Here is a 56849-nt window from a genome sequence, read left to right as displayed (position 1 = left end):
CGTACGTGCCGCACACGCTCGACGCCGATGCGGTACGCACCTGGTGCGCCCTGGCGCTGGACGCGCTCGGCCGCGCTCGCGAGGAGATCGACGCGATCAACGTCTATCCGGTCGCGGACGCGGACACCGGCACCAATCTCTATCTGACCGTCGAGTCCGCCGCCCAGGCCGTCGCCGCCGCGTTCGACGGCCACGCCGCGGCCCAGGGGACCGCCGCCCGCCCGAGCCTGCCCGAGGCGGTGCGCGCCATGGCCCACGGCGCCCTGATCGGGGCGCGCGGCAACTCCGGCACCATCCTGGCGCAGCTGCTGCGCGGCATGGCGGACGTCCTCGCGGACGGCGACGGCCCCAGCGGCGACGGAGGTGGCGACGGAGGCGGCGACGACGGTGGGGCGGACGGCCTGCGCCGGGCCCTGCGGCGCGCGGCCGAGCTGGCGTACCTGGGCGTGGCCCACCCGGTCGAGGGCACCGTGCTGACCGTGGCGCGGGCCGCGGCCGACTCCGCGGGGCGCGCCGAGGGAGACCCGGCCGCGGTGGCCCGCGCGGCGTACGAGGGCGCCCGGACCGCCCTGGAGGCCACCCCCGCTCAGCTCGGGGTGCTGGCCCGCGCGGGCGTCGTCGACGCGGGCGGCTACGGGCTGGTGGTGGTACTCGGCGCCCTCGCCGAGGCCACCTCGGGCCGGGCCCCGGCCGACGGGCCGGTCACGGCCCCCGGATGCTGCCCGGCCCCCGGGCCCGCGGCCGCCGCCGACGCCGGGCCCGACGGCGAGGGCGCCGACTGCGGACCCGCCTTCGAGGTGATCTATCTGCTGGAGGCGGACGAGCCGGCCGTCGCCCGGCTCCGTGAGCGGCTGGACGCGCTCGGCGACTCCCTGGTGGTCGTCGGCGGCGACGGGCTGTGGAACGTACACGTCCATGTGGACGACGCGGGAGCGGCCGTGGAGGCGGGCGTCGAGGCGGGCCGCCCGCACCGCATCCGCATCACCCACTTCGACACCGCCGCCGCCCGCCGGGCCCACGCCGACCAGCCCTACCCCCGGCCCCGCACGGCCGACACCGCCCGCCCGGACCGGCCGGGCGCCGCCGAGCCCCAGGGCGCCCGCGCGGAGCGCGCACCGCGCGCCGTGGTCGCGGTCGTCCCCGGCGAGGGCCTGGCCGCGCTGTGCGCCGAGGTCGGCGCGACCGTGGTCGCCGCGCGCCCCGGGGAGCGGCCGGCCGCGGGCGAGCTGACCGAGGCCGTCCGGCGGGCCGGCGCCCAGGAGGTCGTCCTGCTGCCGAACGACACCGAGCTGCGCCACACCGCCGCGGCCGCCGCCGCCCAGGCCCGCGCCGACGGCGTACGGGTGGCGGTCATCCCCACCCGCTCCCCGGTCCAGGGCCTCGCCGCGCTCGCCGTGCACGAGCCGGGCCGCAGCTTCGACGAGGACGTCGTGGCCATGACCTCCGCCGCGGGCGCCACCCGCTACGCCGAGCTGGCCGTCGCCGAGCGCCAGTTCTGGACCATGGCCGGGGTGTGCCAGGCGGGGGACGTACTCGGGCTCATCGACGGCGATGTGGCGGTGATCGGCGACGGCCTCGCGGGCACCGCCGAGACCGTGCTGGACCGGATGCTTGCCGCGGGCGGCGAACTGGTCACGCTGGTGCTGGGCGCGGACCTGCCCGACGGTGTCGCCGAGCACCTGGAGCGCCACGTACGGGAGGGGCACTTCGCCGTCGACACGGTGGTCTACCCGGGCGGCCAGTCCGATGTGCCGCTGATCATAGGCATCGAATAGCCCCGCACAGCAGGCGTCTCGTCGGACTCAATGGCCCCGCTTGTCGGTGCCGTGGTGTGCAATGGACTGCGTGCCCGCGCTGGATGAACCCCTGAAGAAGGTGCTCGGCGGCAACACCGCGAAGGTGATGGCCGACCACCTCGACCTGCACACGATCGGCGATCTGCTGCACCACTACCCCAGGCGGTACGCCGAGCGCGGCGAGCTGACCCGGCTGTCCGAGCTGCCCCTGGACGAGCATGTGACGGTCGTGGCGCAGGTCGCCGACGCCCGTGTGCACAAGTTCGACCGCGGCACCAAGCAGCGCCTGGAGGTCACCCTCACCGACGGCAGCGGCCGGCTCCAGCTGGTCTTCTTCGGCCGGGGCGTCTACGGGGCGCAGAAGGAGCTGCTCCCCGGCCGCCGGGGCATGTTCGCGGGCAAGGTCGGCGTCTTCCGCAATGTGCGCCAGCTCGCCCACCCCGCGTACGAGATGCTCGGCAAGGAGGACGGCGCGGAGGCCGTGGAGGCCTGGGCCAACCAGCTGCGGCCGCTGTATCCCGCCTGCGCCCAGCTGGAGTCCTGGAAGATCGAGAAGGCCGTCGGGACGCTGCTCGACAGCCTGGCGGCCACCGGCTGGGACGGCCTGGTCGACCCGCTGCCCGAGAGCCTGCGGCAGGGCCGCGGGCTGGCCGAGCTCCCCGAGGCGCTGCTGAAGATCCACCGGCCGCGCACCAAGACGGACATCGCCACGGCCCGGGACCGCCTGAAGTGGGACGAGGCCTTCGTGCTCCAGGTGGCCCTCGCCCGGCGGCGGCACGCCGACGCCCAACTGCCCGCGGTGCCGCGCGCCCCGGCCGAGGACGGTCTGCTGGACGCCTTCGACGCCCGGCTGCCGTTCACCCTCACCGACGGCCAGCGGAGCGTCAGCCGGGAGATCTTCGCCGACCTCGCCACCGAACACCCCATGCACCGGCTGCTCCAGGGCGAGGTCGGCTCCGGCAAGACCATGGTCGCGCTGCGCGCGATGCTGGGCGTCGTGGACAGCGGGGGACAGGCCGCGATGCTCGCGCCCACCGAGGTGCTCGCCCAGCAGCACCACCGCTCGATCACCGAGATGATGGGCGACCTGGCCGAGGGCGGCATGCTGGGCGGCTCCGAACAGGGCACCAAGGTCGTGCTGTTGACCGGCTCCATGGGCGCCGCGGCCCGCCGCCAGGCGCTGCTGGACCTGGTCACCGGCGAGGCCGGGATCGTGGTCGGGACGCATGCGCTGATCGAGGACAAGGTCCAGTTCCACGATCTGGGCCTGGTCGTGGTCGACGAGCAGCACCGCTTCGGCGTCGAGCAGCGCGACGCCCTGCGCTCCAAGGGCAAGCAGCCGCCGCATCTGCTGGTGATGACGGCCACCCCCATCCCGCGGACCGTCGCCATGACCGTCTTCGGCGACCTGGAGACCTCGGTCCTGGACCAGCTGCCGGCCGGGCGCTCCCCGATCGCCTCCCATGTGGTGCCCGCGAAGGACAAGCCGCACTTCCTGGCGCGGGCGTGGGAGCGAGTGCGCGAGGAGGTGGCGGCCGGGCACCAGGCCTATGTGGTGTGCCCGCGGATCGGCGACGACATCGGCGACGAGGGGGACGAGGGGGACGGGCCCAAGGGCGCTGCGCGCAAGCCGGCCAAGTCCGCGGCGAAGCCGTCCGCCAAGTCCTCCGCGGCGTCCCCCGAGGACGAGGCCGAGAAGCGGCCGCCGCTCGCGGTCCTCGACATCGCCGAGCAGCTCGCCAAGGGCCCGCTGCGGGACCTGAGCGTGGAGGTGCTGCACGGCCGGATGCAGCCGGAGGCGAAGGACGACGTGATGCGCCGCTTCGCCGCGGGCGAGGTGGACGTCCTGGTCGCCACGACGGTCATCGAGGTCGGGGTCAACGTCCCCAACGCCACCGCCATGGTGATCATGGACGCGGACCGCTTCGGCGTCTCGCAGCTGCACCAGCTGCGCGGCCGGGTCGGCCGTGGCTCGGCCGCCGGGCTGTGCCTGCTGGTGAGCGAGATGCCGGAGGGCAGCCCCGCCCGCGCCCGGCTCGGCGCGGTCGCGGCCACGCTGGACGGCTTCGAGCTGTCCCGGATCGACCTGGAGCAGCGGCGCGAGGGCGATGTGCTGGGGCAGGCCCAGTCCGGGGCGCGCTCCTCGCTGCGGGTGCTCGCGGTCATCGACGACGAGGAGGTCATCGCGGCGGCCCGGGAGGAGGCGGCGGCCATCGTCGCGGCCGACCCCGAGCTGACCGCCTTCCCCGAGCTGCGCACGGCGCTGGACGCGTTCCTGGACGAGGAGCGCGAGGAGTACCTCGACAAGGGCTGACAAGGGCTGAGTCGCGGGTGCCGGGCCTGGGCGGGGCCAGGGCCCCGGACGCCATATGGTGAAGGGGCAGCGGCTTCGTACGGCCCGCCGCTGCCCCCTCCCATCGCGAAGGACTGCGTCACCGATGACCCGCGTGATCGCCGGAGCCGCCGGCGGCCGCCGCCTGGCCGTGCCGCCGGGAAACGGCACCCGCCCCACCTCGGACCGGGCGCGCGAAGGCCTCTTCTCCACCTGGGAGTCGCTGCTGGGCTCGCTGCGCGGGGCCAGGGTGCTCGATCTGTACGGCGGCTCGGGCGCGGTCGGCCTGGAGGCGCTCTCGCGCGGCGCGGAGCATGTGCTGCTGGTGGAGTCCGACGCGCGCGCCGCCCGCACCATCCGGGCCAACATCCGGGCGCTGGACCTGCCGGGCGCCGAACTGCGCACCGGCCGGGCCGAGCAGACGATCGCCGGTCCGGTGCCCTCGACCGGCCCGTACGACGTGGTGTTCCTGGACCCGCCGTACGCGGTGGCCGACGACGAGCTGCGGGAGATTCTGCTCACACTCGCCGGTAACGGGTGGCTCGCGCCCGACGCGCTGGCCACGGTGGAGCGGAGCACGCGAGGCGGGGATTTCGGGTGGCCTGCCGGTTTCGAGGGCTTGCGGGCCCGTCGATACGGCGAGGGCACGCTTTGGTACGGTCGCGCCGCCTCGACGTGCGACAACGCGTCATGACCGGACCCGAGAGCGAGGAACCACCAGTGCGCCGCGCAGTCTGTCCGGGGTCCTTCGACCCCGTCACCAATGGGCACCTCGACATCATCGCCCGTGCGTCCAAGCTGTACGACGTCGTCTACGTCGCCGTGATGATCAACAAGTCCAAACAGGGGCTGTTCACCGTGGACGAGCGGATGGACCTGCTCCGCCAGGTCACCGCCGAGTACGGGAACGTCCGGGTGGAGTGCTTCCACGGCCTCCTCGTGGACTTCTGCAAGGAACGCGAGATCCCCGCCATCGTCAAGGGGCTGCGGGCGGTCAGCGACTTCGACTACGAGCTCCAGATGGCCCAGATGAACAACGGCCTCTCCGGCGTGGAGACGCTGTTCGTACCCACCAACCCCACCTACAGCTTCCTCTCCTCCAGCCTGGTCAAGGAGGTGGCGGCCTGGGGCGGCGACGTCTCCCACCTGGTGCCCCCGCTGGTGCTCGAGGCGCTGACCGAGCGGCTGCGCAAGCGCTGACCCGATGACGGCCGGGCCGGCGGGTTTTGGGCGGGGCCCGCTGGCCGTACAGTCGTCCCCGGTCGTTCCCGCCCGTTGCAGTTCTTTCCGTCAAGTTCCGTCAAGTCCCGTCAAGAGAGAGTGGCGAGCACCCAAGGTGGACGTGCAGAAGAAGCTCGACGAGATCGTCGACACCGTCGGCAGCGCCCGGTCCATGCCCATGTCGGCCTCGTGCGTGATCAACCGCGCCGAGCTGCTCGCCATGCTCGAAGAGGTGCGCGCCGCTCTCCCTGACTCCCTGGCCCAGGCGCAGGACGTGATCGGCGGCCGCGACCGCATGGTCGAGCAGGCCCGCCAGGAGGCCGACCGGATCATCGAGACTGCGCACGCCCACCGGGGCTCGCTGGTCTCGGACACCGAGGTGGCCAGAAAGTCCCAGGAGGAGGCGGACCGGATCCTGGAGGAGGCCCGCCGGGAGGCCGAGGAGATCCGCGCCGAGGCCGACGACTACGTCGACAGCAAACTCGCCAACTTCGAGGTCGTGCTGACCAAGACCATCGACTCCGTGGACCGGGGCCGGGGCAAGCTGCTGGGCCGTCCCTCGGACGGGGCGCCGGACGAGGTGGGGCAGCTGGAGGACGGTCCCGAGCGCAGCGCCGACCCCCAGACGCTGCGGCACCGCGCCGACGAATACGTGGACACCAAGCTCGGCGCGGTCTCGGCGGTGCTCACCAAGACGCTGGAGGCGGTAGGCCGGGGCCGCCAGAAGCTGCTCGGGGCCCAGGCGATCGATGAACTGGGCGCGCACCTGGCCGCCCAGGACGCCGCCGCCTCGCTCGGCCACCAGACCAGCGACGACGACTACCTGGCGGACCTGGCCCAGTCGCAGGCGCAGGTGACGGTGGCGCGGCCCGAGGCGGCGCCCGACGCCTCGTACTACACGGCCACGGCCGGCTATCAGCAGCAGGACGCGTACGGCTATCAGCAGCAGGGCTATGTGCAGCAGCAGGACCCGTACCCGGCCCAGGGCGGCTATCAGCAGCAGGACGCGTACGGCTGGCAGCAGCAGCCCCAGGGCTACGACCCGAGCGGCTACGCCCCCGAGCAGCAGCAGCAGCCGCAGCAGCTGGCGCTACCCCCGGCGCACCACCAGCCCCAGCAGCCCGCCGCGGCCCTCGACGAGACCAGCCTGTTCGACACCAGCATGATCGACCTGGATCAGCTGCGTCAGTACGAGCAGGGCCGCTGAGCCCGGCCTGACCTCAATCCACCGCCCCGGGGGCGGATTGGGTCTACGGCGGCCGGTCCAGTATCCTGGCTCTTCGGTCGCGTGTACGTCCGCGATCTCGGCTGCCCGTTTCGTAGTTTCGCGTCGGGTGGCCCGCCGCAGCCGTAGAAAGCAGGAAGCCCTGAACGCCCGCCTCGACCACCGTGCCCCTCTCGTGTTCGATACGCGCGAGCTGGGTCGTCGTCCCGGCGCGCTCAAAAGGCTCTCCCGCTCGGTCCCGGCCCCCAAGGACCTCGGTATCGAGGTCATCGGGGTGCGGGAGGGCGTGACCGTCGAGCTCGACCTCCGCCTGGAGTCGGTCATGGAGGGGGTGCTTGTCACAGGCACCGCCCTCGCACCGCTGACAGGGGAGTGCGTAAGGTGTCTGGAGCCGCTGGAGCGGGAGCTCGAAGCGGACTTCCAGGAGATGTACTCCTACCCCGACGCCGACGACCGGAGCCGCCCCGCGGACACCGGCGACGACGCCGAGGAGGAGGACACGCTCTTTCTCGAGGGCGATCTGTTCGACCTCGAACCCGTGCTGCGTGACGCGGTGGTGCTCGCACTGCCGCTGCAGCCGGTGTGCCGGGAGGACTGCCCCGGGCTGTGCGCCGAGTGCGGCGCGCGGCTCGAGGAGGACCCCGACCACCATCACGATGCCGTCGACATCCGTTGGGCGGCGCTGCAGGGACTCGCCGAGGCCGATTCGGGCGGCGAGAAGGACAACGCACCCCGCGAACGCGGGGATGACTCACAGGAGAAGTAGCCGTGGCTGTTCCGAAGCGGAAGATGTCGCGCAGCAACACGCGCCACCGCCGGTCGCAGTGGAAGGCTGCGGTCCCCACCCTGGTGGCGTGCGAGCGCTGCCACGAGCCGAAGCTGCAGCACATCGCGTGCCCCAGCTGCGGCACCTACAACCGCCGCCAGGTCCTCGAGGTCTGATCGGCGGGTGACAGGCTCTATGTCGGACGCCAACACGACTCCCCGTAAGCGTGCGGGAGAACCGGCCCAGGCGGACACGGCCTCGTCCCACACGATCCTGGAAGGGCGGCTCGGGTATCAGCTCGAGTCCGCCCTTCTGGTGCGTGCGCTCACCCACCGCTCCTTCGCGTACGAGAACGGCGGGCTGCCCACCAACGAGCGTCTGGAGTTCCTCGGGGACTCCGTGCTCGGTCTGGTGGTCACCGACACGCTGTACCGCATCCACCCCGACCTGCCCGAGGGCCAACTGGCCAAGTTGCGGGCCGCCGTGGTCAACTCGCGCGCGCTGGCCGAGGTGGGCCGCGGCCTCGACCTCGGCGCCTTCATCCGGCTCGGCCGGGGCGAAGAGGGCACGGGGGGCAGGGACAAGGCCTCGATCCTCGCCGACACTCTTGAAGCGGTCATCGGCGCCGTCTACCTCGACCAGGGGCTGGACGCCGCCGCGGAGCTGGTGCACCGGCTCTTCGATCCGCTGATCGAGAAGTCCTCGAACCTGGGCGCCGGCCTGGACTGGAAGACCAGCCTCCAGGAGCTGACCGCCACCGAGGGCCTCGGGGTTCCGGAGTATCTGGTCTCCGAGACCGGACCCGACCACGAGAAGACCTTCACGGCTGCCGCCCGCGTCGGTGGTGTCGCGTACGGCACCGGCACCGGCCGCAGCAAGAAGGAAGCCGAGCAGCAGGCGGCCGAGGCCGCCTGGCGCGCGATCCGCGCGGCGGCTGACGAGGCGGCCAAGGCCAAGGCCGAGGCCGAATCGGCCACCGCCGGGGGCACCGCCGCCGGCTCGGACGGCGAGGCCGCCGACACCGCCTCGCCGGCACACTGATCACACCCCTCGCCCTCCCTGCGACCGAGCGCGGCCCCGGCCGCCAGGGCCGCCGGGAGGGCGAGGGCTTTTGCCAAGGAGGCCCCCGTTGCCCGAGCTGCCCGAGGTCGAGGTGGTCCGCCGCGGTCTGGAGCGCTGGATCAGCGGCCGTACGGTCGCCGAGGCGCAGGTGCTGCACTCGCGCGCGGTACGCCGTCACCTCGGGGGCGGCGAGGACTTCGCCGCCCGCCTCAAGGGGCGCCGCGCCGGGGTGGCCCGCCGCCGCGGGAAGTACCTGTGGCTGCCGCTGGACGACGGCGATGAGTCGGTGCTGGCGCACCTCGGCATGAGCGGCCAGCTGCTCGTCCAGCCGCATGCCGCGCCGGACGAGAAGCACCTGCGCATCCGGGTGCGCTTCGCCGACTCCATAGGCACCGAGCTGCGCTTCGTCGACCAGCGCACCTTCGGCGGCCTCTCGCTGCACGAGGCCGAGCCCGGCGCGGCGGACGGGCTACCGGCGGCGATCGCGCACATCGCCCGCGACCCGCTGGACCCGGCGTTCGACGAGGCCGCCTTCCACACCGCGCTGCGCCGCCGCCGCACCACCCTCAAGCGGGCGCTGCTCGACCAGTCGCTGATCAGCGGGGTCGGGAACATCTACGCCGACGAGGCGCTGTGGCGCGCCCGGCTGCACTACGACCGGCCGACGGCCACCCTCACCCGCCCGCGCAGCGCCGAACTCCTCGGTCATGTGCGCGACGTCATGAACGCCGCGCTGGCCGTCGGCGGCACCAGCTTCGACTCCCTGTACGTCAATGTGAACGGCGAGTCGGGCTACTTCGAGCGTTCCCTGGACGCGTACGGCCGGGAGAACGAGCCCTGCCGCCGCTGTGACACGCCGATGCGGCGCCGCCCGTGGATGAACCGCTCCAGCTACTTCTGCCCGCGCTGTCAGCGCCCGCCGCGCCCGGTCGCGGCGCCCCGTACCGCCGTACCGCGCTCCTCGTCGTAGCGCGCCTGGGCGGTCAGCACCTCAGGCATCCGCTCCTCGACGAGGCCGATCAGCGCCAGCAGCCGCTCGGCGACGGCGTGGCCCAGCGGGGTCAGTTCGTAGTCCACGCGCGGCGGGTTGGTCGGCTGTGCCTCGCGGTGCACCAGGCCGTCGCGCTCCAGCGCGTGCAGCGTCTGGGACAGCATCTTCTCGCTGACGCCGTCGACCCGGCGGCGCAGCTCGTTGAAGCGGAGACTGCCCTGCTCGAGAGCGCCCAGGGTCAGGCCGCCCCACTTGCCGGTGATGTGCTCCAGCGTGCCGCGGGAGGGGCAGACGCGGGCGAACACGTCGAAGGCCAGGTCGTCATGTGCCGTTTCGGCGCCTGTCGGCGTGGCGCGGTCGCTCTCCATGCCATGACCATACTCCAGCGCAGCGCTGACCACCGGGTTGCGCTTTCGGAAAGTTAGTTAAGCGCCGGGCCGGGTACGGCGCACTCGCCGCCTGACGGGGAAGGGGTGAGGGCGCCGCACCCGGTGTGCGGCCCGGGCCTCAGGAACGGCTCAGTAGCCGAAGTCCTGGGTCCACCACGGGCCGTCCGCGCCGAAGTTCGCGCCGACGCCGAGGGTCTTGTAGCCGCAGTTGAGGATGTTCGCCCGGTGGCCGGAGCTGTTCATCCAGGAGTCCATCACCGCCTGCGCGTCCTCCTGGCCGCGGGCGATGTTCTCCCCGCCCAGGTTCACGATGCCGACCTGCTCCGCCCGCTCCCAGGGGGTGTCGCCGTCCGGGTCGAGGTGGTCGAAGAAGCCCCGCAGCGCCATGTCGTCGCTGAAGTCCTGGGCCAGCTGGGTCAGTTTCGGGTCGGCGGTCACCGGCGCGCAGCCGGCCTTCGACCGCTCCTCGTTGACCAGCGCCAGCACCTGCCGCGCGGCGGCCTTCTCGGCCTTGTCGGGGTTTCCGGGCGTGGTGTTGGAGTTTTCGCTCTGGCCCGGGGGCGTGGTGGGCTTCTGGGACGAGCCCTTGCCGTTCGAGCCTCCGTTCCCGTTTCCGTTGCCCCTGCCGTTCGCGTTGCCCTTCCCGTTTCCGTTCCCGGGGGCGGTGTCCGAGGAACCCGGCTGGGTCGAGGGGGTGGTGGAGGGCGTGGGGGAGGACTTGCCCGGGCTCTTCGAGGGTGTGGTGGACGGCGCCTGCGGCCGGTCCTCGCCGCGGTCCGCGGGGGTCGTGCCGCGGTCCACTGGCGAGGCCGAGGGGGAGCCCTGGGTCTCCAGGGACGGGCCGGACGGGCCGTCGGCGATCACCCCTCCGGCCGGGTCGTTGCTTCCGCTAAGGGTCGGTCCTCCCGGCAGCAGCCCGGTGGCCATGGCCACCGCACCCACCGCGACAGCGGCGGAAACACTCAGCAGTCCGGTCCGCACCGGTGCCAGGTGGCTCCGGCGGGCTCCCCGGTGGCGCCCGGCGCCGAGGGGTGTCGGCGCGGATCCGGGGGCAGATCGTCGATGGCGGCCCATCTCCTGCCTTCCTTGCAAGATCGGGGTCACATGCGTCACTCGTACGGGTGAGTATTGCGTTTGAGCCGGGACTGTACGCCATGACGGAGGTGGCTGAGGCGCCAGGGAGCGAATTGCTTGGTTTGCGTTCAGCTAGCGTGCCACTCATGAACGAGAGAGTGCGCCTCACCGCGTGGGTCCGCGGCCGGGTCCAGGGAGTCGGTTTTCGCTGGTTCACCAGGGCAAACGCACTGCGCATCGGAGGGCTGGCCGGGTTCGCCTCGAATTTGTCCGATGGCCGGGTCCAGATCGTCGCAGAAGGCGAACGCATGAACTGCGAACAGCTGCTCGACTGGCTGCGGGGTGACGACACGCCCGGCCGGGTCGAGGGTGTGACCGAGATCTGGGACACACCTCGGGGCGGCTACGAGAGCTTCGAGATCCGCTGAGAAACCCCGCCGCACCCGCCCGCCGAGAGCCCTCGCCGGGCGGGCTTTTTGCACCGCGCGTGAGCGGAAACAAGCTGATGGTTGCCAATGCGGGCGGTCCGTGGAAGGCTGCGGCGTAAGGGATGATCTCCTCGCTCCGACGGCCTGATCAATACGGGCTCGGCGGCATTCGCCGCCCGGTAAGCCCCCGGCCGCTGGGCCCCGTCGGCCTGTGATCGTGTTGACCCTCAAACCAATTGGTGAGACGCTGGAAGCCCCGCGCACCTTAACTGTTTGCCACTCAGCACGGTAGTAACGGCAGGCATCGCGGGTGCGAAATCCCTCACGACCCACCACCGCTTCGGTCGGTCACTCAGTGTGGAGGACCATCCATCATGGCAAAGGCGCTTCTCGGTTACGTCGGCGGCTCCGACCCCCGAGTCCTCGCCGAGATGCGACGGCTTCAGCAGCGCGTCCAGGACCTCGAATCCGAGCTCATTCGGATCCAGGCCGAGAACGACGCTCTGTCCGCCGCCGCTCACCACGGCGACTCGCTGCTCGAAAGCATCGACGTATCCCAGGCGGAGCCTGCGCTCGCCTGACCCGGCTCACGAGCCGGTCGGGCTGCACCGTCAGCCGCTTGAGAATCTGCAAGGGACGCCCATGGCGTCCCTTCGTCGTTTCCGCGGCGACCGACCGCGTTTCCCTTACCGTCTGATGTGCCCCTCCCCCTCACCGGTGAAACCGAGAAAAAACTCGAGAAACACCGAGCGAAGCAGAGGCGAGCGGAGACAGGCAGAGACAAGCGAAGACCCGCCTCGCGGCGCCACGGCCGAAGGACGGTGTCGTGTGAGACAGGGGAGGTAGAGTCCAAAGGCGTGCATCTCAAGAGCCTGACCCTCCGAGGCTTCAAATCCTTCGCCTCCGCCACGACGCTGCGCTTCGAGCCGGGTATCACCTGCGTCGTCGGCCCCAATGGTTCGGGCAAGTCCAATGTCGTGGACGCGCTTTCCTGGGTCATGGGGGAGCAGGGCGCGAAGTCGCTGCGCGGCGGAAAGATGGAGGACGTCATCTTCGCCGGCACCACCGGCCGTCCCCCGCTCGGCCGCGCCGAGGTCTCCCTCACCATCGACAACTCCGATGGCGCCCTGCCCATCGAATACGCCGAAGTCACCATCACGCGGATCATGTTCCGTAACGGCGGCAGCGAATACCAGATCAACGGCGACACCTGTCGTCTGCTGGACATCCAGGAGCTGCTCTCCGACTCCGGCATCGGCCGTGAGATGCATGTCATCGTCGGCCAGGGCCAGCTCGACTCCGTCCTGCACGCCGACCCGACCGGGCGCCGCGCCTTCATCGAGGAGGCCGCGGGCGTACTCAAACACCGCAAACGCAAAGAGAAGGCGCTGCGGAAGCTGGACGCCATGCAGGCCAACCTCGCCCGCGTCCAGGACCTCACCGACGAGCTGCGGCGCCAGCTCAAGCCGCTCGGGCGGCAGGCCGCGGTCGCCCGGCGGGCCGCCGTCATCCAGGCCGATCTGCGCGACGCCCGGCTGCGGCTGCTCGCCGACGACCTGGTGACCATGCGCGAGGCACTGCGCACCGAGATCGCCGACGAGGCCGCGCTCAAACAGCGCAAGGAGACCGCCGAGGCCGATCTGCGCGCCGCGCAGCAGCGGGAGGCGGCGCTGGAGGAGCAGGTCCGGCGGCTGGCGCCGCGGCTGCGGGACGCCCAGCAGACCTGGTACGAGCTCTCACAGCTCGCCGAGCGGGTGCGCGGCACCATCAGCCTGGCCGACGCCCGGGTCAAGAGCGCCGGCTCCGCCCCCGGAGAGGAGCGGCGCGGCCGGGACCCGGAGGACATGGAGCGCGAGGCGGCCCGGATCCGCGAGCAGGAGGCGGAGCTGGAGGCCGCGCTGGAGGCGGCGAGCCGGGCGCTGGACGACACCGTCGAGCACCGCGCCGAACTGGAGAGGGAGCTGGCGCTCGAGGAGCGCCGGCTGAAGGACGCGGCCCGCGCCATCGCCGACCGCCGCGAGGGGCTGGCCCGGCTCCAGGGCCAGGTGAACGCCGCCCGGGGCCGGGCGGGTTCGGCGCGGGCCGAGATCGACCGGCTGGCCGCCGCCCGCGACGAGGCCCGGCAGCGGGCGGTCGCGGCGCAGGAGGAGTACGAACAGCTCCAGGCCGAGGTCGACGGACTCGATGCGGGCGACGCGGAATTGGCGGAGCGCCATGAGGCCGCCAAACGGGAGCTGGCCGAGGCGGAGACCGCGCACCGGGCGGCCCGCGAGGCTCTGACGGCCGCCGAGCGCGAGCGCGCCGCGACCTCCGCCCGCCATGACGCGCTGGCCCTGGGCCTGCGCAGAAAGGACGGCACGGGCGTACTCCTCGGCTCCGCCGACCGGCTGACCGGCCTCCTCGGCCCGGCCGCCGAACTCCTCGACGTCGCCTCCGGCTTCGAGGTCCCCGTGGCCGCGGCCCTGGGCGCCGCGGCCGACGCGATCGCCGTCGCGGACCCCGGCACCGCGGCGGAGGCCATCCGCCTCCTCCGCAAACAGGACGCGGGCCGCGCCGCGCTCCTGCTCGGCGCCCCGGCGCCCGGGCGCCCCGACTCCATCGCGCCGCCGGGCGCGCCGGCCGGAGCGGACCCGTCCGCGCCGCGCCCGGACGCCCCGGCAGCCGGGGCTCGCGACCCGGGCGGTGCAGGCGGCGCCTTTGCGTCCGGGACCGCGGCGCCGGGCGCGCCCGGCGGCCCGATGGCCGGTCAGACCGGCTCCGTACGGCTGCCGCACCCGACCGAAGGCGGCGCGGACGGCGAGCGGGAGCGCGCGGACGCCTCCGGCGACTCACCCCTCGGCCTGGGCCCGTCGGGGCCGCCGCCCGGGCCAGAGCCCGGCGCGGCAGCGGCCGAATCTTCGGCGGGCGGCGGGGTTTCCGCCGACACGAGCATCATCGTTCCCGGCGCCAGACCCGGGGAGGCCGGAGGCGCGGTCTCCGGCGACGGCGCGCGCGGAGGGGGTCCAGCGGGCGCGGTCGGCCCGGTCTCCCGCCCCGAAGGCCGGGCGGCGGCGGTGGCCGAGGCCGGGCCCGTCGGCGAGCCCGGGCTGCGCCGCGCGGCCGAGCTCGTGGGTGGGCCCGCGGGGTTGCTGACCGCTGTGCGGTGGCTGCTGCGGGACGTCGTGGTGGTCGCGACGCTGGAGGACGCCGAGGAACTGGTCGAGCGGCGGCCGGAGTTGACGGCAGTGACCGCCGAGGGCGATCTGCTCGGGGCGCACTTCGCCCAGGGCGGCTCCGCCGGGGCGCCCAGTCTGCTGGAGGTGCAGGCCTCGGTCGACGAGGCGGCCGCGGAGCTGGAGGAGCTCGCGGTGCGGTGTGAGGAGCTCACCGCCGCGCAGCGGGCGGCGGCGGAGCGGCGGGCCGAATGCGCGGCGCGGGTCGAGGAGCTGGCGGCCCGGCGCAGCGCGGCCGACCGGGAGAAGTCGCAGGTGGCCCAGTCGCTGGGGCGGCTGGCCGGGCAGGCGCGGGCCGCGGCAGGCGAGGCCGAGCGGATGACGGCGGCCGCGGCCAAGGCGGAGGAGGCGCTGGCCAGGGCCACCGAGGAGGCCGAGGAGCTGGCGGAGCGGCTGGTCGTCGCGGAGGAGGAAGCCACCTTTGGTGAAGGAGGGGCTGAGGAGCCGGACACCTCCGTACGGGACCGGCTGGCGGCCGACGGGGCGAACGCCCGGCAGACCGAGATGGAGGCGCGGCTCCAGGTCCGTACGCACGAGGAGCGGGTCAAGGGGCTCGCGGGGCGGGCGGACGCGCTCGACCGGGGCGCGCGCGCCGAGCGCGAGGCGCGGGCGCGCGCCGAGCAGCGGCGGGCGCGGCTGCGGCACGAGGCGACCGTGGCCTCGGCGGTGGCCTCGGGCGCCCGGCAGCTGCTGGCGCATGTCGAGGTGTCGCTGGTGCGGGCCGAGGAGGAGCGGGACGCGGCCGAGCGGGCGAAGGCCGAGCGGGAGCGCGAGCTGGTCGCCGAGCGCAACCACGGGCGTGTGCTCAAGGGCGAGCTGGACAAGCTGACCGACTCGGTGCACCGGGGCGAGGTGCTGGGCGCCGAGAAGCGGCTGCGGATCGAGCAGCTGGAGACCAGGGCGCTGGAGGAGCTGGGCGTCGAACCGGCCGGGCTGATCGCCGAGTACGGACCTGACCAGCTGGTCCCGCCGTCCCTTCCTGCGGAAGGGGAGGTCCTGCCCGAGACTGCATCGGATAGCGGCTCCGCCGCGGGGGAACACCCGCGCAATCAGCCGGTGCCCTATGTCAGGGCGCAGCAGGAGAAGCGGCTGAGGGCGGCCGAGCGGGCGTATCAGCAGCTGGGCAAGGTCAACCCGCTGGCGCTGGAGGAGTTCGCGGCGCTGGAGGAGCGGCACAAGTTCCTGAGCGAGCAGCTGGAGGACCTGAAGAAGACGCGGGCCGATCTGCTCCAGGTGGTCAAGGAGGTGGACGAGCGCGTCGAGCAGGTGTTCACGGAGGCCTACCGGGACACGGCGCGCCAGTTCGAGGGCGTCTTCTCGCGGCTGTTCCCGGGTGGCGAGGGCCGGCTGGTGCTCACCGACCCGGAGAACATGCTGACCACGGGCGTGGATGTGGAGGCCAGGCCGCCGGGCAAGAAGGTCAAGCGGCTGTCGCTGCTGTCCGGCGGGGAGCGGTCGCTGACCGCCGTGGCGCTGCTGGTGTCGATCTTCAAGGCGCGGCCGAGCCCGTTCTATGTGATGGACGAGGTCGAGGCCGCGCTGGACGACACCAATCTCCAGCGGCTGATCCGGATCATGGAGGAGCTACAGGAGAGCTCCCAGCTGATCGTGATCACTCACCAGAAGCGCACGATGGAGGTCGCCGACGCGCTGTACGGCGTCTCCATGCAGGGCGATGGGGTGTCCAAGGTCATCAGCCAGCGGCTGCGGTAGACGCCTCAACACTTGGCACTTCAACACTTGAAGTCATGTGATCAAGGATGCCCAATCTGCCCCTGAAGGCAGCGCCGTGACTCCTTCGTCACACCCTATTGACTTCGGAACTTGAAGGCATAGTCTCGGCAACGTTGTTTTTACCTTCAAGTGGTGGCCCGACCCCACGGCCAAGCCCCGCTGGAAGGCCGCCCCCCACGTCCGGCGGTGCTGCCGGACGGCCACAGGAGTACACGTTGACCACCACCGTGCAGGCACCGGGGTCCGAGGGTCGCAGGGCCCAGCCGGCCCCCCTTGGCCGTGTCATCTTCATCACCGCCGCCGCCGCGATGGGCGGCTTTCTCTTCGGCTACGACAGCTCGGTGATCAACGGAGCGGTCGAGGCCATCCGTGGCCGCTACGACATCGGCTCCGCCGCTCTGGCCCAGGTCGTCGCCATCGCCCTGATCGGCTCGGCCATCGGCGCGGCCATCGCCGGCCGGATCGCCGACCGCATCGGCCGCATCCGCGTCATGCAGATCGCCGCCGTGCTGTTCACGGTCAGCGCGGTCGGCTCGGCCCTTCCCTTCGCCCTGTGGGACCTGGCCGTCTGGCGGGTGCTCGGCGGCATCGGCATCGGCATGGCCTCCGTGATCGGCCCGGCCTACATAGCCGAGGTCGCCCCGCCCGCGTACCGGGGTCGTCTGGCCTCCTTCCAGCAGGCCGCGATCGTCGTCGGCATCGCCCTGTCCCAGCTCGTCAACTGGGGCATCCTCCACCTCGCCGACGGCGACCAGCGCGGCAAGATCGGCGGCATCGAGGCCTGGCAGTGGATGCTCGGCGTGATGGTCGTCCCGGCCGTGGTCTACGGCCTGCTGTCCTTCGCGATCCCCGAGTCGCCCCGCTTCCTGATCTCCGTCGGCAAGACCGACCGCGCCAAGGAGGTCCTGGCCCAGGTCGAGGGCGAGGGCGGTCATCTCGACGCGCGCGTCGCCCAGATCGAGCAGGCCATGCGCAGCGAGCACAAGTCCACCTTCAAGGACCTGCTCGGCGGCCGGTTCGGGCTGCTGCCCGTGGTCTGGATCGGTATCGGTCTCTCGGTCTTCCAGCAGCTCGTCGGTATCAACGTGGCGTTCTACTACTCCTCGACGCTGTGGCAGTCGGTGGGCGTCGACCCGAGCGGCTCGTTCTTCTACTCCTTCACCACGTCGATCATCAACATCATCGGCACCGTCATCGCGATGGTCTTCGTCGACAAGATCGGCCGCAGGCCGCTCGCGCTGATCGGCTCGGCCGGTATGGCGGTCTCGCTCGGGCTGGTGGCCTGGGCCTTCTCGGCGCACCTCGTCGACGGCAAGCTGCCGCACGCCCAGGGCGTCCTGGCCCTGATCGCCGCGCACGGCTTCGTCCTCTTCTTCGCCCTCTCCTGGGGCGTGGTGGTCTGGGTGCTGCTCGGCGAGATGTTCCCGAACAAGATCCGCGCCGCCGCGCTGGGCGTCGCCGCCTCCGCGCAGTGGATCGCCAACTGGGCCATCACCGCCAGCTTCCCCAGCCTGTCCGACTGGAACCTGTCGGCGACCTACATCATGTACACCGTCTTCGCCGCGCTCTCGATCCCCTTCATCCTCAAGTGGGTGCCGGAGACCAAGGGCAAGGCGTTGGAGGAGATGGGCTGACCCCCGGCCGGCCCGCTCCTCGTTCTTCGAGGGTTCTGCCCCGCCTCATCGTTTGAGGCGGGGCAGAACGCGTTCCGCGAACAGTCGCAGCGAGCGCCACCCCTCCTCCACGGGCATCCCGCCGCACAGCGGATGCAGCACCAGGCCCGCCGCCTCGCCGCCCTCCTCGGCCAGCGCCACGCACTCCTCGGGCGTGACGATGCGGTAGACGCCCTCGTCGCGCAGCGCCGCCACGTCCTCGGCGCCGGAGCGGACGGCGGAATGGGCGGTGCCGCCCGACTGCCAGGAGCCGTACGTCCGCGCCTCGTGCAGCAGATGCGAGCCGTACGCCGCCCAGGCCCGCTCCGGGTCCTCCGCGACATGCAGCAGCGAGGTCCGCGCGGTGGGCATCAGGCACCAGCCCGGCGTCCCGTACTCCGCGCGCCGGGCGTGGTAGTACGCCTCCAGCTCCGGCAGATGGGCGCTGGGGAAGAACGGCAGGCCCAGCCGGGCGGCGCGGCGCGCGGCGGCCTTGGAGCTGCCGCCGACCATCAGGGTCGGGTGCGGCCGGGTGTACGGGCGCGGGGTGACCCGCACGGTGCGGCCCCGGTACTCGAAGGGCTCGCCGGTCCAGGCCGCCAGCAGCGTCTCGAGCGCCTCGTCCTGGAGTGCGCCGCGCCGCTTCCACTCCCGGCCGAGCCCGGCGTACTCCTCGGGCCGGTAGCCGATGCCCGCCACCGTGACCAGCCGGCCGCCGCTCACCAGGTCGAGCACGGCGATGTCCTCGGCCAGCCGCAGCGGGTCGTAGAGCGGGGCGATCAGCGCGGAGACGGTGACCGCGATCCGCCGGGTGGAGCCGAGCACCGCGCCCGCGAAGGTCAGCGGGGAGGGCAGCCAGCCGTTGGCTGCGCCGTGGTGCTCCTCGGTCTGGATGGTGTCGATGCCCTGGTCGTCGGCGAACGCGGCCATGTCGACGGCCGCCCGGTAGCGCCGGGACAGGGACTCGGGTGTGGCGTCGGGAGCGACGAGGTTGAGCCGTACGACCGTGACGGGCATGGCGGAGGTCCCCCTTCGCGGTGGGCGGGCGAGCACGGTATCTGACGGGCCGTCAAATAAACAGGGAGCGGCCCCTTCGGACGCGGCCTCTTGGGACGGCCGGGCAGGGGCGGGGCGGATGACTCATGCGCCTGGGACACAGGGCGGCTGACCGTAGGGGCAGGCCCGGCGAACCGGGCGTCGATTCCCGCCCTTGCGCGGACACAACCCGCCGCTCTGCGGACACAAGCCGCCGCCTTGCGGACACGACCCGCCGCCGTGCGGACACCAGAGGAGGGGCCCGTGACCATCACGACGGGAGATCCGGCCATCACCGGATCCGACATCGACGACCTGGTCATCCGGGTGCGGCAGGCCGCCGGCGACACCGCGGAACTCGAAGCCGCCAAGGCGTCGCTCTTCGGCACGGCCGGCGCCGCCCCGCCCGACGCCCAGCTCATCCGGCAGCGGCTGCTGACCGTCGCCCTGCACCACGGCGGCGACCTGCTGGCCAAACTGCTCACCCGGCTCGGGCCGCGCGAGACCGCGGTGGTCCGCCGCTACGCCCACCGGCTCGGCCACTTCCTGGAGACCCTGGAGATCTGGTCCGCCAAGCCGATCATGCTCACGCTGATGCGGTTCGGGGTGCCCTACATCGAGGCCGAGTCGATCGCCGTCGCCATCCTGCTGATCGTCTGGTAGCGCGACCCCGGAGGACGGGGCACGGCGGGACGGAACGCGGGTACGGGTCAGTCACCGGTTCGAGTGGGCGCGGGCCCGGCCGCACTTCACCCGCCCCACCGCGGGTAGTGCTGGGACCGGGAGAACCGGAAGCCCGCCGAACCGCGGAAGCGGAGCACCGGAGCACGAGGAGGTTGTCAGATGACCCCATCCCGGACCCGCCAGACCCGCCGGACCCGCCGGACCTCTGTGATGACCGTGCTCGCCCTGCTCACCGGCGCCGTCGTGGCGACCGCCCCGGCGGCGCCGGCCACCGCGGCGCAGGCCGCGGCGTGGCGCCAGGCCGGGCACTTCGACACCACCAGCGCCTGTCGCAAGGCAGGCCGGAACGGGATGGACGCCCGCAAGTGGAGTGAGTACAAATGCCGCCGGGGCCACAGCGACCACTACATCACGCTGTGGGTCAGGGGGCGGGGCACCAGCCACACCGCCGGACCGGCCCCGGCTCCGCCGGCAAGCCCGCCCTCGGCCACCGCCCCGGCCCGGGGTTCCGGGATGGGATGAGACGCGCGGTCCAGCCCAAGGACCGAGCCGTACAGGCCGCCGCCGGGGTGTCGGCCCTGTTCGTGGTGGTCCTCGCGGGCTGGCTGGCCGGCCTGCTGCGGGTGAACGACCAATGGCCGGCCCCGTCCTACCCGCAGCCGCGCGGCACCGCCGTGCTGACCCGCGTGGCCGTGGGCGTCCCGGTCCTCGGCGTCGGGGTGCTGCTGCTGGCCGAGCGCTCCGCCCGCCGCTACGGCAGCGTCCTGCTGGTCGCCGGCGCGCTGTGGCTGCTGCCCTCGGCCGCCGCCGACCTGCTGGACCTGGCCGACCTGGGCTCGGCGGGCGCGGTGGCCCAGCTGCTGATCTCGGCCGCCGGGATCGCCTGCCGCCCGCTGACCGTCCTGCTGCTGCCGCTGTGGCTGTTCCCGCGCGGCTCGCAGCGCCGGTGGCAGTGGTGGGCGATGAGCGCCGGCGCCTCCGCCTACTGGCTGGGCTACGCCGCGCTCTGGCTGGTGAGCGAGCCGCTGGCCGGCTCGGTCCCCAACCCCGTCTTCGGCACCGCCTGGGGCCAGTGGGCCTTCGACCACCTCGACACCTACTCCACGGCGGAGGAGTGGGTGCTGCGCGCCGTGGCCACCGCGGTCACCTGCGCGCTGTGCTGCCGCGCCGCCGCCGCCCACGGCGCGGAGCGGCGCAACTGGGCGCTGCTGGCCGCCGCCTACCCGGCCTGTGTCTTCCTGCTGCTCGCGGAGTGGACCGAGGGCATGCCCACGATCGTGGCGCGCACCCTCGGCAGCGCCGTCTGGGCCGCCGCGATCTGCCTGGGCGTCGCACGCACCGGCATATGGCGGCTGGACCGCGTCACCAGCCACCGCCTCGCCCGCGCCTTCGTCCTCACCTCCCTCGCGGCGGTCGTCGTCTGCACGGTCGTCGCCGTCCAGGCCGGACTGCCCTCCCTGCGCGGCGGGACGATCAGCACCGCCGTCGGCTGCGCGCTGCTGCTCGGCTGGGCCCTGCGGCCGACCGTGCGCTGGCTGACGCTGCGCGTCGAGCGCGCCTTCTACGGGCCGCGCGCCCGCCCCCACGAGGCCGCCAGCGCCCTGGCCGTACGCCTCCAGCAGGCGCCCCACCCCGGCGAGGTGCCCCAGCACATCTGCCGCAGCGCGGTCGAGGACCTCGGCGTCTCCGGCGCCGCCGTCAGCGTCGACACCCGCGCAGGACCCCGGCGGCTGGCCGCCGCCGGGGCACCGCTGACCGGCCCGGTCCAGGCGTTCGTGCTGCGCCACCACGGCCGTACGGTCGGCCGCCTCGAAGTCGCCCGGGACGGCTTCGGCACCCCCGCGGAGCGCGACAGCGGCCTGCTCTCCCTCCTCGCCGACCAGGCCGCCCCGGCGCTCGCCGCGCTGCGCCTGGCCGAGGAGGCCCAGGCCGCCCGCGAGCGGCTGGTGCTCGCCCGCGAAGAGGAACGCCGCCGGCTGCGGCGCGAGATCCACGACGGCCTCGGCCCCCAGCTCGCCGCCGTACGGCTGCGCCTGGACATCGCCCAGACCACCTGCCCGCCCGGGCACCCGGCCCGCCACCAGCTGCGCGAGGCCGCCGAGACCCTCGCCGAGGCCCTGGTCGAGGTGCGGCGGATCACCTCGGGGCTGGCCCCCGCCGCCCTGGCCGATCGCGGCCTGGCCAAGGCGGTACGGGACCTGGCGCGGCGGCTGGGCGGCGCCGGGCCCCGGGTGACGGTGGCCACCCGCCCGACCGCGCTGCCGCCGCTGTCACCCGGCGTGGAGACGGCCGCCTACCGGATCTCGGCCGAGTCGCTGACCAACGCGGTGCGGCACGCGCGGGCCCGGCAGGTCAGGATCGAGCTCACCGCGGGCCCCGACACGCTCGAGGTCAAGGTCACCGACGACGGGAGCGGGCTGCGGCGCGGCGCCGTGCCCGGCGTGGGGCTGGCCTCCGTGGCGGAGCGGGCCGAGGAGATCGGCGGCTCCTGCTCGGTGACCGGGTCCGCGACGGGCACGGTGGTGCACGCGATCCTGCCGCTCGCCGGGCCGGGGGAGGCCGACCCGCCCGCCGAGGAGAGCGCCGACCATGACGGCGCCGGCCATGAAGCGGCCGTTCACGCCGTACCCGAAGAGCACGGCCACGGCCGCGACCACGGAGAGGGGGTGCCGGGCCGGTGACGGCGGCGGGAGGGCCACAGTGGCGCGTCCTGCTCGTGGACGACCATCCGCTGTTCCGCGAGGGCCTGGCGGCCGCGGTCAACCTGGACGAGGCGTTCGCCGTGGTCGGCCAGGCCGCGTCCGCGGAGGAGGCGGTCACCGAGGCCGCGCGTACCGAGCCCGACCTGGTGGTCATGGACCTCGGGCTGCCCGGCCGGTCCGGCACGGAGGCCACCCGGCGGATCCTGTGCGCCCACCCGGACGCCCGGGTGGTCGTCATGACCATGTCCGAGGACGACGACAGCCTGCTCGCGGCCATGCGCGCCGGCGCCCGCGGGTATCTCCTCAAGGGCGCGGGCCGGGACGAGATCCTGCGCGCCCTGCACACCGTGGCGCGCGGCGGCGCGGTCTTCAGCCCGCGCATGGCCGAGCGGCTCGGCTCCCTGCTGGGCTCCTTCGGCACCGCCTCGGCCAAGGAGGCGTTCCCCACCCTCACCGCCCGCGAGCGCGAGGTCCTGGAGCTGCTGGCGGTCGGGCTCGGCTACCGACAGATCGCCCAGCGGCTGGTGGTCACGGACAAGACCGTGCGCAACCACGTCGGGTCCATTTTCGCCAAGCTCCAGGTCCGCGACCGCGCCCAGGCGATCGTCCGGGCCCGTGAGGCCGGGCTCGGAGGTGAATGACGCCCCGCACCGCGTTGGCTGATACTGGGTGCGTTATGGAACAAGTCATCCTTGCTGTAGTCATCGCTGTGATCGCGCTCGCCGCGGTCAGCGGGCTCGTGATCGGCAGCCGCAAGAAGAAGCGGCTGCCCCCGGCCCCGCCGAGCAGCCCGTCGGTCACCGCGCCGCCCGCCGAGCCGCAGGTCGGCGAGGAGGCGGAAACCACGCTGGAGGAACCGCGCAGATCCATCGAAGAGGTGGATCTCCCGGTCACCGAGGCACCGCCCGCACCCACCGTGCCCGCACAGCCGGCGGCGCCCGCGATCGAGGTGCCCGAGCCCACCGCCGGCCGGCTGGTGCGGCTGCGGGCCCGGCTGTCCCGCTCCCAGACCACCCTGGGCAAGGGGCTGCTCACCCTGCTGTCCCGTGAGCACCTCGACGACGAGACCTGGGAGGAGATCGAGGACACCCTGCTGACCGCCGATGTCGGCGTCACACCGACGCAGGAGCTGGTGGAGCGACTGCGCGAGCGGGTCAAGGTGCTCGGCACCCGCACCCCCGAGGACCTGCGCGGCCTGCTGCGCACGGAGCTGCTCCAGCTGATCGGCACCGAGGCCGACCGCACCGTGCACACCGAGAGCGGCGTGGGCGCGAACGGCGAGGAGAAGCCGGGCGTGGTCATGGTCGTCGGGGTCAACGGCACCGGTAAGACCACCACCACCGGCAAGCTCGCGCGGGTCCTGGTCGCCGACGGCAAGTCGGTGGTCCTGGGCGCGGCCGACACCTTCCGCGCGGCGGCCGCCGATCAGCTCCAGACCTGGGGCGAGCGGGTCGGCGCCCGCACCGTCCGGGGCCCCGAGGGCGGCGACCCGGCCTCGGTCGCCTTCGACGCGGTCAAGGAGGGCATCGCCGAGGCCGCGGACGTCGTGCTCGTCGACACCGCCGGCCGGCTGCACACCAAGACCGGCCTGATGGACGAGCTCGGCAAGGTCAAGCGGGTCGTGGAGAAGCACGGCGCGGTGGACGAGGTGCTGCTGGTGCTGGACGCCACCACCGGGCAGAACGGCCTGGTGCAGGCGCGGGTCTTCGCGGAGGTCGTGGACATCACCGGCATCGTGCTCACCAAGCTGGACGGCACCGCCAAGGGCGGCATCGTGATCGCGGTGCAGCGCGAGCTGGGCGTGCCGGTGAAACTGGTGGGCCTGGGAGAGGGCGCGGACGACCTCGCGCCGTTCGAGCCGGAGGCCTTCGTCGACGCCCTGATCGGCGACTGACCGCCCGCCATCTCCCCCCATCCGCCCCCACGCGCTTCAGGCGCCCTGAGACCTTCCCAGGGCGCCTGAAGCGTTTCGCGTCTTCGGGGACGGCACCGCAGAAGCGTTTCCGCCGGTATGGCTTCAGGAGGGGGCCGATCAGCCGCCCGCGCGATGGGCGGCGTACGCCAGCGTGCCCAGCAGCAGCCGCGCGTGCGGCGGCCGGCCCGCCTCGTCCAGTACCGGCGGGCGCAGCCAGCGGACGGGGCCGAGCCCGCCGAGGTCGCTGGGCGGGGCCGTGATGTGGTCGCCGGGCCCCAGACAGCGCAGGTCAAGACCGGCGTCGTCCCAGCCCATGCGGTAGAGCAGCTGCGGCAGCTGCTCGGCGGCGCCGGGGGCGACGAAGAACTGGGCGCGGCCGTGCGGCGTGGCGGTCACCGGGCCGAGCGGCAGTCCCATGCGCTCCAGCCGGACCAGCGCGAGCCGCCCCGCCTGCTCGGCGACCTCCAGCACGTCGAACGAGGTGCCCACGGGCAGCAGCACCGCGGCCCCCGGGACCTGCTCCCAGGCCGCCGTGGCGTCGTCCAGGGTGGCGCCCGCCGGGACGGCGGAGGCGAAGGCGAGGGGGTGCGCGCCGGGGGCGGCGCAGTCGGCCGCGCCGCATGAACATTCGTTTCTGCTGCCGTTCGCGCCGCGGGCCGCGCGGGCGCCCGGCACCACGTCCCACCCCCACAGGCCGGTGTACTCCGCCACCGTCGTGCACTCGGACGTACGGCTGCGGCGCCGCGCGCCCGGCCGCATGTCCCGGATGCCGCCGATCGTGAAGTCCATGCCCCCTCCAACGGGTCGACCTGTCGATGGTTACGAATCGAATGACGAAGAGAAGCGGCTCCGTGGCGCTCCGTAGCCGGATGCGGCACCACCGGTGCTGCTGCGGCTGCGGTGCGGTGGTGTGGCGGTGCAAGGGGTGGTGAGACGCTGTGCGCGCGCCCCGGTGTGCACCCTTCCACCTGTTTCCGGATGCCCGGTGTCAAGTGAATCGCGTGAATCGCCGGTGGCGTTCATTCGAAGGGGTGGCGAATGGTGGCGTTTCAGCGAACTTCCTCGCCGGAGGCGTGATCGTAAGATTACTTTCAGTGCATGACCCCCCGTCTCCCGTGATTGATGCGGCGGATCGCGGGGACAACCGACCGTGACAGAAGGCATTCTGGTCGCGGTGCGAGCGGAATCGTGGGATGGGGGCATTCCAGTGGGCGACAACGGCGGCGGTGCTGACAAGCGTCCCAACGCGCAGTTGGGTTCGTGGTTCGTGCGCAGCGGCTGGTCAAAAGGCGAGCTCGCGCGCCAAGTGAACCGCAGAGCACGCCAGTTGGGCGCCCACCACATCAGCACCGACACCTCGCGGGTGCGCCGCTGGCTCGACGGCGAGCAGCCGCGCGAGCCCATTCCGCAAATCCTCTCCGAGCTGTTCTCCGACCGCTTCGGCTGCGTGGTCGGAATCGAGGACCTCGGGCTGCGCACCGCCCATCGGTCACCGTCCGTGTCAGGCGTCGACCTGCCCTGGGCCGGTCCGGAGACCGTCGCGCTGATCGGCGAGTTCTCGCGCAGCGACCTGATGCTCGCCCGGCGCGGCTTCCTCGGCACCTCCCTCGCGCTGTCGGCGGGCCCCGCCCTGATCGAGCCCATGCAGCGCTGGCTGGTGCCCTCCCCCTCCGGTCGGCCCGGCGGCCGCACCCAGCCGGAGGCGGGCCGCTCCCGGCGGGTCTCCCGGCTCTCCGAGCCCGAGCTGGAGCTGCTGGAGTCCACCATCGTGATGTTCCGGAAGTGGGACGCCCAGTGCGGCGGCGGGCTCCGCCGCAAGGCGGTGGTGGGCCAGCTCCACGAGGTGACGGACCTGCTTCAGGAGCCGCACCCCGAGCCCGTCTCCAAGCGGCTCTTCAAGGTCGCGGGCGAACTGGCCGAGCTCGCCGGGTGGATGAGCTACGACATCGGGCTCCAGCCCACCGCCCAGAAGTACTTCGTCCTCGCCCTCCACGCGGCGAAGGAGTCCGGGGACCGGCCCCTGGGCTCGTACATCCTCTCCAGCATGAGCCGCCAGATGATCCATGTGGGGCGGCCGGAGGACGCGCTGGAGCTGGTCCACCTCGCCCAGTACGGCAGCCGGGAGAGCGCGACGCCGCGGACCCAGGCCATGCTGTATGCGATGGAGGCCCGCGCGTACGCCAATATGGGCCAGCCCAGCAAGTGCCACCGGGCCGTGAAGATGGCCGAGGACACCTTCGCCGAGAGCGTCGCGGGCGACGGGGACCCGGACTGGATCCGCTTCTTCTCCGAGGCCGAGCTCAACGCGGAGAACGCGCACTCGTACCGCGACCTCGCCTATGTCGCCGGCCGCAGCCCCACCTACGCCAAGCTGGCCGACCCCGTGATGCGCCGCGCGGTCGACCTCTTCGGCCAGGAGGCGGCCCAGGACGGCGGGCATCAGCGTTCGTATGCGCTCAACCTGATCGGCCTGGCCACCGTCCACCTGCTCCAGAAGGAGCCCGAGGAATGCGCGGCGGTCGCCGAGAAGGCCGTGCCGCTCGCCCGCCGGGTGCGCTCCGAGCGGGTCAGCAACCGGCTGCGCAAGACCGTGGACACGGCGATGCGCGACTTCGGAAGCGTTCCGGAGGTCGTTCAGCTCGGCGAGCGGCTCGCCGACCACCTGTCCGACGGGCCCGACGCGACGGAGGCGGCCCGGGCCGTCTGAGCCCCCCGCCCATGGTCGCGAGACGGTAACAAGGCCCTCCGGCCGTCCAGTGCCAGTTCATCCGTACGTAACACTCCCGCGCCCTTCGTCACTGCCGTGAAACATCGAGCGGCATCGACTGAAACGGCGCTGCGCCAACCTCGTGGCGAAAACCGGCCCACCTGAGTTCTGCCCGCACGGGCCGTCATTTCGAGGAGACGTCCACATTGAATGGCGCAAATACCGCGTTCGTATTGATCAGCGCCGCGCTCGTGATGCTGATGACCCCCGGCCTGGCCTTCTTCTACGGCGGCATGGTCCGGGTGAAGAGCGCCCTGAACATGCTGATGATGTCCTTCATCGCCCTGGGCGTCGTCAGCCTCCTGTGGGTGCTGTTCGGCTACTCCCTCACCTTCGGTGACGACATCGGCGGCGGGCTGCTGGGCAATCTGGACCACATCGGCTTCAAGGGCATCAACCCCGAGTCGCTGTGGGGCACCAAGCCCGACGCGATCCCGGTATTGGCCTTCGCCTTCTTCCAGCTGATGTTCGCGGTCATCACCCCCGCGCTGATCAGCGGTGCGGTCGCCGACCGGGTCAAGTTCGGCGCCTGGACGCTGTTCATCACCCTGTGGGTCACCGTCGTCTACTTCCCGGTCGCCCACTGGGTCTGGCAGGCCGACGGCTGGCTGTTCAAGAAGGAAGTCATCGACTTCGCGGGCGGCACGGCGGTCCACATCAACGCGGGCGCGGCCGGTCTCGCCGTGGCCCTGGTCCTCGGCAAGCGCATCGGTTTCAAGAAGGACCCGATGCGGCCGCACAACCTCCCCCTGGTGATGCTGGGCTCCGGTCTGCTGTGGTTCGGCTGGTTCGGCTTCAACGCCGGTTCCGCGCTCGCCGCCAACGGCACCGCCGCCAACATGGCGTTCAACACCCAGATCGCCACCGGCGTCGCGATGCTCGGCTGGCTCGCCTACGAGCGCATCCGGCACGGCGCGTTCACCACGCTGGGCGCGGCCTCCGGCGCCGTCGCGGGCCTCGTCGCCATCACCCCCTCCGGTGCGGCCGTCAACGCCTGGGGCGCGATCATCATCGGCCTCGTCGCGGGCGTCGTCTGCTCCTGGGCGGTCAGCCTGAAGTACAAGCTGGGCTACGACGACTCGCTCGACGTGGTCGGCGTGCACCTGGTCGGCGGCATCCTGGGCACCCTCCTGGTCGGCCTGCTCGCCACCGACGGCGTCGGCGGCCTGGACCAGCTGGGCAAGCAGGCGCTCGGCGCCTTCACGGTCCTGATCTACTCGTTCGTCGTCTCCTGGATCCTCGCCAAGGCGATCGACGTCACCATCGGCCTCCGGGCCACCGAGGACGAAGAGGTCGGCGGCCTCGACCAGGCCTACCACGCCGAGACGGCCTACGACTTCAGCGCCGTCGGAGGCGCGCACGTGGGGCGTTCTACGGTGTCCTCCATCCAGGACGAGACCGGCGCGGGCGCGCCGCAGAACAAGAAGGTGGACGCGTGAAGCTCATCACCGCGGTCGTCAAGCCCCACCGGCTGGACGAGATCAAGGAAGCCCTGCAGGCCTTCGGGGTGCACGGCCTGACCGTCACCGAGGCCAGCGGCTACGGCCGCCAGCGCGGCCACACCGAGGTCTACCGGGGCGCCGAGTACACCATCGACCTGGTGCCCAAGGTCCGTATCGAGGTGCTGGTCGAGGACGACGACGCCGACGACCTCATCGAGGTCGTGGTCAAGTCGGCCCGCACCGGCAAGATCGGGGACGGCAAGGTGTGGAGCGTCCCCGTCGACACCGCGGTGCGGGTCCGGACCGGCGAGCGCGGCCCCGACGCGCTCTGAGCCACCCCACGGTCCGGACGTCCTTCCCTGTGATCAAGGAGCCGAGTTGACGGAAAACGTCGAGACGAAGACGGAGACGACCGACTCGGCGCCCGGCGGCTATGCGGCGGCCCGACTGCGACTCCTCCAGGAGGAGTCGCGGTCCGGGCCGCCGCGCCGTACCGCCCTCGCCGAACTCACCGACCAGTGGCTGGCCGCGCTGCTGGCCGGCGGGGCACAGGAGGCCGGCCTCGCGAAGGGCGCCCAGGGCTCCCCGGGCGCCGAGGGCATCCAGGGCGTCGCCCTGGTGGCGGTCGGCGGATACGGGCGCGGCGAGCTGTCCCCGCGCAGCGACCTGGACGTGCTGCTGCTCCACGACGGCTCCGCGGACGCCTCGGCCATCGCCACGCTCGCGGACCGCGTCTGGTACCCGGTGTGGGACATGGGCCTGGCCCTCGACCACTCCGTACGCACCCCCGACCAGGCCCGCAAGACCGCGGGCGAGGACCTGAAGGCACACCTCGGCCTGCTGGACGCCCGGCACATCGCGGGCGACGCCGCGCTCACCGCGGGGCTGCGCACCGCGGCGCTCGCCGACTGGCGGGCCCAGGCCTCGAAGCGCCTGCCCGAGCTGCGCGAACTGGGCCAGGAGCGCGCCCGGCGCCACGGCGAGCTCCAGTTCCTGCTGGAACCGGACCTCAAGGAGGCGCGCGGCGGGCTGCGCGACGCGACGGCGCTGCGCGCCATCGCCGCGTCCTGGCTCGCCGACGCCCCGCGCGAGGGCCTCGCCGAGGCCCGCCGGCAGCTGCTCGACGTGCGCGACGCGCTGCACCTGACCACCGGGCGGGCCACCGACCGGCTCGCGCTCCAGGAGCAGGACCAGGTCGCGGCCGAGCTCGGCCTGCTGGACGCCGACACGCTGCTGCGCCAGGTGTACGAGTCGGCCCGGACCATCTCCTACGCGAGCGATGTCACCTGGCGCGAGGTCGAGCGGGTGTTGCGCGCCCGGTCCTCCCGGCCGCGGCTGCGCGGGCTCCTCGGCGGCCGAGGGCGGGGCGGCTCCGGGTCCGGCGCCGCGGACGCGGGGGAGCGCAGCCCGCTCGCCGAGGGCGTCGTCGAGCAGGACGGCGAGGTGGTGCTGGCGCGCGCCGCGCGCCCCGAGCGCGACCCGGTCCTGCCGCTGCGGGCCGCGGCCGCCGCCGCCCAGGCCGGGCTGCCGCTGTCGCTGCACGCCGTACGCCGCCTGGCCGCCGCCGCGCAGCCCCTGCCCGTACCGTGGCCGCCCGAGGCCAGGGAACAGCTGGTCACGCTGCTCGGCGCGGGCGAGTCCACCGTCGGGGTCTGGGAGGACCTGGAGGCCGAGGGGCTGATCACCCGGCTGCTGCCGGACTGGGAGCGGGTGCGCTGCCGCCCCCAGCGCAACCCTGTGCACCGCTGGACCGTCGACCGCCACCTCGTCGAGACCGCGGTGCGGGCCAGCGCCCTGAGCCGCCGCGTCGGCCGTCCCGACCTGCTGCTGGTCGCCGCGCTGCTGCACGACATCGGCAAGGGCTGGCCCGGGGACCACTCGGTCGCGGGCGAGACCATCGCCCGGGACGTGGCGTCCCGGATCGGCTTCGACCGCGCCGACGTCGCCGTCCTGGCCACCCTGGTCCGCCACCACCTGCTGCTCATCGAGACCGCCACCCGCCGCGACCTGGACGACCCCGCCACCGTGCGCTCGGTCGCCGAGGCCGTCGGCTCCCCCGCCACCCTGGAGCTGCTGCACGCCCTTACCGAGGCCGACGCGCTTGCCACCGGCCCCGCGGCCTGGAGCGCCTGGCGCGGCTCGCTCGTCGCCGACCTGGTCAAGCGGGTCGCGGCGGTCCTGGCCGGGGAACCGGCGGCGGATCCGTCCGTGCCCCAGCAGACCACCGCCGAGCAGGAGCGTCTGGCGATCGAGGCCTGGCGCACCGGCGGCCCCGTGCTGGCCCTGCACGCGCGCTCGGAGGCGCTGCCGCCGGGGAGCCGGGCCGACGGCACCCCCGAGGCCGCCGGACAGGCCGGGGCGGGCGAGGGGCCCGGCGTGGAGACCGGTGCGGAGACCGGCGCGGAGCCCATCGGCGTCGAGCTGCTGATCGCCGTCCCCGACCAGCCCGGCGTGCTGCCCGCGGCGGCGGGCGTGCTGGCGCTGCACCGGCTGACCGTACGGGCGGCGGACCTGCGCGCCGTCGAGCTGCCCGGGGAGCTGACCGGGGCGGAGCCTCGCCGGCCGGTATCCGCGGCGGGGCCCGGCGTGCTGCTGCTGAGCTGGCGGGTGGCCGCGGAGTACGGCTCGCTGCCGCAGGCCGCGCGGCTGCGCAAGGACCTGGTACGGGCCCTGGACGGCTCGCTCGACATAGTGGCCCGGCTCGCGGAGCGCGAGGCCGCGTACCGCAAATACCCGCGCCGCCGCGGTGTGCACGCCCCGCCACCGCGGGTGACCGTGGCGCCCGGCAGCTCCCAGCTCGCCACGGTGATCGAGGTGCGCGCCCAGGACGCCCCGGGGCTGCTGCACCGCATCGGCCGCGCGCTGGAGGACGCGGGGGTGACGGTGCGCAGCGCCCACGTCAGCACGCTGGGCGCCAACGCGGTGGACGCCTTCTACGTCACGGACGCCTCCGGCACCCCGCTCCAGCCGATGCGCGCGGCGGAGGTGGCCCAGCAGGTCGAGCGTGCGCTGAGCGCGTAGCGCCCCGGAGACCCCCGCGACGGCGCTGCCCCTCGGACGCGCCGCCTTCCCGGCATTCCGGCCTGTCCGGGGTGCTGCCCAGCGGTGGCGGGGAGAGCGACCACCGGGGTCCGGGGCGGAGCCCCGGTTTCGGGAAGGGGCGGGGAGGGGTCAAGGCCCCGCGGGGCGCGGCACCGGCCCGGGGGGCAGACCGTTCGGGCGGCGGGCGGATACCCTTGGAGGCCGACCGCCGACCCGACATCCGAGCGAAGGATTCGCGACCACCGTGTTCGATACCCTCTCCGACCGCCTCGCAGCGACTTTCAAGAACCTCCGGGGCAAGGGCCGCCTCTCCGAGGCGGACATCGACGCCACGGCGCGTGAAATCCGGATCGCCCTGCTCGAGGCGGACGTCGCGCTTCCCGTCGTCCGGGCCTTCATCAAGCAGATCAAGGAGCGGGGGCTCGGCGCCGAGGTCTCCCAGGCGCTGAACCCCGCCCAGCAGGTCATCAAGATCGTCAACGAGGAGCTGGTCGGCATCCTCGGCGGCGAGACCCGCCGCCTCCGCTTCGCCAAGCAGCCGCCGACCGTGATCATGCTCGCGGGCCTTCAGGGTGCCGGTAAGACCACGCTCGCCGGAAAGCTCGGCCGCTGGCTGAAGGGGCAGGGCCACGCGCCGCTGCTGGTCGCGTGTGACCTCCAGCGACCCAACGCCGTCAACCAGCTCTCGGTGGTCGCCGAGCGGGCCGGTGTCGCGGTCTACGCCCCGGAGCCGGGCAACGGCGTGGGCGACCCGGTGAAGGTGGCCAAGGACTCGGTCGAGTTCGCCAGGACCAAGCAGCACGACGTGGTGATCGTCGACACCGCCGGCCGCCTCGGCATCGACCAGGAGCTGATGCAGCAGGCCGCGGACATCCGCGACGCGGTCAGCCCCGACGAGATCCTCTTCGTCGTCGACGCGATGATCGGCCAGGACGCGGTGAACACCGCCGAGGCGTTCCGCGACGGCGTCGGCTTCGACGGCGTGGTGCTCTCCAAGCTCGACGGCGACGCGCGCGGCGGTGCCGCGCTGTCCATCGCGCATGTCACCGGCCGTCAGATCATGTTCGCCTCCAACGGCGAGAAGCTGGACGACTTCGACGCGTTCCACCCGGACCGCATGGCGTCCCGCATCCTGGGCATGGGCGACATGCTCAGCCTGATCGAGAAGGCCGAGCAGACCTTCAGCCAGCAAGAGGCCGAGAAGATGGCGGCCAAGCTGGCGAAGGGCCCCAAGGAGTTCACCCTCGACGACTTCCTGTCGCAGATGGAGCAGGTCCGCAAGATGGGCTCCATCTCCAAGCTGCTCGGCATGCTGCCGGGCATGGGCCAGATCAAGGACCAGATCAACAACCTCGACGAGCGGGACGTGGACCGCACCGCCGCGATCATCAAGTCGATGACCCCGGGCGAGCGCCAGGACCCGACCATCATCAACGGCTCGCGCCGCGCCCGTATCGCGCGCGGATCCGGCGTCGAGGTGAGCGCGGTCAAGAACCTGGTGGAGCGGTTCTTCGACGCGCGCAAGATGATGTCGAAGATGGCCCAGGGCGGGATGCCCGGCATGCCGGGCATCCCCGGCATGGGTGGTGGCGCCGCCAAGCGCAAGGGCAAGCCGCAGAAGAAGGTCAAGGGCAAGCAGCGCTCGGGCAACCCGATGAAGCGCAAGGCCGACGAGCAGGCCGCCGCGGCCCGTCGCGAGCAGGCGGGGCAGCCGGGCGGCGCGTTCGGCCTGCCCGCCGGCCAGGGCGGGCAGGACTTCGAACTGCCCGACGAGTTCAAGAAGTTCATGGGCTGAGCGGGACGCGAGGGCCGGGCGGGCCGAGGGGCCCGCGGGCCCTCACACCCGCGCGATCAGATAGCGCAGCACGTTCTCCATCCACACCGTGCCGTCCTGGCGCCGGTACGGATGGAGCGCCTCGGTGATCTCCTTGCGCACCTGGACGGCGTCGGTGGCCCGCTCCGCCGCGTCGAACAGCCCGGTCGACAGCAGCCCGCGCACCGCGCTGTCCATATCGGCGTATCCGAAAGGGCAGGCCACCCGGCCCGAACCGTCGGGCCGCAGCCCGGCCCGCTGGGCGAGGCGCTCCAGGTCGTCCCGGCCGCAGGGCCGCCAGCGGGCAGGGGAGCACATGGGGTCGGCCAGCCGCGCGCCCACCCGAAGCACCGCGGAGGTGGCGCACCGCTCCGGTGGGCCCCAGCCGGCCAGGACGACCGGGCTGCCGGGTTCGGCGAGGGCGGCGGCCGCGGTCAGCCGCTCGGCCAGGGCATCGGCGCCGCCGTCTGTTCCGAGGGCCGACAGCGGCTCGAAGGCGGTGACCACGGTGAAGCCGCTCGCCGCCGTCGCAGTCGCCGCCGTCAGGACGCTCTCCAGGCCGCCGTCGCCCAGCCGCTCGCGGGCGAGCGCCAGGCGCTCCTCGTCCGGGTCCACCCCGCAGACCGCGGCGCCGCGCGTCGCCGCCAGAAGGAGGGCCAGTCCCGAGCCACAGCCCAGGCCCAGCAGCCGGGTCCCGGCGCCCACCTCCAGCCGCTCGTACACGGCCTCGTACAGCGGCACCAGCATCCGTTCCTGTATCTCCGCCCAGTCGCGGGCGCGGGTGCGCGGTGGCGCCGTGTGCGATGGGGCGGGGTGCGGGGGGTACGGGAGGTGTTGCCGTACGAGCGTAGATGCCATGGAATGCGCCCCAATCCGACGAGAGCAGAGCAGTGTCATGAGCCCAGGCCTGTGTCACCGTTGTGCGCCGCGCGATCCACCCCCGTAGGCCAGGGAACTGCGCATCCGTCCGCGCGTCCAGAGCTTTCGCGGCCATGCTTGCGTGCCCCGGTTGTGCGCCCCCCCGGCGCGGGCCCTTGAAAACGAGCCCTTGGAACGGCCCCTGAAAAAAGCGGCCCTCACCAAACAGATTCACGGTTGGGCGCGCCGTCGCCGTACGATCGGCGCCATGGCGAAGGCTCCCGTTCTCACCCCCCAGGCGGAGGATTTTCCGCGCTGGTACCAGGATCTGATCAACAAGGCCGAGCTGGCCGACAACGGCCCGGTGCGCGGCACCATGGTCATCCGACCGTACGGCTACGGGCTCTGGGAGCGGATGCAGCAGGACATGGACGCCCGCATCAAGGCCGAGGGCGTGCAGAACGCGTACTTCCCGCTCTTCATCCCGCAGTCGTATCTGACCAAGGAAGCGGAGCACGTCGAGGGTTTCGCGCCCGAGCTCGCCATCGTCACCCACGGCGGCGGCAAGAAGCTCGAGGAGCCCGTGGTCGTCCGGCCCACCTCCGAGACGATCATCAACGAGTACTTCTCGAAGTGGGTGCAGAGCTACCGCGATCTGCCGCTGCTGATCAACCAGTGGGCCAATGTGGTGCGTTGGGAGCTGCGGCCGCGGCTGTTCCTGCGCACCTCCGAGTTCCTGTGGCAGGAGGGGCACACCGCCCACGCCACGTTCGAGGACGCCCGCGACTTCGCCGCCCGTATCCACCGGCACGTCTACGCGGACTTCATGGAGAACGTGCTGGCCATGGATGTCGTCCTGGGCCGCAAGACGGCCAAGGAGCGCTTCGCGGGCGCCATCAACACCCTCACCCTGGAAGGGATGATGGGCGACGGCAAGGCGCTACAGCTGGGCACCAGCCACGAGCTGGGCCAGAACTTCGCGCGGGCCTTCAACACCCAGTTCCTGTCCAAGGAAGGCAAGCAGGAGCTGGTCTGGCAGACCTCCTGGGGCAGCACCACCCGCATGATCGGCGCACTGGTGATGATGCACGGCGACGACAGCGGGCTGCGCGTTCCGCCGCGGCTGGCTCCCGTCCAGGTCGTCGTGCTGGCCATCAAGGGCGACGAGGCGGTGCTGGCCAAGGTCCGCGAGATCGGCGACCGGCTGGCGGCGGCCGGGGTGCGGGTCCGGGTCGACGACCGTACGGACACCCCGTTCGGCCGTCGCGCCGTGGACTGGGAGCTCAAGGGCGTGCCGGTGCGGGTCGAGGTCGGCCCGCGCGACCTGGAGGGCGGCACCGCGATGGTGGCGCGGCGGATTCCGGGCGGCAAGGAGCCGGTGAGCCTGGACGCGCTGCCGGATCTGCTGCCGAAGGTCCTGGAGGAGGACCAGGCGCTGCTGCTGCGCCAGGCGCGGGAGCGGCGCGAGTCCCGGACCGTGGGCGTGCGGACCGTGGAGGAGGCCGCCGAGGCCGCGGCGGCGGGCGGCTGGGCGCGGATCCGGTGGGCGGACCTCGGCCCGGAGGGGGAGGCGGCCCTCGCCGAGCAGGCCGTGTCCGTGCGGTGCCTGGTGGCCGAGGACGGGTCGGTGCCGGACGCGGATGATGCGCCCGGTAACGTCGCCTTTGTCGCGCGCGCTTACTGAGGAGGGCCCGGGGCGAGCGGGCGGGGCGTTACGTACCGCCTTGGTGCGCGGTGGGTGGCTCATCCACACATTTGCGCACCCGCCCTCCTCGGGGCGCATCAGCGCTGAACTGACTGGTACGTGCAAAATATTTGCGATGCCCCGGAATCGGAACACCGGGCGCTCCCCGCTCGTTATCACGACGTGAGCACGACACCACCTGTACTCGCCGCAGAGCTGGCGCAGGCGTGGGCCGATATTCAACGGCACCACCCCGAGCTGCCGGATCTCGCCGCGCCCGAATCGCTGATCGGAGAGTCGTCGTCCGCATGTGGCGCCGAGCTCTCCTTCGAACGGCTGCTGCACGAGGCAGTCCATGGCATCGCCGCGGCGCGAGGTGTCCGTGACACCTCGCGCGCCGGCCGCTATCACAACCGCCGATTCCTGGCCATCGCCGAGGAGCTGGGGCTGGACCATTCCGATGAGCCGCATCCGAGCAGCGGCTTCTCCCTGGTCACGCTCAGTCCCGAGGCGAGAAGGCGCTATCGGACGACCATCGACCGGCTCCAGCGCGCCCTCAAGGCGCACACCGTCGCGACCGCCGCCGACACCACCCGCACCTTCCGCGGGCCGGCCGCCCGGCATGGTTCGTCCGGCGGTGGGGTCCGTGTGAAGGCGGTCTGCGACTGCGGGCGCAATGTCCGCGTCGTGCCGTCGGTGCTGGCCCAGGCGCCGATCATGTGCGGGGGGTGCGGAAAGCCGTTCCGTATCCCGGAGCCGGTGGCCGCGGTCGGCTGAGCCGGTGCGGTGTGGCACAATGGTCAGCTGTACTCGACAGCCGACCAGGACCCCTCTCTCCTCCGGCTGACGCGTCCATCGGGCACTCGGGTACCGCAACCCCACGCGGCACTTCGCGGTGCTCAATCACGTCAAGACCAGGAGACACCACTCCCGTGGCAGTCAAGATCAAGCTGAAGCGTCTGGGCAAGATCCGTTCGCCTCACTACCGCATCGTCGTCGCCGACTCCCGTACCCGCCGTGACGGCCGGGCCATCGAGGAGATCGGTCTGTACCACCCGGTGCAGAACCCCTCGCGCATCGAGGTCGACTCGGAGCGTGCGCAGTACTGGCTGGGTGTCGGCGCGCAGCCGACCGAGCCGGTGCTCGCCATCCTGAAGGTCACCGGCGACTGGCAGAAGTTCAAGGGCCTGCCCGCCCCGGCCCCGATGCTCGTCGCCGAGCCGAAGGCCGACAAGCGCGCCCTGTTCGAGGCCGCCGCCAAGGACAGCGGCGCCGAGCCGAAGGGTGAGGCGATCACCCCGAAGGCGAAGAAGTCCGAGAAGAAGTCGGACGAGGCGGCCGCTGACGCGGCGGCCGAGTCGACCGCGTCGACCGAGGCCTGAGCATGCTCGAGGAGGCCCTCGAGCACCTGGTGAAGGGCATCGTCGACAACCCCGACGAAGTGCAGGTCGCCTCGCGCAACCTGCGGCGCGGGCAGGTGCTGGAGGTCCGGGTGCACCCCGACGATCTCGGCAAGGTGATCGGCCGTAACGGCCGCACCGCCCGCGCCCTGCGCACCGTCGTGGGCGCCATCGGCGGCCGTGGTATCCGCGTCGACCTCGTCGACGTGGACCAGGTTCGCTGAGCAGCGTCAAGAAGAGCACCGGCACGGGCCGGGGAGGGCTATGGGCCGTCCCCGGCCCGTGTGCGTGAAGGGAACTGGGAACAGTGCAGTTGGTTGTGGCGCGGATCGGCCGCGCCCACGGCATCAAGGGTGAGCTCACCGTCGAGGTGCGCACCGACGAGCCGGAGCTTCGGCTCGGCCCGGGTGCCGTTCTGGCCACCGAGCCCGCCTCCGTCGGGCCGCTGACCATCGAGACCGGCCGGGTGCACAGCGGCCGCCTGCTGCTGCGCTTCACGGGGGTCGCGGACCGCACGGCTGCCGAGGCGCTGCGCGGCACCCTGCTCATCGCGGAGGTCGATCCCGAGGAGACTCCTGAGGACCCCGAGGAGTTCTACGACCATCAGCTGATCGACCTGGACGTGGTCACGGTCGACGGCACGGAGGTCGGCCGGATCGCGGAGATCTCCCATCTGCCGTACCAGGACCTGCTGATCGTCCGGCGGCCCGACGGCAGCGATGTGATGATCCCCTTTGTCTCCGAGGTGGTGCCGGAGATCGATCTCGAGGAGCAGCGCGCCGTCATCGACCCGCCGCCCGGACTGCTCGACGAGACCGAGGCCGAGGTCGCCCGCGGCGAGGGCGGCGCCGAGCGCGGGGGCGCATGATGCGGCTGGACGTCGTCACGATCTTTCCGGAGTATCTGGAGCCGCTGAACGTCTCGCTGGTCGGCAAGGCGCGCGCCCGGGGACAGCTGGATGTACGCGTCCATGATCTGCGCGGCTGGACGCACGACCGGCACAACACCGTCGACGACACCCCGTACGGCGGCGGGCCCGGCATGGTCATGAAGCCCGAGCCGTGGGGCGAGGCGCTGGACGCGATCATCGAGTCGGGGAGCGGTGGACAGAACGCGGGGGACGGCGAGCCGGAGGGCACCGGAGGCGGGGCGGCGGAGCTGCCCGCGCTGGTCGTGCCCACCCCGAGCGGCCGCCCGTTCACCCAGGCCCTCGCCGTCGAGCTCGCCGAGCGCCCCTGGCTGGTCTTCACCCCGGCCCGCTACGAGGGCATCGACCGCCGGGTGATCGACGAGTACGCCGAGCGGCTGGATGTGTACGAGATCTCCATCGGCGACTATGTGCTGGCCGGCGGGGAGGCCGCGGTTCTGGTGATCACGGAGGCCGTGGCCCGGCTGCTGCCCGGGGTGCTGGGCAACGCCGAGTCGCACCGCGACGACTCCTTCGCCCCCGGCGCGATGGCCGATCTGCTGGAGGGGCCCGTCTACACCAAGCCGCCGGAGTGGCGCGGCCGGGGCATCCCGGAGGTGCTGCTCAGCGGCCACCACGGCAACGTCGCGCGCTGGCGCCGGGACGAGGCGTTCCGCCGCACCAGCCGCAACCGCCCGGACCTCATAGCGCGCTGCGACCCAACGGCGCTGGACAAGCACGACCGGAGGCTCCTGGCGGAACTGGGCTGGGAGGAAACGTCAGTGAGCGAGCCCAAGGGCGCGCCGCTGTCGAAAGGGCTGAGGAGGAGGGAGCGAGGGCTCGAATCCGATATGCCGCTCCGCGGCGTGGGCGACCGCGTGACGAAGCCCGTCGACAGGGGGCACCGCCCGGCGGTAGCCGGGGGAGGACCCGAGCGCCTGGAGGCGAGCGAACACAATAAAGAGCCCGGATTTGGGTGGCCGGGGCCGGTCGTGGAAGAATAGGCCGCTGCCGTACGTCCGGCGCGCGCCCCTGCCACAGGGGGATCGACGCCCGCCCGACCAGGCGGCATTCCGAATCATCATCCGATATACCGCTGATGACCTGTGGCATCGGCGAGGAAAGCAGACGATCATGTCTCACGTGCTCGACTCCGTCGACGCCGCGTCGCTGCGCAGCGACATCCCGACCTTCCGCCCCGGCGACACGGTCAACGTCCACGTCCGCGTCATCGAGGGCAACCGCTCCCGTGTCCAGCAGTTCAAGGGCGTCGTCATCCGCCGCCAGGGCTCTGGTGTCCGCGAGAGCTTCACCGTTCGCAAGGTGAGCTTCAGCGTCGGCGTCGAGCGTACCTTCCCGGTGCACACCCCGATCGTCGAGAAGATCGAGGTCGTCACCCGCGGTGACGTCCGCCGCGCCAAGCTGTACTACCTGCGTGACCTCCGCGGCAAGGCCGCGAAGATCAAGGAGAAGCGCGACAACTGAGTTTTGCGCGACAACTGAGCTACTGCCGGACGGCACAGGCGGGCCGGATAGGCTCTGGCCCGATGGAGACCGACGCACAGCTCCCGGAGCGCGATCGCTCCTCCGGCCCTCACGAGGGTCAGGAGGAGCGATCGCGCTCTTCGCGTACGGGCTCCGGGCCGGCGCTCGGGCGCGGGCTCCGGTGGCTCACCGGGGGCGGGCTCTGGCGGCGGGCCGGGGTGCTCGCGGCGGCCTGTCTCGCGTTCGTCCTTCTGCTGACCGCCTTCGTGGTGCAGCCTTTCCTGATCCCCAGCGGATCGATGGAGAACACGTTTCGGCTCGGAGACCGGGTCCTGGTGAACAAGCTGGCGTACCGTTTCGGTGACACGCCGCGCCGCGGTGACGTCATCGTGTTCGACGGCACCGGTTCCTTCGTCTAGGAGGAGCCGGACCGGAACTCGGTGGCGGCGCTGCTGCGGGAGGCGGCCGCGGCGGTCGGGCTGGCCGAACCGGCCGAGACCGACTACATCAAGCGTGTCGTGGGCGTGGGTGGTGACCGGGTCAGGTGCTGCGACAAGCGGGGGAGGATCGAGGTGAACGGGGAGCCGGTGGACGAGGACTACCTGTTTCCGGGGGATGCCCCGTCACAGGTCCCGTTCGACATCGTGGTGCCGGAGGGCAGGCTGTGGGTGATGGGGGACCACCGCAGTGATTCCAGGGACTCGCGGGACCACCTCGGCGACCCCGGCGGGGGCACGGTCCCGGTCGACAAGGTGATCGGACGCGCGGACTGGATCGGCTGGCCGGTCGGCCGCTGGACCGGAGTGGACCGCCCGGCGGCCTTCGGGCGCGTGCCGGAGCCGGCCGCGGGCGGGGCGCATGGGTAACCGTGGACGGTCCCGGCACGGGACCCGCAGCCCCGCTCCCGCGCACGGCGTGGGCGTGCCGCGCACCGGACCGCGTCTGGGCGGGCGTGCGGAGCGGCGAAAGGTGCAGCGCCGGATCAAGCGCAGACGGCGCCGTTCGGCCATGAAGGAGATCCCGATCCTGATCGGGGTGGCGCTGGTGATCGCCCTGGTGCTCAAGACTTTTCTGGTGCAGGCGTTTGTGATCCCGTCGGGCTCGATGGAGCAGACGATCAGGATCGGCGACCGGGTGCTGGTGGACAAGCTCACACCGTGGTTCGGCTCGAAGCCGTCGCGCGGCGATGTGGTGGTGTTCAAGGACCCCGGAAACTGGCTCGAGGCCGAGCGGAAGCCGTCCAAGGCGGATCCGGTGGTCATCAAGCAGGGCAAGGAGTTTCTGACCTGGATCGGGTTGCTGCCGTCCTCGAACGAGCAGGATCTGATCAAGCGGGTGGTCGGGGTCGGCGGCGATACGGTGGCCTGCTGTGACCAGAACGGGCAGGTGACGGTCAACGGCACGCCGCTGGACGAGCGGCGGTATCTGCACCCGGATAATGCGCCCTCGGAGCGCCGGTTCAAGGTGACCGTGCCTCAGGGGCGGCTCTTTGTGATGGGCGATCACCGGGCCAATTCGGCTGACTCCAGGGTCCACCTGGACGAGCCCGGCCAGGGAACCGTCTCGGAGGATCTGGTCGTCGGCCGGGCGATCGTGATCGCGTGGCCCTTCGGTCACTGGCGGAGCCTGGAAGAACCTGAGACATATGCCTCAGTGAAGGACGCGCCGAGCGGGGCGACGCAGGCACGCGGCTCGCCGCATAGGCTGTCCTCGGGCCAGCAAGGGTTGGTCCAGCTCCCGACCCCTGCGGAACTCCCGCTCGTTATGGGAGTGGTGGGCCTGCGCCGTTCGTGGCGCGGGCGGCAGAGCGGCGTGAGGAGTGAATGTGGGGGATTTGGCGGTCGGCGCTCGATCCGGTCACGAAGAGCCCGAAAGGCAACCGGGGGAGAGCGGAGAGCCACCCACGCACGAGGCGCGCCCAGCCGGTGCGCCTACGGGCGGGGCCCCCGAGACGCCGGAGGGCTCCGGTGCGACGGACGCCGCGGCTCCGTCGGCGGGCGGCGCACCGGACGCTCCGGGCTCTCCTGAATCTCCGGTCTCTCTCGGCAAGCCGGGCCCCTCGGACCCCCCTGGCGCAGGGGATTCCCCGGGCTCCTCGGATCCCGCGGATCCTTCCGATGCCGAGGGGAAGAAGGAGAGGGAGGGGGACAAGGACGGCCAGGACAAGGACAGAGACAAGAGCAAGGCGCAGCGCTCGTTCTGGAGAGAGCTGCCGATTCTCGTCGGTATCGCGCTGCTGCTCGCCCTGCTGATCAAGACTTTCCTGGTACAGGCGTTCTCCATCCCCTCCGACTCGATGCAGAACACTTTGCAGCGCGGCGACCGGGTGCTGGTGGACAAGCTGACGCCGTGGTTCGGCGCCGAGCCGGAGCGTGGCGAGGTCGTCGTCTTCCATGACCCGGGCGGCTGGCTCGGCGAGACCCAGCAGTCCGACTCGGGTCCGCTCGCCAGGGGCGTCCAGCGGGTGCTCAGCTTTATCGGCCTGATGCCGTCCGCGGAGGAGAAGGACCTGATCAAGCGGGTCATCGCGGTCGGCGGGGACACGGTCGAGTGCCAGAAGGGCGGGCCGGTCAAGGTCAACGGCAAGGCGCTGAACGAGAAGAAGTACATCTTCCCCGGGAACACGCCCTGCGACGACAAGCCGTTCGGCCCGATCAAGGTGCCCAAGGGCCGGATCTGGGTGATGGGCGACCACCGCCAGGACTCTCTGGACTCCCGTTACCACCAGAATCTGGACAATGGCACGGTCTCCGTGGACAAGGTAGTCGGGCGGGCCATCGTGGTCGCCTGGCCGATCGACCGCTGGTCCACCCTCTCCGTTCCCAGCACCTTCGACCAGCGTGGGCTGAGCGCGGCGGCCGCCGTGGCGCCCTCGGCGCTGGGGCTCGCGGGCGCGGCGCCGATCGTGCTGTGGCGCCGTCGGCGGCTCGTCCGCAAGGAGCGCGAAGCGACGACCGCCTGAGGTCCGTACCGGCGGGTAGGGTGCTGATCTACGCCTGATCTACGTCTGCTATGCGAGGCAGGAGCACTGGAATGAGCGGAGCCCGGCAGGTCGGAGGCGGCAAGGGGCTCGGGAGCGTGTTGTCCGGGCTGGCGGTCGGGGTCGGCTTCGTGCTCTTCCTGGGCGCGTTCGTCTGGGGAGCGGTGGTCTACAAGCCGTACACGGTCCCGACCGACTCGATGGCGCCCACCATCGGCCAGGGCGATCGCGTGCTCGCGGAGCGAATAGACGGCGACGAGGTGCGCCGTGGCGACGTGGTCGTCTTCAAGGACTCGGTCTGGGGCGATCTGCCGATGGTCAAGCGGGTCATCGGGGTCGGCGGGGACACGGTCGCCTGCTGCGACAAGCAGGGCCGGGTGACGGTGAACGGCAAGCCCCTCGAGGAACCGTATCTGCACAGCAAGGGACCGGCCTCGCCCACCACCTTCTCGGCCACGGTGCCCAAGGGGAAGCTGTTTCTGCTGGGCGACCACCGCAGCGACTCCCTGGACTCCCGTGTGCATCTGACCGACGGCACGGACGGGGCTGTTTCGCGCGGCTCGGTGAGCGGCCGGGTGGACGCCCGGGCCTGGCCGCTGGACCTGGGGCTGCTGGAGCGGCCGGAGGCGTTCGGGGCGCTGCCGGGCGGCGTCTCGCAGCCGGGGCCGCTGCGGCTCATCCTGATCTCCGCCGTGGTCGGCGCGGTGCTCATCCTGGGCGGCGCGGCGTACGGGCCGCTGGCGCGCCTGCGGGGGCGCGGCGGCAAGCGGCCCGCGCGGAAGGCGGAGGTGGCCGCCGATGTCTGACGGGACCCGCTCGGACGACCGCGGCGAGGGCCTGCGCAAGGTCGCGCGGGTGGTTCTGCTCGACTCGCGGGACCGAATTCTGCTGATACACGGCTTCGAGCCCGAGGATCCGTCGACGACCTGGTGGTTCACCCCCGGCGGCGGGCTGGAGGGCGACGAGAGCCGGGAGCAGGCGGCGCGCCGGGAGCTGGCGGAGGAGACCGGGATCACGGAGGTGGAGCTGGGGCCCGTGCTGTGGCGGCGGGTGTGCTCCTTCCCGTTCGACGGGCGGCGCTGGGACCAGGACGAGTGGTACTACCTGGGGCGTACGGAGCAGCCCGCGGCGTGGACCGGGGGCCAGACGGAGCTGGAGCGGCGCAGCGTCACGGGGCTGCGGTGGTGGACGCTGGAGGAGCTGGCGGAGGTGCGGGAGCCGGTGTACCCGACACGGCTCGTGGCGCTGTTGCGTAGGCTGCTTGACGAGGGACCCCCGACTGCGCCGGTGATCCTGGAGACTGAACGCGTCTGACGCACAATGGGGGGACGCACGGCTGAAGGGGAACATGCCATGAGCGCCGAGGACCTCGAGAAGTACGAGACCGAGATGGAGCTGAAGCTCTACCGGGAGTACCGCGATGTCGTCGGTCTGTTCAAATACGTGATCGAGACCGAGCGCCGTTTCTATCTCACCAATGACTACGAGATGCAGGTGCACTCGGTGCAGGGTGAGGTGTTCTTCGAGGTCTCCATGGCCGACGCCTGGGTCTGGGACATGTACCGACCGGCCCGCTTCGTCAAACAGGTGCGCGTCCTGACGTTCAAGGACGTGAATATTGAGGAGCTGAACAAGAGCGACCTCGACCTTCCGAGTGGCTGAGTTGTCCACAGGCGGCCGGTTGTCCACAAAGATCCAATAATTCGGCGCCGGGGCGTCACAGTCGGTGCCGGAGGTGGTGCCGAATGAACGCCCGAGGAGCGCTCGGACGCTACGGCGAGGATCTGGCGGCGCGCCGGCTGTCCGAGGCCGGGATGACCGTCCTGGAGCGGAACTGGCGGTGCCGGGACGGGGAGATCGACATCGTCGCCCTCGACGCCGGGGCGCTGGTGGTGTGCGAGGTCAAGACGCGCCGCGCGGGCGGGTACGAACACCCGATGGCGGCCGTCACCCCAGGCAAGGCCGACCGGCTGCGGCGGCTGGCCGAGCGCTGGCTGGAGCGGCGCGGCGGCCCGCCGCCGGGCGGGGTGCGGATCGACCTGGTCGGTGTGGTGCTGCCCGACCGCGGCGCGCCGGTGGTCGAGCATGTGCGGGGGGTGGCCTGATGGGGTTCGCCCGCACCTGCTCGGTCGCGCTGGTCGGAGTCGAGGGCGTGGTGGTCGAGGTCCAGGCCGACCTGGAGCCGGGCGTCGCCACCTTCACGCTGGTCGGGCTGCCCGACAAGAGCCTGGTCGAGAGCCGGGACCGGGTCCGGGCGGCCGTGGTGAACTCCGGCGTCGACTGGCCGCAGAAGAAGCTCACGGTGGGGCTCAGCCCGGCATCCGTCCCCAAGGGCGGCAGCGGCTTCGACCTGGCCGTGGCCTGCGCGGTGCTCGGCGCCGCCGAGCGCCTCGACCCACGGGCCATCGCCGATCTGATGATGATCGGCGAGCTCGGCCTGGACGGGCGGGTCCGCCCGGTGCGCGGGGTGCTGCCCGCGGTGCTCGCGGCCGCCGAGGCCGGATACCGGCAGGTGGTCGTCCCGGAGCAGACCGCGGCCGAGGCGTCCCTGGTGCCGGATGTCTCGGTGCTCGGCGTGCGGACCCTGCGCCAGCTGATCGCTGTGTTGACGGACGAACCGGTGCCCGAAGAGGAGGAGCTGTCCGAGGAGGGCCGTCCCGACCCGATGCTCGCCGGGCTGAGCGTCGCGGGCGCGGGCCTGGGCGTCGGCGTGGTGGCCGGCGCCGGGGCGGCCGCCGACCGCCGCCCCGATCTGGCCGAGGTCGCCGGGCAGCGGGCCGCCCGCAAGGCCCTGGAGATCTCCGCGGCCGGGAGCCACCATCTGTTTCTGGCCGGTCCGCCCGGCGCGGGCAAGACCATGCTCGCCGAGCGGCTCCCCGGGCTGCTGCCCCCGCTCACCCGGCGGGAGTCCCTGGAGGTGACCGCCGTGCACTCGGTGGCCGGGATCCTCCCGCCCGGACAGCCCCTGGTGGCCGCCCCGCCGTACTGCGCGCCGCACCACTCGGCCACCATGGCGGCCCTGGTCGGCGGGGGAAACGGGCTGCCGAGGCCGGGCGCGGTCTCGCTGGCGCACCGGGGCGTGCTCTTTCTGGACGAGGCGCCCGAATTCAGCGCCCGGGTGCTGGACGCGCTGCGGCAGCCCCTGGAGTCGGGCCATGTGGTGGTGGCCCGCTCGGGCGGCATGGTGCGCATGCCCGCGCGCTTTCTGCTGCTGCTGGCCGCCAACCCGTGCCCTTGTGGGCGCCACTCGTACGCCGGCGACGGGTGCGACTGCTCGCCCGCGATGGTCCGCCGCTATCAGGCGCGGCTCTCCGGGCCACTGCTGGACCGGGTGGATCTGCGGGTGCGGGTCGAGGCGATCAGCCGGGCCGAGCTCACCGGGGCGCCGGTGGCCGGGGAGAGCAGCGCGACCGTCGCCGCCCGGGTGCGCGAGGCGCGGGAGCGCGCCGCCGCGCGCTACGCCGACACCCCCTGGCACACCAATAGCGAGGTTCCGGGCCATGAGCTGCGCACCCGCTGGTACGCGCGGGCCGGGGCGCTCCGCGAGGCCGAGCGAGACATGGAGCGCGGGCTGCTCACCGCCCGCGGCCTCGACCGTGTGCTGCGGGTCGCCTGGACCGTCGCGGACCTGGCGGGCCACGATCGGCCGGAGGCCGAGGACGTGGCGCAGGCGCTCCAGCTGCGCACCGGCGTCAGCCGTGGCGTCCCGGCCGGGGCGGCGGGGTTCTGATGACCGGCCCCCTGGAGGGCGCCGGACCGGCGCCCGGCCGCGACCGCGCCGAGGCCGAAGCAGGGCCCGAGTCCGAGTCCCGCGCCGAGGCCGGGGCCGGGGGCGTGTCGGAGGAGGAGCGCCTGGCGCGGGCGGCGCTCACCCGGCTGGTGGAGCCCGGGGACGAGGCGGTGGGGCGATGGCTGCGCGAACTGGGGCCGGTGGCGCTGCGGCGGGCGCTGTGCGGGGCCGGAAAGCCGCCGCCCGGGGCGAGCGAGCAGCGCGTCGCCGGGTGCCGGCTGCGGGCCGAGGGCCTCGATCCGGCCGCCGACCTGGCCGCCGTGGCCGCGCGCGGCGGGCGGTTGGTATGCCCCGGCGACCTGGAGTGGCCCGGTCAGCTCGATGACCTGGGAGACGCCCGCCCGGTCGGGCTCTGGGTGCGCGGCCGGCCGTCGCTGCGGATATGGGCGCTGCGCTCCGTCGCCGTGGTGGGCGCCCGGGCATGCAGCGACTACGGCGCGCATGTCGCGGCGACCCTGGGCGCCGGGCTCGCCGAGCGTGGCTGGGTGGTGGTCTCCGGCGCGGCCCATGGCGTGGACGGCGCGGTGCACCGCGGGGCGCTGGCCGCCGCCGGGGCGACCGTGGCCGTGCTCGCCTCCGGCGTGGATGTCCCGTACCCCCGGGGCCACGCCGAGTTGATCGAGCGCATCGCGGAACAGGGGCTGGTGCTCGCGGAGTTGCCGCCCGGCGCGCATCCGACCCGCAGCCGCTTCGTGCTCCGCAACCGGGTCATCGCCGCGCTCACCCGCGGCACGGTCGTCGTCGAGGCGCAGTACCGCAGCGGGTCCCTGGTCACCGCGCGCCGGGCGGTGAAGCTCGGCCGCCACACCATGGGCGTGCCGGGCCCGGTCACCAGCGGGCTCTCCGCGGGCGTGCATGAACTGCTGCGCGGGGAGGCCGTTCTGGTCACCGACGCCGACGAAGTGGCCGAGTTGATCGGCGGCATCGGGGAGCTGGCCCCCGCCCGGCGGGGGCCGCTGGTGGAGCGGGACCTGCTCGATCCCGTGACGGCTCGCGTGCTGGAAGCGTTGTCGGCACAGGGCGGCAGCGACGGGCGCGAGGTCGCCCGCGAGTCCGGGACGAGCTGCGAGGAGGCGTTGAGCCGCCTGTATGAGCTGCTCGCCCTGGGTTTCGTCGAACGTCATGGCGACCGTTGGGAGTTGGCCCCGCCGACCGGCCGGAACGACGGCACACGGCGAGGCGGTCCTCAGATTTGGGGCAATCGGGTGAAAGGGTTGAGGCGATGACCGTATCCGCGCACCGTCGAGCCGACCCCCTTCGCATACCGCGATGGCTCAGTCACGCTACGCTCGCTAGGTTTCCGGCGGAAGCGCACGTCCTCACCCACGTCATGGCAGAACGGCACAAGGCGACGAATGCCCCAGCACATCTCCGGGTCTGACCGCGCGGCGCCGGCCCCTGCCCGCAGCGCGGTGCGTCCCGCCGCCCCGTCATCGCTCGACGAGCTGTGGCGGTCCTACAAGTCCACGGGCGACGGTCGGCTGCGGGAGCAGCTGATCCTCCACTACTCGCCGCTGGTGAAGTATGTGGCGGGCCGGGTCAGCGTCGGGCTCCCGTCCAATGTCGAGCAGGCCGACTTCGTCTCCTCGGGCGTCTTCGGACTCATCGACGCCATCGAGAAGTTCGAACCCGAGCGGGCCATCAAGTTCGAGACCTACGCGATCACCCGGATCCGTGGCGCGATGATCGACGAGCTGCGGGCGCTCGACTGGATCCCGCGCTCGGTGCGGCAGAAGGCCAGGGCGGTCGAGCGGGCGTACGCCACGCTGGAGGCGGCGCTGCGCCGCACCCCCTCCGAGGCCGAGGTGGCCGCCGAGATGGACATCGGCCTCGATGAACTGCACGGGGTCTTCAGCCAGTTGTCGCTGGCCAATGTGGTCGCCCTCGAAGAGCTGCTGCATGTCAGCGGGGAGGGCGGTGAGCGGCTCAGCCTCATGGACACCCTGGAGGACACCGCCGCCGACAACCCCGTGGAGGTGGCCGAGGACCGCGAGCTGCGCCGGCTGCTCGCCCGCGCCATCAACACGCTCCCCGAGCGGGAGAAGACCGTGGTCACCCTCTACTACTACGAGGGGCTCACCCTGGCCGAGATCGGGCAGGTCCTCGGGGTCACCGAGAGCCGGGTCAGCCAGATCCACACCAAATCCGTGCTCCAGCTGAGGGCCAAGCTCGCCGAGGTCGGGCGCTGAATCGTCCCGCCTGTATCGCTCCCACCACGGCGCCTTCCGTAAAGTGGGAACGTGCCCAGGATTCGAGCGGCCTCCGTGGCCGAGCACCGGACGATGCAGCGCGGCGCCCTGTTGGACGCCGCCCGCACCCTGCTGTCCGAAGGCGGTACGGAAGCCTTGACCTTCCCCGCCCTCGCCGAGCGCACGGGCCTCGCGCGGTCCTCCGTCTATGAGTACTTCCGCTCCCGCGCGGCCGTGGTCGAGGAGCTGTGCGCGGTGGACTTCCCGGTCTGGGCCGCCGAGGTCGAGGCGGCCATGGAGCGCGCCGACTCGCCCGAGGCGAAGATCGAGGCCTATGTGCGACAGCAGCTGGCGCTGGTCGGCGACCGCCGCCACCGGGCGGTCGTGGCGATCTCGGCCGGGGAGCTGGACGCGGGCGCCCGCGAGAAGATCCGGGCCGCGCACGGCGGGCTGATCGCCATGGTCGTCCAGGCCCTCGGCGAGCTCGGCCACGAGCAGCCGCGGCTGACCGCGGTGCTGCTGCAAGGCGTCGTGGACGCCGCGGTCCGCCGGATCGAGCTGGGCGCCGCCGAGGACCCCGGGCAGGTCACGGAGGCCGCCGTCGCCATGGCCCTGCGCGGGGTGTGCCCCTGACGGACACCACCCGGCCCGCGCCGGGCGCCGCGCGGCGCAGGCGCGCGCCGGCCCAGGCCGCCGCGGCGGCCAGCGCGGCGGACGGGGCCAGCTCCCCGGGACCGGGCGAGCGGTGGAAGGGGCCCGCGGCCCCCGCGGTCCGGGTGAGGGGCGCGCGGTCGCCGGCCGTGCGCGGCGCGGCGGTGACGCCCGCTCGCTCCCGTGGTCCTGGTCCCTCCCGCGCTCCCGCTCCCTCCGGCACTCCGAAGACCGGCAGCAGCCGCGAGGGGCCGTGGCCGCGCATCGACGGGTCGAGCAGGGACAGCGGGTCCAGATAGCGGTCCCCGCCGCGCAGCCCCCAGTGCAGACAGCCGGACGGGCAGTGGAAGGGGCCCGCGCCCAGGACGCCCACCACCTGTCCGGCCCGCACCCGCTCACCCTCGGCCACCACCGCCCGCACCGGCTCGTATGTCGTGCGCAGCGGCGGGCGGCCGGTGCCCGGCAGCTCGATGGCGAGCACCCCGCGCCCCGCGACCGGCCCTGCGAAGGACACCCGGCCCGCGGCCACCGCCCGCACCGGCCGGCCGGTGCGGGCCGCCAGATCCACCCCGCGGTGGCCCGCCGCCCAGGGCGCGGGCGGCGGCTCCCAGCCCCGCAGCACCGTCGGTCTGCCCGCGCCCGCCTCGTACTCCACCGGCCAGACCCGCCCGTCACGGCCCGGCGCGGCCCCGCCAGACGCCCCAGCCGGCGCCCCGGCCCCGGCAGGCCCCGCCGCCGTCGCCGCGGGCCAGGGCAGCAGCAGTGCGATCAGGCCGGACAGGACCACGAACAGCGAGGTCAGCCGCGGGGTCGGCGGGGGCGGGCAGGGGGCTGGGGCTCCGGTGTGCGGTCGCATGGAAACACGGTGACGCGGTCGCCCGATTCGTGTGGATCATGGACACGATCTGGGGACTACTCACGGGTTGTGGATATCGCCGTCACCCGGCACCGCACGGGTCCCGTACACTTCTTGTGGCGATCCGGGTCACCGGATCGACTTCGCACGCCCCGCCACCGGCACTCCGATCGGCATTGATCCACGCATCGGTCCCCTCGGACAGCACGGCGGCCGCGTCCCTCGGTCCTCGGTCGAGCCCTCCGCAAGGGCGCCGCCCGTGGCAGACGCGCCGGGGCGTCAGGCGCGGCGGCCGCCCGGCCGCCGTGGAACCGAGCACTTCAAGGAGTACGGCCATGGCCGTCGTCACGATGCGGGAGCTGCTGGAGAGCGGCGTCCACTTCGGGCACCAGACCCGCCGCTGGAACCCGAAGATGAAGCGTTTCATCTTCACCGAGCGCAACGGCATCTACATCATTGACCTGCTCCAGTCGCTGTCGTACATCGACCGCGCCTACGAGTTCGTCAAGGAGACCGTCGCCCACGGCGGTTCCATCATGTTCGTCGGCACGAAGAAGCAGGCGCAGGAGGCGATCGCCGAGCAGGCGACCCGCGTCGGCATGCCGTACGTCAACCAGCGCTGGCTGGGCGGCATGCTCACCAACTTCTCGACCGTCTACAAGCGCCTTCAGCGCCTCAAGGAGCTCGAGCAGATCGACTTCGAGGACGTGGCCGCCTCCGGCCTCACCAAGAAGGAGCTGCTGGTCCTCTCGCGCGAGAAGGCCAAGCTGGAGAAGACCCTCGGCGGTATCCGCGAGATGCAGAAGGTGCCGAGCGCCGTCTGGATCGTCGACACCAAGAAGGAGCACATCGCCGTCGGCGAGGCGCGCAAGCTCCGCATCCCGGTTGTCGCGATCCTCGACACCAACTGCGACCCGGACGAGGTCGACTACAAGATCCCGGGCAACGACGACGCGATCCGTTCGGTCACCCTGCTCACCCGCGTGATCGCCGACGCGGTCGCCGAGGGCCTCATCGCCCGTTCCGGTGCCGCCACCGGTGACCAGAAGGCCGACAAGGCCGCCGGTGAGCCGCTCGCCGAGTGGGAGCGCGACCTGCTGGAGGGTGAGAAGAAGGCCGACGAGCCCGAGGCGGCCAAGCCCGCCGAGGCCGAGCAGCCCGCCGAGGCCCAGGCCGAGCAGCCCGCCGAGGCCGCGGCTGAGCAGCCCGCCGAGGCCCCGGCCGCGGACGCCGAGCAGGCCTGATCACTCGGACCACGTGTGACGGCGGGGGAGGGTGCCTGGGCACCACCCCCGCCGTTCCCCCGTAGAGCTTTCGACTTTCGAGAAGAGATTCACAGATCATGGCGAACTTCACCGCCGCTGACGTCAAGAAGCTCCGTGAGCTCACCGGCGCCGGCATGATGGACTGCAAGAAGGCGCTGGACGAGGCCGAGGGCAGCGTCGACAAGGCCGTCGAGGTCCTGCGCGTCAAGGGCCAGAAGGGCGTGGCCAAGCGCGAGGGCCGCAGTGCCGAGAACGGCGCCGTCGTCTCCCTCATCGCGGACGACAACTCCTCCGGTGTGCTGGTCGAGCTGAAGTGCGAGACCGACTTCGTCGCCAAGGGCGACAAGTTCATCGCCGCCGCCAACGCCATCGCCGCCCACGTCGCCAAGACCTCCCCGGCCGACCTGGAGGCCCTGCTCGCCTCCGAGATCGAGCCCGGCAAGACCGTCCAGGCGTACGTCGACGAGGCCAACGCGACGCTCGGCGAGAAGATCGTCCTGGACCGCTTCGCGCAGCTCTCCGGCGGTTACGTCGCCGCGTACATGCACCGCACCATGCCGGACCTGCCGCCGCAGGTCGGTGTGCTGGTCGAGCTGGACAAGGAAGACGCCACGGTCGCCAAGGACATCGCGCAGCACATCGCCGCGTTCGCGCCGAAGTTCCTGAGCCGTGACGAGATCTCGGCCGAGGCCGTCGAGAACGAGCGCCGCGTGGCCGAGGCCACCGCCCGCGAGGAGGGCAAGCCCGAGGCCGCCCTGCCGAAGATCGTCGAGGGTCGCGTCACCGGCTTCTTCAAGGAGAACGTCCTGGTGGACCAGCCGTTCGCCAAGGACAACAAGAAGACCGTCCAGAAGATCCTGGACGAGGCCGGTGTCACGCTCAAGGGCTTCGCGCGCTTCCGCGTGGGCGTCTGAGCGTCGGCGTCCGAGCCGAGCAGCGAATGACCGGCGACCCCGATAGGGTCGTAGGCAGCCAACCGTCAACCGGTCGGCCGCAGATGTGACGAGGAGGCCATTGCCGCAGAGGTCGAACAAGGACCCGTCCGGCAGTGGCCTTCTTCGTATGTGCACGAGGAGATCTCCAATGAATCAGGGCGCGGGCGCCGGACAGGCCGCCGACGAGAAGAACGCTCAGGGCAGGGTCAAACGCCGTCGGTTCCTGCTGAAGCTCTCCGGCGAGGCGTTCGCCGGGGGCGGGGGACTCGGGGTCGACCCGGACGTCGTGCACGCCATCGCCCGCGAGGTCGCCGCGGTCGTCCGGGACGGCGCGGAGATCGCCATCGTCATCGGTGGCGGCAACTTCTTCCGCGGCGCCGAGCTGCAGCAGCGGGGCATGGACCGGGCCCGCTCGGACTACATGGGCATGCTCGGCACGGTCATGAACTGCCTCGCCCTCCAGGACTTCCTGGAGAAGGAGGGCATCGACTCCCGCGTCCAGACCGCCATCACCATGGGCCAGGTTGCGGAGCCGTACATTCCGCTGCGTGCGGTGCGCCATCTGGAGAAGGGGCGCGTGGTCATCTTCGGCGCGGGCATGGGCATGCCGTACTTCTCCACGGACACCACCGCGGCCCAGCGCGCCCTGGAGATCCACGCCGAGGCCCTGCTCATGGGTAAGAACGGGGTGGACGGGGTGTACGACTCCGACCCCGCCCGGAACCCGGACGCGGTGAAGTTCGACGCCCTGGAGTACGGCGAGGTGATCACCCGTGACCTCAAGGTCGCCGACGCCACCGCCATCACGCTCTGCCGCGACAACAAACTGCCGATCCTCGTCTTCGAGCTTCTCGCCGAAGGAAACATCGCGCGTGCGGTGAAGGGTGAGAAGATCGGCACGCTCGTGAGCGACCAGGGCTCCCGGGCCTGACGGCTCATACGGGGGATGGACAACGGCCTGCCGGTCGGACACCGTGCAGGAGAAGACGCACGCAGGGGCGAGGCTCTGCTTACTGATAACACCAGGAGCAAGTGGTGATCGAAGAGATCCTCCTCGAGGCCGAGGAGAAGATGGAGAAGGCCGTTGTGGTCGCCAAGGAGGACTTCGCCGCGATCCGCACCGGGCGTGCGCACCCGGCGATGTTCAACAAGATCGTGGCGGACTACTACGGGGCGATGACGCCGATCAACCAGCTGGCGTCGTTCTCGGTGCCGGAACCGCGCATGGCCGTGGTGACACCGTTCGACAAGAGCGCGCTGCGCAACATCGAGCAGGCGATCCGCGACTCCGATCTGGGCGTCAACCCGAGCAATGACGGCAACATCATCCGAGTGGTGTTCCCCGAGCTCACCGAGCAGCGCCGCAAGGAGTTCATCAAGGTCGCCAAGGGCAAGGGGGAGGACGCGAAGATCTCGATCCGCAGCGTCCGCCGCAAGGCCAAGGAGTCCATCGACAAGCTCATCAAGGACGGCGAGGTCGGCGAGGACGAGGGCCGCCGCGCCGAGAAGGAGCTCGACGACACCACCGCGAAGTATGTCGCGCAGGTGGATGAGCTGCTCAAGCACAAGGAAGCCGAGCTTCTCGAGGTCTGATGAACGACTCATCCTGGGGGGCTCCACCGAGGCCCCGCCTCTGGGGACCGGCCGACCAGGGGCCCTCTCCCTCGCTTCGCGGCGAGGTGCGCCCGGTCCCGGCGGGTCCCGCGCACGACGTGGGCGAGGCGGCGCAGACTCGGCCCATGCCCACCGTGCCCCACGCAGGCGGAGACCCTCGGGATGCCGCCGACCGTGATCGGGGGGCCGCTCGGCTGAGCGGTCCCCTGTTCCGCGACGACCGGGAGCCGGAGCGCGGTCCGCGGCCCCCCGCCGCGCCCCCGCCCACGCCCCCGGACGGCCCCGGCACCCCGCCGTCGGACGCCGCCCAGCCCGGCGGCACGGGGAGCACCAAGAAGAGCGCGGGCCGCAATCTGCCCGCCGCGATAGGGGTGGGCGTCGGCCTCGGCGTAGTGGTCGTCGCCTCGCTGTTCATCTACAAGCCGGTGTTCGTCGGCGTCCTGGCGGTCGCGGTGGTCATCGGGCTGTGGGAGCTGACCTCGCGGCTGGCCGAGCGCAAGGACATCCGCGTCCCGCTGGTGCCGCTCGCCGTGGGCGGCGTCGCCATGGTGGTCGCCGGTTACGTGCGCGGCGCGGAGGGCGCGTGGGTGGCCGTGTCGCTGACCGCCCTGGCCGTGCTCGTATGGCGGATGACCGAGCCGCCCGAGAACTACCTCAGGGACGTCACCGCCGGCGTCTTCGCGGCCTTCTACGTCCCGTTCCTGGCCACCTTCGTCGCCCTCATGCTCGCGGCCGACGACGGGCCGCGGCGGGTGCTGGTCTTCCTGTTGCTGACCGTGGTCAGCGACACCGGCGCGTACGCGGTCGGCTGGCGCTTCGGCCGCCACAAGCTCGCACCGCGCATCAGCCCCGGCAAGACCCGGGAGGGGCTGCTCGGCGCGATCGCCTTCGCGATGGTCGCGGGCGCGCTGTCCATGCAGTACCTGATCAAGGGCGGCGCGTGGTGGCAGGGGCTGCTGCTCGGGCTCGCCGTCGCGGTCAGCGCGACCCTCGGCGACCTCGGCGAGTCCATGATCAAGCGTGACCTGGGCATCAAGGACATGGGCAGGCTGCTGCCGGGGCACGGCGGGATCATGGATCGGCTGGACTCCCTGCTGCCCACCGCCCCCGTGGTCTGGCTGCTGATGGTGATCTTCGTAGGCGGCGGCTGACCGGCCCGTCACCCCGTCCGTACGGCCTCGCACCACGTGTGGCGCGAGGCCGTACGCACGTCTGCGACACTGGTGAGACCATGCCCAAGCCCGGAGAACTCACCTTTGTCGCGCCGCGCGGAGCCAAGAGGCCCCCGCGGCATCTCGCCGACCTCACGCCCGCCGAGCGCCGCGAGGCCGTCGCCGCCCTCGGCGAGAAGCCCTTCCGCGCCGGCCAGGTTTCGCGCCACTACTTCGCCCGCTACACCCACGATCCGGCCCAGTGGACCGACATCCCGGCCGCCGCGCGCGAGAAGCTGGCGGCCGAGCTGCTGCCGGACCTGATGAGCGTGGTGCGCCACATCAGCTGCGACGACGACACCACCCGCAAGACCCTGTGGCGGCTCTTCGACGGCACGCTCGTGGAGTCCGTGCTGATGCGCTACCCGGATCGGGTCACCATGTGCATCAGCTCCCAGGCGGGCTGCGGCATGAACTGCCCCTTCTGCGCCACCGGCCAGGCGGGCCTGGACCGCAATCTGTCCACCGCCGAGATCGTGCACCAGATCGTCGACGGGATGCGGGCGCTGCGGGACGGAGAGATCCCGGGCGGGCCCGCGCGGCTGTCCAACATCGTCTTCATGGGCATGGGCGAGCCACTCGCCAACTACAACCGCGTCGTCGGTGCCATCCGCAGGCTGACCGACCCGGAGCCGGACGGCCTCGGGCTGTCCCAGCGCGGCATCACCGTCTCGACCGTGGGGCTGGTCCCGGCGATGCTGCGCTTCGCCGACGAGGGCTTCAAGTGCCGTCTCGCGGTGTCGCTGCACGCGCCCGACGACGAGCTGCGCGACACCCTCGTCCCGGTCAACACCCGCTGGAAGGTCCGCGAGGTCCTGGACGCGGCGTGGGAGTACGCGGAGAAGTCGGGCCGCCGCGTCTCCATCGAGTACGCCCTGATCAGGGACATCAACGACCAGGCATGGCGGGCCGACCTGCTGGGCCGGCTGCTCAAGGGCCGCCGGGTGCACGTCAATCTGATCCCGCTCAACCCCACGCCCGGCTCCAAGTGGACCGCGTCCCGGCCCGAGGACGAGAAGGCGTTCGTGGCCGCCCTGGAGGCACACGGCGTGCCCGTGACCGTGCGGGACACCCGGGGGCAGGAGATCGACGGGGCGTGCGGACAGTTGGCGGCGGCCGAGCGCTGAGGCGCTGCTGATACGGTGCCCTGGCACCACCGCGTGCACACACGCGGCATCTCGTACAAGTGAACATTCCGACAGGGGAGCGCGAACAGCGCTGAGAGTGCGGCTCAGCCGCAGACCCTCGGACCTGATCCGGGTCATACCGGCGTAGGGAGTCAGCCTCATATGAACCGCCGTCTTCGGCATGCCGTCGTCGCCGCCCTCTTCGGCTCGCTCGGCCTCACCACCCTCGTCGCCTGCGGCGAGGACTCCTCCGGCTCCTCCGGCGGCTCCGGCTCCAAGACCGTGACGCTGGTCTCGCACGACTCGTTCGCCGCGTCGAAGGCCGTGCTCAAAGAGTTCACCCGGCAGACCGGCTACAAGGTGCGGGTGCAGGCCGGCGGCGACGCCGGGGCGGCGGTCAACCAGGCGATCCTGTCCAAGTCGCACCCCCAGGGCGACGTCTTCTTCGGTGTCGACAACACCCTGCTCTCCCGCGCGCTCGACAACGACCTGTTCACCCCCTACCGGGCCAAGGGCCTGGACAAGGTCCCGGCGGCCCTCCAGCTCGACCAGGCCTCGCACCGCGTCACCCCGGTCGACTACGGCGACATCTGCATCAACTACGACCGCAAGTAC

The 56849-nt window shown here is 72.4% G+C and carries 52 protein-coding genes, 2 pseudogenes and 1 riboswitch (1 of these 55 cut by a window edge); of the genes and pseudogenes, 48 read left to right on the top strand and 6 right to left on the bottom strand.

What is annotated here, in order from left to right; all coding sequences use genetic code 11:
* The first annotated feature begins 5 nt into the window (after positions 1 to 5).
* From ACH4S9_RS42805 to mutM, 9 genes are all read left to right on the top strand, one after another.
* Positions 6 to 1775 (top strand): DAK2 domain-containing protein, encoded by a 1770-nt coding sequence (locus tag ACH4S9_RS42805; protein WP_398377044.1) that lies wholly within the window; start codon positions 6 to 8, stop codon positions 1773 to 1775.
* Positions 1776 to 1836: 61 nt separating this feature from the next.
* Positions 1837 to 4110: an ATP-dependent DNA helicase RecG gene (gene recG / locus ACH4S9_RS42800; protein WP_311727822.1), complete on the top strand. Its 2274-nt coding sequence runs from the start codon at positions 1837 to 1839 to the stop codon at positions 4108 to 4110.
* 124 nt (positions 4111 to 4234) lie between these two features.
* Positions 4235 to 4822, top strand: coding sequence for a 16S rRNA (guanine(966)-N(2))-methyltransferase RsmD (gene rsmD / locus ACH4S9_RS42795; RefSeq protein ID WP_311727821.1), 588 nt, complete (start codon positions 4235 to 4237; stop codon positions 4820 to 4822).
* Positions 4819 to 5328, top strand: coding sequence for a pantetheine-phosphate adenylyltransferase (gene coaD, locus ACH4S9_RS42790; RefSeq protein ID WP_311727820.1), 510 nt, complete (start codon positions 4819 to 4821; stop codon positions 5326 to 5328). The genes rsmD and coaD overlap by 4 nt, the downstream gene beginning before the upstream one ends.
* 136 nt (positions 5329 to 5464) lie before the next feature.
* Positions 5465 to 6556, top strand: coding sequence for a cell division initiation protein (locus tag ACH4S9_RS42785; protein WP_398377043.1), 1092 nt, complete (start codon positions 5465 to 5467; stop codon positions 6554 to 6556).
* Between the two features lie 193 nt (positions 6557 to 6749).
* On the top strand, positions 6750 to 7340 hold the full coding sequence (locus ACH4S9_RS42780) for a YceD family protein (RefSeq protein ID WP_398377042.1): 591 nt from the start codon (positions 6750 to 6752) through the stop codon (positions 7338 to 7340).
* Positions 7341 to 7342: 2 nt separating this feature from the next.
* Positions 7343 to 7516, top strand: coding sequence for a 50S ribosomal protein L32 (rpmF, locus tag ACH4S9_RS42775; protein ID WP_065965136.1), 174 nt, complete (start codon positions 7343 to 7345; stop codon positions 7514 to 7516).
* A gap of 19 nt (positions 7517 to 7535) precedes the next feature.
* Positions 7536 to 8381, top strand: coding sequence for a ribonuclease III (rnc, locus tag ACH4S9_RS42770; protein WP_311727846.1), 846 nt, complete (start codon positions 7536 to 7538; stop codon positions 8379 to 8381).
* 88 nt (positions 8382 to 8469) lie between these two features.
* On the top strand, positions 8470 to 9372 hold the full coding sequence (gene mutM, locus ACH4S9_RS42765; RefSeq protein WP_352133738.1) for a bifunctional DNA-formamidopyrimidine glycosylase/DNA-(apurinic or apyrimidinic site) lyase: 903 nt from the start codon (positions 8470 to 8472) through the stop codon (positions 9370 to 9372).
* Here the strand turns inward: mutM and ACH4S9_RS42760 are convergent.
* Together ACH4S9_RS42760 and ACH4S9_RS42755 are read right to left on the bottom strand one after the other, a co-directional pair.
* Positions 9312 to 9761, bottom strand: coding sequence for a helix-turn-helix domain-containing protein (locus ACH4S9_RS42760; RefSeq protein WP_311727816.1), 450 nt, complete (start codon positions 9759 to 9761; stop codon positions 9312 to 9314). The genes mutM and ACH4S9_RS42760 overlap by 61 nt on opposite strands.
* Before the next feature lie 150 nt (positions 9762 to 9911).
* The gene (locus ACH4S9_RS42755; protein WP_398377041.1) at positions 9912 to 10763 is read right to left on the bottom strand and encodes a CAP domain-containing protein; all 852 of its coding nucleotides are present in this window, start codon (positions 10761 to 10763) and stop codon (positions 9912 to 9914) included.
* Between the two features lie 239 nt (positions 10764 to 11002).
* On the opposite strand from ACH4S9_RS42755, the gene ACH4S9_RS42750 reads away from it, so the two are divergent.
* The 4 genes from ACH4S9_RS42750 to ACH4S9_RS42735 all read left to right on the top strand — a co-directional run bounded on the left by ACH4S9_RS42750 (position 11003) and on the right by ACH4S9_RS42735 (position 17864).
* Positions 11003 to 11284 carry an acylphosphatase gene (locus ACH4S9_RS42750; RefSeq protein WP_311727814.1) on the top strand — a complete coding sequence of 94 codons (282 nt, stop codon included), beginning with the start codon at positions 11003 to 11005 and terminating at the stop codon, positions 11282 to 11284.
* A gap of 374 nt (positions 11285 to 11658) precedes the next feature.
* Positions 11659 to 11865, top strand: coding sequence for a hypothetical protein (locus ACH4S9_RS42745; RefSeq protein ID WP_311727813.1), 207 nt, complete (start codon positions 11659 to 11661; stop codon positions 11863 to 11865).
* Between the two features lie 276 nt (positions 11866 to 12141).
* Entirely contained in the window at positions 12142 to 16209 is a 4068-nt protein-coding gene (locus tag ACH4S9_RS42740) for an AAA family ATPase (RefSeq protein WP_398377040.1), read from the top strand.
* Between the two features lie 236 nt (positions 16210 to 16445).
* On the top strand, positions 16446 to 17864 hold the full coding sequence (locus ACH4S9_RS42735; protein ID WP_311727811.1) for a sugar porter family MFS transporter: 1419 nt from the start codon (positions 16446 to 16448) through the stop codon (positions 17862 to 17864).
* A gap of 45 nt (positions 17865 to 17909) precedes the next feature.
* Here the strand turns inward: ACH4S9_RS42735 and ACH4S9_RS42730 are convergent, their stop codons facing one another.
* On the bottom strand, positions 17910 to 18899 hold the full coding sequence (locus ACH4S9_RS42730) for an LLM class flavin-dependent oxidoreductase (RefSeq protein ID WP_361186643.1): 990 nt from the start codon (positions 18897 to 18899) through the stop codon (positions 17910 to 17912).
* Between the two features lie 282 nt (positions 18900 to 19181).
* On the opposite strand from ACH4S9_RS42730, the gene ACH4S9_RS42725 reads away from it, so the two are divergent.
* From ACH4S9_RS42725 to ftsY, 5 genes are all read left to right on the top strand, one after another.
* Positions 19182 to 19580, top strand: coding sequence for a hypothetical protein (locus tag ACH4S9_RS42725; RefSeq protein WP_311727809.1), 399 nt, complete (start codon positions 19182 to 19184; stop codon positions 19578 to 19580).
* Positions 19581 to 19760: 180 nt separating this feature from the next.
* Positions 19761 to 20123 carry a hypothetical protein gene (locus tag ACH4S9_RS42720; protein ID WP_398377039.1) on the top strand — a complete coding sequence of 121 codons (363 nt, stop codon included), beginning with the start codon at positions 19761 to 19763 and terminating at the stop codon, positions 20121 to 20123.
* A complete protein-coding gene (locus ACH4S9_RS42715) occupies positions 20120 to 22282 on the top strand; it encodes a histidine kinase (protein WP_398377037.1) in 2163 nt (720 codons plus the stop codon). The genes ACH4S9_RS42720 and ACH4S9_RS42715 overlap by 4 nt, the downstream gene beginning before the upstream one ends.
* Complete coding sequence (locus ACH4S9_RS42710) at positions 22279 to 22944, top strand: response regulator transcription factor (protein WP_311727806.1); 666 nt, start codon at positions 22279 to 22281, stop codon at positions 22942 to 22944. The genes ACH4S9_RS42715 and ACH4S9_RS42710 overlap by 4 nt, the downstream gene beginning before the upstream one ends.
* Before the next feature lie 35 nt (positions 22945 to 22979).
* Positions 22980 to 24197, top strand: a complete 1218-nt coding sequence (gene ftsY / locus ACH4S9_RS42705) for a signal recognition particle-docking protein FtsY (protein ID WP_311727805.1) — start codon at positions 22980 to 22982, stop codon at positions 24195 to 24197.
* A gap of 138 nt (positions 24198 to 24335) precedes the next feature.
* On the opposite strand, the gene ACH4S9_RS42700 is transcribed toward ftsY, so the two are convergent.
* Positions 24336 to 25007, bottom strand: a complete 672-nt coding sequence (locus tag ACH4S9_RS42700; protein WP_358847611.1) for a bifunctional DNA primase/polymerase — start codon at positions 25005 to 25007, stop codon at positions 24336 to 24338.
* Between the two features lie 418 nt (positions 25008 to 25425).
* On the opposite strand from ACH4S9_RS42700, the gene ACH4S9_RS42695 reads away from it, so the two are divergent.
* The 5 genes from ACH4S9_RS42695 to ffh all read left to right on the top strand — a co-directional run bounded on the left by ACH4S9_RS42695 (position 25426) and on the right by ffh (position 33264).
* Positions 25426 to 26925, top strand: coding sequence for a hypothetical protein (locus tag ACH4S9_RS42695; RefSeq protein WP_311727845.1), 1500 nt, complete (start codon positions 25426 to 25428; stop codon positions 26923 to 26925).
* Between the two features lie 206 nt (positions 26926 to 27131).
* On the top strand, positions 27132 to 28424 hold the full coding sequence (locus tag ACH4S9_RS42690) for an ammonium transporter (RefSeq protein WP_311727803.1): 1293 nt from the start codon (positions 27132 to 27134) through the stop codon (positions 28422 to 28424).
* On the top strand, positions 28421 to 28759 hold the full coding sequence (locus ACH4S9_RS42685) for a P-II family nitrogen regulator (RefSeq protein WP_014176070.1): 339 nt from the start codon (positions 28421 to 28423) through the stop codon (positions 28757 to 28759). Before ACH4S9_RS42690 ends, ACH4S9_RS42685 begins: the two co-directional genes overlap by 4 nt.
* A gap of 46 nt (positions 28760 to 28805) precedes the next feature.
* Positions 28806 to 31448: a [protein-PII] uridylyltransferase gene (locus tag ACH4S9_RS42680; RefSeq protein ID WP_398377036.1), complete on the top strand. Its 2643-nt coding sequence runs from the start codon at positions 28806 to 28808 to the stop codon at positions 31446 to 31448.
* Between the two features lie 265 nt (positions 31449 to 31713).
* Positions 31714 to 33264, top strand: coding sequence for a signal recognition particle protein (gene ffh, locus ACH4S9_RS42675; RefSeq protein WP_311727800.1), 1551 nt, complete (start codon positions 31714 to 31716; stop codon positions 33262 to 33264).
* 42 nt (positions 33265 to 33306) lie between these two features.
* Here the strand turns inward: ffh and ACH4S9_RS42670 are convergent, their stop codons facing one another.
* Positions 33307 to 34140, bottom strand: coding sequence for a methyltransferase domain-containing protein (locus ACH4S9_RS42670; protein ID WP_311727799.1), 834 nt, complete (start codon positions 34138 to 34140; stop codon positions 33307 to 33309).
* Between the two features lie 268 nt (positions 34141 to 34408).
* Here ACH4S9_RS42670 and proS point away from each other — a divergent pair, with 268 nt between their 5' ends.
* The 18 genes and pseudogenes from proS (at position 34409) to ACH4S9_RS42580 (ending at position 49208) form a co-directional block, all read left to right on the top strand.
* Positions 34409 to 35824, top strand: coding sequence for a proline--tRNA ligase (gene proS / locus ACH4S9_RS42665; protein ID WP_398377033.1), 1416 nt, complete (start codon positions 34409 to 34411; stop codon positions 35822 to 35824).
* Positions 35825 to 36007: 183 nt separating this feature from the next.
* A complete protein-coding gene (locus ACH4S9_RS42660; RefSeq protein WP_311727797.1) occupies positions 36008 to 36601 on the top strand; it encodes a hypothetical protein in 594 nt (197 codons plus the stop codon).
* Positions 36602 to 36756: 155 nt separating this feature from the next.
* On the top strand, positions 36757 to 37206 hold the full coding sequence (rpsP, locus tag ACH4S9_RS42655; RefSeq protein WP_311727796.1) for a 30S ribosomal protein S16: 450 nt from the start codon (positions 36757 to 36759) through the stop codon (positions 37204 to 37206).
* A 2-nt stretch (positions 37207 to 37208) separates the two neighbouring features.
* Complete coding sequence (locus tag ACH4S9_RS42650) at positions 37209 to 37448, top strand: RNA-binding protein (protein WP_030011889.1); 240 nt, start codon at positions 37209 to 37211, stop codon at positions 37446 to 37448.
* A gap of 83 nt (positions 37449 to 37531) precedes the next feature.
* A complete protein-coding gene (gene rimM, locus ACH4S9_RS42645; RefSeq protein ID WP_311727795.1) occupies positions 37532 to 38092 on the top strand; it encodes a ribosome maturation factor RimM in 561 nt (186 codons plus the stop codon).
* Positions 38092 to 38931: pseudogene (trmD, locus tag ACH4S9_RS42640) on the top strand (tRNA (guanosine(37)-N1)-methyltransferase TrmD); the annotation flags it as partial. The gene rimM and the pseudogene trmD, both read left to right, overlap by 1 nt.
* 334 nt (positions 38932 to 39265) lie before the next feature.
* Complete coding sequence (rplS, locus tag ACH4S9_RS42635) at positions 39266 to 39616, top strand: 50S ribosomal protein L19 (protein WP_311727793.1); 351 nt, start codon at positions 39266 to 39268, stop codon at positions 39614 to 39616.
* Between the two features lie 62 nt (positions 39617 to 39678).
* Positions 39679 to 40482: pseudogene (lepB, locus tag ACH4S9_RS42630) on the top strand (signal peptidase I).
* Positions 40475 to 41644 carry a signal peptidase I gene (gene lepB / locus ACH4S9_RS42625; RefSeq protein WP_394816825.1) on the top strand — a complete coding sequence of 390 codons (1170 nt, stop codon included), beginning with the start codon at positions 40475 to 40477 and terminating at the stop codon, positions 41642 to 41644. The pseudogene lepB (ACH4S9_RS42630) and the gene lepB (ACH4S9_RS42625) overlap by 8 nt, the downstream one beginning before the upstream one ends.
* Positions 41645 to 41825: 181 nt before the next feature.
* Positions 41826 to 42578 (top strand): signal peptidase I, encoded by a 753-nt coding sequence (lepB, locus tag ACH4S9_RS42620; RefSeq protein ID WP_398377050.1) that lies wholly within the window; start codon positions 41826 to 41828, stop codon positions 42576 to 42578.
* Positions 42579 to 42649: 71 nt separating this feature from the next.
* Positions 42650 to 43402 (top strand): signal peptidase I, encoded by a 753-nt coding sequence (lepB, locus tag ACH4S9_RS42615; RefSeq protein ID WP_358848876.1) that lies wholly within the window; start codon positions 42650 to 42652, stop codon positions 43400 to 43402.
* On the top strand, positions 43395 to 43910 hold the full coding sequence (locus ACH4S9_RS42610) for an NUDIX hydrolase (protein WP_311727788.1): 516 nt from the start codon (positions 43395 to 43397) through the stop codon (positions 43908 to 43910). The genes lepB (ACH4S9_RS42615) and ACH4S9_RS42610 overlap by 8 nt, the downstream gene beginning before the upstream one ends.
* Positions 43911 to 43949: 39 nt before the next feature.
* On the top strand, positions 43950 to 44258 hold the full coding sequence (locus ACH4S9_RS42605; RefSeq protein WP_004944840.1) for a DUF2469 domain-containing protein: 309 nt from the start codon (positions 43950 to 43952) through the stop codon (positions 44256 to 44258).
* An 83-nt stretch (positions 44259 to 44341) separates the two neighbouring features.
* Positions 44342 to 44701, top strand: a complete 360-nt coding sequence (locus ACH4S9_RS42600; protein ID WP_311727786.1) for a YraN family protein — start codon at positions 44342 to 44344, stop codon at positions 44699 to 44701.
* Positions 44701 to 46326 carry a YifB family Mg chelatase-like AAA ATPase gene (locus ACH4S9_RS42595; protein WP_352133759.1) on the top strand — a complete coding sequence of 542 codons (1626 nt, stop codon included), beginning with the start codon at positions 44701 to 44703 and terminating at the stop codon, positions 46324 to 46326. Before ACH4S9_RS42600 ends, ACH4S9_RS42595 begins: the two co-directional genes overlap by 1 nt.
* Positions 46326 to 47612: a DNA-processing protein DprA gene (dprA, locus tag ACH4S9_RS42590; RefSeq protein ID WP_398377030.1), complete on the top strand. Its 1287-nt coding sequence runs from the start codon at positions 46326 to 46328 to the stop codon at positions 47610 to 47612. Before ACH4S9_RS42595 ends, dprA begins: the two co-directional genes overlap by 1 nt.
* Before the next feature lie 129 nt (positions 47613 to 47741).
* On the top strand, positions 47742 to 48575 hold the full coding sequence (gene whiG, locus ACH4S9_RS42585; protein WP_398377029.1) for an RNA polymerase sigma factor WhiG: 834 nt from the start codon (positions 47742 to 47744) through the stop codon (positions 48573 to 48575).
* 75 nt (positions 48576 to 48650) lie between these two features.
* On the top strand, positions 48651 to 49208 hold the full coding sequence (locus tag ACH4S9_RS42580) for a helix-turn-helix domain-containing protein (RefSeq protein ID WP_311727844.1): 558 nt from the start codon (positions 48651 to 48653) through the stop codon (positions 49206 to 49208).
* Here ACH4S9_RS42580 and ACH4S9_RS42575 read toward each other — a convergent pair.
* The gene (locus ACH4S9_RS42575; RefSeq protein ID WP_311727782.1) at positions 49162 to 50082 is read right to left on the bottom strand and encodes a M23 family metallopeptidase; all 921 of its coding nucleotides are present in this window, start codon (positions 50080 to 50082) and stop codon (positions 49162 to 49164) included. The two genes, ACH4S9_RS42580 and ACH4S9_RS42575, sit on opposite strands and share 47 nt — an antisense overlap.
* A 335-nt stretch (positions 50083 to 50417) precedes the next feature.
* On the opposite strand from ACH4S9_RS42575, the gene rpsB reads away from it, so the two are divergent.
* The 7 genes from rpsB to ACH4S9_RS42540 all read left to right on the top strand — a co-directional run.
* Positions 50418 to 51326: a 30S ribosomal protein S2 gene (gene rpsB, locus ACH4S9_RS42570; RefSeq protein ID WP_361186617.1), complete on the top strand. Its 909-nt coding sequence runs from the start codon at positions 50418 to 50420 to the stop codon at positions 51324 to 51326.
* Between the two features lie 98 nt (positions 51327 to 51424).
* The gene (gene tsf / locus ACH4S9_RS42565; protein WP_311727780.1) at positions 51425 to 52261 is read left to right on the top strand and encodes a translation elongation factor Ts; all 837 of its coding nucleotides are present in this window, start codon (positions 51425 to 51427) and stop codon (positions 52259 to 52261) included.
* 169 nt (positions 52262 to 52430) lie between these two features.
* Positions 52431 to 53213, top strand: a complete 783-nt coding sequence (gene pyrH / locus ACH4S9_RS42560) for a UMP kinase (RefSeq protein WP_065965195.1) — start codon at positions 52431 to 52433, stop codon at positions 53211 to 53213.
* 104 nt (positions 53214 to 53317) lie between these two features.
* Positions 53318 to 53875: a ribosome recycling factor gene (frr, locus tag ACH4S9_RS42555; protein ID WP_311727779.1), complete on the top strand. Its 558-nt coding sequence runs from the start codon at positions 53318 to 53320 to the stop codon at positions 53873 to 53875.
* Positions 53875 to 55047 (top strand): phosphatidate cytidylyltransferase, encoded by a 1173-nt coding sequence (locus ACH4S9_RS42550; RefSeq protein WP_311727778.1) that lies wholly within the window; start codon positions 53875 to 53877, stop codon positions 55045 to 55047. The genes frr and ACH4S9_RS42550 overlap by 1 nt, the downstream gene beginning before the upstream one ends.
* Before the next feature lie 80 nt (positions 55048 to 55127).
* Positions 55128 to 56234, top strand: coding sequence for a 23S rRNA (adenine(2503)-C(2))-methyltransferase RlmN (gene rlmN / locus ACH4S9_RS42545; RefSeq protein WP_311727777.1), 1107 nt, complete (start codon positions 55128 to 55130; stop codon positions 56232 to 56234).
* 63 nt (positions 56235 to 56297) lie between these two features.
* Positions 56298 to 56402: riboswitch (TPP riboswitch) on the top strand.
* On the top strand, positions 56397 to 56849 hold the beginning of the coding sequence (locus ACH4S9_RS42540) for a thiamine ABC transporter substrate binding subunit (RefSeq protein ID WP_398377027.1). Its footprint extends 630 nt past the window's final position; only the first 453 of its 1083 coding nucleotides appear in the window; its start codon is at positions 56397 to 56399; the stop codon falls past the right edge of the window. It overlaps the preceding riboswitch by 6 nt.

This window comes from Streptomyces sp. NPDC021225 (assembly GCF_044332865.1).
Taxonomy (GTDB): Bacteria; Actinomycetota; Actinomycetes; order Streptomycetales; family Streptomycetaceae; genus Streptomyces.
The sequence above is the reverse complement of the archived record's forward strand: the minus strand, read 5'-3'. Positions and strand labels throughout refer to the sequence as shown.

Coding starts and splice junctions, on each gene's coding strand:
- ACH4S9_RS42605 (WP_004944840.1), top strand. CDS start 43,950: ATGAGCGCCGAGGACCTCGAGAAGTACGAGACCGAGATGGAGCTGAAG.
- ACH4S9_RS42730 (WP_361186643.1), bottom strand. CDS start 18,899: ATGCCCGTCACGGTCGTACGGCTCAACCTCGTCGCTCCCGACGCCACA.
- ACH4S9_RS42575 (WP_311727782.1), bottom strand. CDS start 50,082: ATGCGACCGCACACCGGAGCCCCAGCCCCCTGCCCGCCCCCGCCGACC.
- ACH4S9_RS42650 (WP_030011889.1), top strand. CDS start 37,209: ATGCTCGAGGAGGCCCTCGAGCACCTGGTGAAGGGCATCGTCGACAAC.
- ACH4S9_RS42550 (WP_311727778.1), top strand. CDS start 53,875: ATGAACGACTCATCCTGGGGGGCTCCACCGAGGCCCCGCCTCTGGGGA.
- ACH4S9_RS42610 (WP_311727788.1), top strand. CDS start 43,395: ATGTCTGACGGGACCCGCTCGGACGACCGCGGCGAGGGCCTGCGCAAG.
- ACH4S9_RS42715 (WP_398377037.1), top strand. CDS start 20,120: ATGAGACGCGCGGTCCAGCCCAAGGACCGAGCCGTACAGGCCGCCGCC.
- ACH4S9_RS42670 (WP_311727799.1), bottom strand. CDS start 34,140: ATGGCATCTACGCTCGTACGGCAACACCTCCCGTACCCCCCGCACCCC.
- rplS (WP_311727793.1), top strand. CDS start 39,266: ATGTCTCACGTGCTCGACTCCGTCGACGCCGCGTCGCTGCGCAGCGAC.
- coaD (WP_311727820.1), top strand. CDS start 4,819: ATGACCGGACCCGAGAGCGAGGAACCACCAGTGCGCCGCGCAGTCTGT.
- ACH4S9_RS42595 (WP_352133759.1), top strand. CDS start 44,701: ATGGGGTTCGCCCGCACCTGCTCGGTCGCGCTGGTCGGAGTCGAGGGC.
- ACH4S9_RS42700 (WP_358847611.1), bottom strand. CDS start 25,007: ATGGACTTCACGATCGGCGGCATCCGGGACATGCGGCCGGGCGCGCGG.
- ACH4S9_RS42745 (WP_311727813.1), top strand. CDS start 11,659: ATGGCAAAGGCGCTTCTCGGTTACGTCGGCGGCTCCGACCCCCGAGTC.
- rlmN (WP_311727777.1), top strand. CDS start 55,128: ATGCCCAAGCCCGGAGAACTCACCTTTGTCGCGCCGCGCGGAGCCAAG.
- ACH4S9_RS42600 (WP_311727786.1), top strand. CDS start 44,342: ATGAACGCCCGAGGAGCGCTCGGACGCTACGGCGAGGATCTGGCGGCG.
- ACH4S9_RS42760 (WP_311727816.1), bottom strand. CDS start 9,761: ATGGAGAGCGACCGCGCCACGCCGACAGGCGCCGAAACGGCACATGAC.
- lepB (WP_358848876.1), top strand. CDS start 42,650: ATGAGCGGAGCCCGGCAGGTCGGAGGCGGCAAGGGGCTCGGGAGCGTG.
- rpsB (WP_361186617.1), top strand. CDS start 50,418: ATGGCCGTCGTCACGATGCGGGAGCTGCTGGAGAGCGGCGTCCACTTC.
- rsmD (WP_311727821.1), top strand. CDS start 4,235: ATGACCCGCGTGATCGCCGGAGCCGCCGGCGGCCGCCGCCTGGCCGTG.
- ftsY (WP_311727805.1), top strand. CDS start 22,980: ATGGAACAAGTCATCCTTGCTGTAGTCATCGCTGTGATCGCGCTCGCC.
- ACH4S9_RS42750 (WP_311727814.1), top strand. CDS start 11,003: ATGAACGAGAGAGTGCGCCTCACCGCGTGGGTCCGCGGCCGGGTCCAG.
- ACH4S9_RS42720 (WP_398377039.1), top strand. CDS start 19,761: ATGACCCCATCCCGGACCCGCCAGACCCGCCGGACCCGCCGGACCTCT.
- whiG (WP_398377029.1), top strand. CDS start 47,742: ATGCCCCAGCACATCTCCGGGTCTGACCGCGCGGCGCCGGCCCCTGCC.
- tsf (WP_311727780.1), top strand. CDS start 51,425: ATGGCGAACTTCACCGCCGCTGACGTCAAGAAGCTCCGTGAGCTCACC.
- pyrH (WP_065965195.1), top strand. CDS start 52,431: ATGAATCAGGGCGCGGGCGCCGGACAGGCCGCCGACGAGAAGAACGCT.
- recG (WP_311727822.1), top strand. CDS start 1,837: ATGGACTGCGTGCCCGCGCTGGATGAACCCCTGAAGAAGGTGCTCGGC.
- rnc (WP_311727846.1), top strand. CDS start 7,536: ATGTCGGACGCCAACACGACTCCCCGTAAGCGTGCGGGAGAACCGGCC.
- proS (WP_398377033.1), top strand. CDS start 34,409: ATGGCGAAGGCTCCCGTTCTCACCCCCCAGGCGGAGGATTTTCCGCGC.
- lepB (WP_394816825.1), top strand. CDS start 40,475: ATGGGTAACCGTGGACGGTCCCGGCACGGGACCCGCAGCCCCGCTCCC.
- dprA (WP_398377030.1), top strand. CDS start 46,326: ATGACCGGCCCCCTGGAGGGCGCCGGACCGGCGCCCGGCCGCGACCGC.